Below are 42,837 nucleotides of genomic sequence, written 5' to 3' on the forward strand. Positions count from 1 at the left end.
GGTTTTCAGGGTGTAATCACCAGACGGTAGAACGACAAGTGCGTTATATCGTAAGACTTACACGCAGCGCTTGGCGGCGCTGTAAACCTGATGGTTGTCCAATCCACAAAATGGACATGTGTGGCGGTGTAGCTCAGCTGGCTAGAGCATTCGGTTCATACCCGGAGGGTCGGGGGTTCGAGTCCCTTCGCCGCTACCACACCTATATGGAGGCTTAGCTCAGCTGGGAGAGCATCTGCCTTACAAGCAGAGGGTCGGCGGTTCGATCCCGTCAGCCTCCACCATATTTACAAACGCGGAGCCGTGGTGTAGAGGCCTAACATGCCTGCCTGTCACGCAGGAGACCGCGGGTTCGAATCCCGTCGGCTCCGCCATTTTTTTTGAAGAGAAAATTAAACATATGGCTCGGTAGCTCAGTTGGTAGAGCAGAGGACTGAAAATCCTCGTGTCGGCGGTTCGATTCCGTCCCGAGCCACCATATGATTCCTGAAGCTATGGCGCGGAAGGTTCAACATGGAGGATTAGCGAAGTGGCCAAACGCAGCAGACTGTAAATCTGTTCTCTGACGAGTTCGGTGGTTCGAATCCATCATCCTCCACCATTTTCTCATCAAGAGCCATTAGCTCAGTTGGTAGAGCACCTGACTTTTAATCAGGGTGTCGTAGGTTCGAGTCCTACATGGCTCACCACTTAACGAATAATCACCGCAGGCATTTGTCTGCGGTTTTTTCGTATTTATAAACAATAAATTGTCAAATAATAATCGACTTTATTCGAGTGAAAACGGAAAATACAGGGAACAATGAAGACGATCTCATATGAGCTACGCAATGATAAAGGAGTGCTACAAATGTCTTACTTGGCAGCATCGCTCATTAGCTTCGCCTTCATGTTCATCCTTGTTCCGATCTTTCGAGCGGTTGCAATGAAAACAGGGTTCGTGGACCGGCCTAACAACCGGAAAATTCATCATCAGCCAATCCCGCTTATGGGAGGCGCTGCGATCTATTTGGCCACGATCTTCCCGCTGTTACTGTTTGTCGGCACGACGCGGCTAAGCTTGGCTATCACTGCAGGAGGCTTGGTTCTTGTTGCGATTGGATTAGTAGATGATTATGCGAAGTCCCGGGGGCAAGACTTTCCTGTAGCTCCGCGTGTCATTGTATACTTAGGCGTTGCTGCTATGCCGTTGTTATTTGGTATTCGGATTGTGGGTATCTCTAATCTCGGTTCAGGGGGAATGGTCATTTTTCCGCATTGGCTGTCATGGGGAAGTACGATATTATGGGTGTTTGCATTGATTAATATGATCAATTTTATTGATGGAGTAGATGGTCTCGCCTCGGGGATTTCGACGCTTTCCTCCTTTACACTGTTCGTGACCGCATTAATTAAAGGACAGCCGGATACGGCGCTGCTGGCGATTATTCTTGGCGGGGCATGTATCGGCTTCTTAGCCTTTAACTTCCATCCCGCGCGTATATTTATGGGTGATGCAGGGGCGACATTTATCGGCTACTCGCTTGCTGTGATAGCCGTCGACGGTGCATTTAAAAGCGCTACATTCTTAACGATGATTGTGCCGCTGCTTGCCCTAGGTGTGCCGATTATAGATACCATCATCGTCATGCTGAGAAGGATGCTGACCGGCAAAGGGCTGCATCAGGCGGACAAGCTGCATTCTCACCATGTGTTGATGAGATGGGGACTGAACCAAATTCAAACCGTCTCGTTCTTATATTTAATTGCAGCTGTATTTTGTTTGCTGTCAATCTTACTATTAGTAGTGACGGGAGATTAATGGCGAATGTAAGCTGAAAGCATCCTCATAGTATGATACAATGACAAAAATATGTCATTTCAAAAGCAGAGTATTTAAGAGGCTTGGTGAACAGGATAGGAGATAGAAGATGAGCATGTCAGATTGGGAACAGCTGCAGCACATTTTGAACTGTCCGGTTCGGATGGAGGAGATCCCCGTTTCGGATCAACCTGAATGGGCGGGACTTGCGGCAGGAGCGGTTGTCGAGGATCAGACAGATAGCCTAACTATAGTTGTCGCGTTGGACAATGAAACGGTGAAGCTCTTAAAGGTCGGACGAGGCAATCTGAACGATACGGAGAAAGCGTTGATTTCTTGGGCCATATCGCGATATTCGCGACAGCATGCCGATAGTCACGCAGAGGTGGACGGAGGAACGGAAGCGGAGCGGAACGCACGGGCTATTGGAGAATGGATCATGAAGCAATTGGGTTCAGGCGGTTCAGAGCCTATGCCAGACAGCCTTTCGCAGGACGGGCGGCTCTATACCGAGATGATCCCCTTTCTTCTAGAGACGGAGCAGACAGCGGAGCCGTCAGCATTCGGCGATCTGCAGAGACTGCTCGATTCATTCCTTAACGAGGATGTTATCGTTATCCCATTAAAAGGGCAGGAATGGCTAGTGCTTGCTCCTGTAGTTCTTGTCCGAGATACATTAGATGAGAAGGACGAGCAATCAGAGACGCTGGAGGAAAGTCTTGCTTCCATCGGTTCAGGGCTGCAGGAGATGCTGGCAAGCGAATGGATTGGCGAATGTCATCTTGCTGTAGGGCGGCCAATGAAGCCGGTGAAGTCAGTTGTACAGACGGTGACGCTGCTCCGTGAAACGATTGAGCTCGGACGGATATTTGAATTGGGAACAAGCATTCATCTGCCATGGAACATGCATTTGGAGCGTTTGCTTGCAAGTATTCCTGAAGCGATTAGACAGCGGTATGTCGAGCAAGCGCTCGGAAGATCTGACGTGTTCATGGAGACGGAGACCTTATATACGCTAGACACTTTCTTTGCTTTGGACTGCAATGTAAGCGAAACAGCCAAGAAACTTTTCATTCACCGTAATACGCTCCTATACCGATTGGACAAATTAAAGCAGGAGACTGGACTTGATGTTAGAGTGTTCCGGGACGCTGTTCTGATGAAGATTATTTTACTATTGTACAAATTCACGAAAAGGACTTAATTTTTTTGTAGGGAATGTGCATAGTCATATCGACTCTCCTAGGTTAAGATAGGTTCATAACGAAATCATTTTAGATTTAGGGGGAAATGACTCATGGCAGGCGTACGCTTAGAGCATGTGTACAAAAAGTATCCGGGTTCCGATAACGCATCCGTTAAAGATATCAATCTCGACATCAAGGACAAAGAATTTCTCGTACTCGTTGGCCCATCGGGTTGCGGTAAATCGACGACACTTCGGATGATTGCCGGCCTTGAAGAAATTTCCGAAGGCAAGTTGTTCATCGGCGACCGTCTGGTTAACGATGTAGCTCCTAAAGATCGCGACATCGCGATGGTATTCCAATCCTACGCCCTGTATCCGCACATGAACGTGTATCAGAACATGGCGTTCGGTCTGAAACTGCGCAAATTCAAAAAAGCGGACATCGACAAACGCGTTCGTGAAGCCGCTAAAATTCTCGATATTGAGCACCTGCTCGACCGTAAGCCGAAGGCACTGTCCGGCGGTCAACGTCAACGTGTTGCTCTCGGCCGCGCAATCGTACGTGAGCCGCAAGTATTCTTGATGGACGAACCACTCTCCAACTTGGATGCTAAGCTCCGTGGCCAAATGCGCGCGGAAATCAGCAAACTGACGAAACGTCTTGAGACGACGACGATCTACGTAACACATGACCAAATCGAAGCAATGACGATGGGTGACCGTATCGTCGTTATGAAAGACGGCGTCATTCAACAAACGGATACGCCAGAAGTACTGTACAACCATCCGAAGAACCTGTTCGTAGCAGGCTTCATGGGTGCACCAGCAATGAACTTCATCGGTGGTACGCTTGCTGAGCAAGGCGGTACGCTGCGCTTTAAAACGAACGGTGTTGATGTAGCTGTTCCAGAAGGCAAAGCTAAGCTGCTCCGTGAGAAAGGCTACGTGAACAAAGAAGTTATTCTCGGCGTTCGTCCGGAGGATCTGCATGAGGAGCCAGTATTCCTGGAAGCATCCCCTGACACGATCGTTACGGCACACGTTGAAGTTGCAGAGAACCTTGGTCACGAGATGTACCTTCACCTCAACGGTCTCGGTTCGCAAACTGTTATCGCTCGTATCGATGGCCGCGCTGGTGTCATGAGCGGTGCAACAGTGAAGCTCGCACTCGACATGAACAAAGTTCACCTGTTCGATAAAGAGTCTGAACTGAACATTCTTGAGAACTAATTCTCGTTTCTTACAGAACAGTCCCGATGCTGATGCTTAGGGACTGTTCTTTTTACGAATACGGGTGCATTACGTGAAGAAATGTTGATAAATGGGATAATTCACATATTGCTCAAAAGAAGAGGGCCTAACGTTGCGTTTGGCTCCTTTTTCATTTACGATGAAGACAATGGAAAAACGGCGAGGGGGCAGCTTTAGGATGGCCAAGAAGGTAAAAGTGGCGGAACTGGTGCAAACGTTCCAGCTCGAAATATTGACCGGCGAAGACGGACTTCGCCGTACGATTACGACAGATGATCTGTACCGGCCGGGGCTGGAGATGGCTGGATATTTTCATTATCATCCGCGCGAGCGCGTTCAAATTCTCGGCAAGACGGAGCTGACATTCCTGCAGACGTTAAGCGCAGAAGAGCGTACGGAGCGGTTAGGGCGGCTGTGTAACGAGGAATCTCCGTGTATTATTATTACGAGGGGCATGGAGGCGCCAAGCGAGCTGCTCGAACAAGCGAAGGCGGCTAACATCCCGCTGCTGCGCAGCGGACTTGCAACGACGATTTTGCAAAGCCGGGTGACGAACTTCCTAGAGCGGAAGCTTGCGCCGACTGCGACGATCCATGGCGTACTCGTCGACGTCTATGGGATTGGAATGCTGATTACAGGCGGCAGCGGTATCGGTAAGAGCGAGACGGCGCTTGAGCTCGTTAAACGTGGTCACCGGCTCGTCGCTGACGATGCTGTAGAGATTCGTCAGACGTCGGATGGACAGTTGCATGGCTCGGCGCCGGAGCTGATCCGCCACCTGCTCGAGATTCGCGGATTGGGCATTATTAACGCGATGACGCTGTTCGGCGCCGGAGCGGTGCGTAACACGAAGCGGATTGGTCTTGTCATTAAGCTGGAGAACTGGCAGCCAGAGAAGCAGTACGATCGGCTTGGGCTGGATGAAGAGACTACGCGTATAATCGACACGGATGTTACGCTCGTTACCGTTCCGGTAAGGCCGGGACGCAACTTGGCGGTTATTATCGAGGTAGCGGCGATGAACTACCGCTTGAAACGGATGGGCTATAACGCTGCCGTTCAATTCACGAACAAGCTGACAGAGACGATTGCTGACGATATGGACGATTACGAATAAGACAATGCACGGTGAACAAATCGCTGCAGTCAAGCAAGCATAAATCTCTAAAGGAAACAACTGTAAAGGAGAATCGACGCTACTATGTTGGACGTGCACACGCTTCTGCTTAATCCGATAGCATTGGATCTTGGGTTTATTAGGGTTCATTGGTACGGCATCATTCTCGGCCTAGCGGCGCTTGTCGGCTTATTGCTGGCAATCCAAGAAGGCAGGCGGTTCGGACTAACGCCGGACTTCTTTATGGACCTGCTGTTGTTCGGCGTACCATCTGCTGTCATTGTCGCGAGGTTGTATTACGTTGCCTTCAAATGGAATGAGTACAAGAATGACCCGATGTCAATCTTCGCCGTATGGGAAGGCGGTATTGCGATCTATGGAGCACTTATCGGGGCGTTCGTATGCGGCATTATTTACGCCCGAAATAAAGGATATAGCTTTTTGCGCATAGCCGATATTTGTGCTCCTTCGTTGATTGCAGGTCAATTAATTGGCCGGTGGGGCAATTTCGTCAATCAGGAAGCATACGGCGGACCTGTTGAAGAGTCGTTCCTTCGGGATACGCTGCATTTACCGGGCTGGATTGTGAATCAGATGAACGTTGAAGGTGTATTCCACCATCCTACGTTTCTCTATGAGTCGTTGTGGAACTTGGTCGGTATTATTATTTTGTTCGTCATTCGTCGTCAGAAGTTTTTGCTCGCAGGTGAACAACTGGCTGCATACTTTGTCTGGTATGCTATTGGTCGCTTCTTCATCGAAGGACTGCGGACGGACAGCCTCGCCTTCAGCGGGGCAGATTGGATTGCTAGCTTCATGGATGCGCTTTGGTCGCCAATGATCGCTATGGGCTTCACGGCCGGTTATTTGCCTCCGATTGAAGGTAACATCCGTATCTCGCAATTGGTCAGCGTAATTGTACTGTTCATAGCGGTTGTTGTTGTCGCTACACGTCGTCTATCCGGCTCATACTGGGTTCGTTATGCTGATCCGATCGTGTCGACGAAACCGCAGAAGCTGGTTAAGCAAACGGATGGCCCGACGGATATGGCGAATGGCTAATCAAATCGTAGTATATGAATTGTAAACTGTCGGCTCCGCCGGTCTGCCCTTAGAGGCGGCTGGGGGAGCTGCTTTCGCTGGCGCGGAGGGAAGGAGAAAATATTGAACGCGATGAACAATAGTCAACCCAATACAAGCATGTCACGGACTCAGCCGCAAATAAAGACGATGCTGTTCGATCTTGATGGCACCATTTTGGATACGAATGAGCTTATTATTCAATCTTTTCTTCATGCGTTGGATGGATATGTCGAGCCAGGCTTTGGGCCCGAGCACATTATTCCGTTAATGGGCCAGCCGCTCATTAAGCAGCTGCAGCATTTTTCCGGATTAGAGGATGTGGCTCATCTGCATGCGAAATATCGCGAGTATAATTGGAAGATACATGATCAGTATGTTCGATTGTTCCCATACGTCCATGAGGTGCTCGCGGCGCTGTATCAGAAAGGGATTCAACTGGGTGTCGTAACGACGAAAATTCGGATGACGACGGAGCGCGGCTTGACGTTTACCGGGTTGAAAGATTACATCAGCTGTATGGTCTCGATCGAAGATGTGCAGCATGCGAAGCCGCATCCGGAGCCGGTGCTGCGAGCGCTGGAACTGCTGGGAGCGGATCCGGAGACGACAATGATGGTCGGAGACAGCGCCGTTGACATTGAATCTGCCAATGCGGCGGGCGTTATATCCGTCGGCGTCTCATGGTCGCTTAAAGGCGAACAGATGCTTCGGAATGCGGGCGCGCAATACGTCATTTCGGATATGCGGGATTTGTACCAATTCGTCTGACAGGAACAGGAGAGAGCGATTGATGAGTCGGAATGTAGAGCGGTATAAGATGGAGGGGCCGAACGCTCTGTGGCAGGTGTATCATACAGTCAGCCGGTTCAAGGCGGTACGTAATTTCATCGCCATACAATTGGCTCGGTATTGTCCTTCCCTTCCGCTTAAAAATGCCATATACCGGAAGGTGCTCGGCATGAAAGTCGGGCGGGAGACGGCGTTCGCCTTGATGGTGATGGTAGACGTGTTTTTTCCAGAGAGAATAGAGATTGGCGACAACAGCATTATCGGCTATAATACGACCATATTGACACATGAATATTTGATCGGCGAATACCGCATTGGTCCAGTCAAGATTGGCAATAACGTGCTTGTCGGCGCCAATACGACGATATTACCGGGCGTAACGATCGGTGACGGTGCCGTTGTAGCGGCGGGGGCGGTCGTCCATAAGGATGTTCCAGCCGGCGCGTTCGTAGGCGGCAATCCGATGCAGCTGTTACGGAAGCCGTAATAGGACCTGTAAATCTATTCTATAGCGATCGAAGGAAGGTTCATCAACTTGTCTACCCGGAAACCTGTTGTTCAAGAATTAAACGTCTTGCGGGGAATTGCGATGCTGGGAGTGCTGACTGTTCACTCCACTTCATCGGCCGTTGTGGCATTGAACGAGTCCTCTTGGTTCGGATTATATAATACGTTTAATGTGCTGGCCCAGTTCTGTGTACCGGCTTTCATATTTTTGACGGGATTCGTTCTAATGTACAATTACAGCGATCAGAAGCTGGGATGGCAGTCACTCGGCACTTTTTACCGCAAGAGATTGCTATACATACTCGTGCCATATGCGTTAATCTCATTAATGTATTTAGGCATTAAACAGTTGTATACCATTCGTGCAGGTGGTGACTTAGATCCGCTTGCCATTATGAATGATTATTGGCATTACTTATTAACCGGTAAAGCTTATACGCACTTATACTATATTGTGATTACGGTTCAATTGTATGTAGTTTTTCCTCTGCTTCTCGTTGCACTCCGCAAGGTCCGTAACCGCGGCTTCTGGCTGGTGGCTGTGGGCATTGCGATACAGGTTGCATTTTATTATGCGAATCGGTATTGGCTGCACGTTCCGTCGAAGGGCAGCGTGGCGCTGACGTACGCTGGTCCGTTCCTGCTCGGCGTATATGCTGCATTTAATTATGAGAAGATGGACAAGTGGATTAACCATCGTATGCCCGTATGGCGGACGATGATGTGGCTGCTGTGGACCGCTTCTGCAGTCGTTCTCGTAACCATATGGCATCGGTATCGGACAGGTGATCATACCTATCCATCCGAAGCATTCGAGTTCGGTTATGAGGCGTATACGCTGCTGACGATACCGATCTTGCTGTTAATTAGCGGTTGGATTCGAAGTCTGAAGAGCCGATGGCTGGAAAATCGAATGAACGATCTTGGCGGTCTGTCGTTCGGGATCTATTTGATTCACCCGTTATTTCTTCTAGCGTACCGAGAGCTCATCCCACAGCCGGGTATGCCTTATTTATATGTTGCCTGGGTGGCAGGCTGCTTCATAACGGCACTAGTTGGATCGCTGCTCGTCCTGCTCGTTGCATTTCGTATTACTGGCTGGTCATGGCTCGTGTTCGGTCAAGTACCGGCGAAATTCCGAAAGCCCGCTGCCGGATTGGCGGGCAATACAATGAGTGGCGGCAGTGGTGTGAGCCAGTCAGGATAATATCCTGCGCGAAGTTACAGGATATGGTCAAATGGTCAGCCTTAGCAGGCTGGCTTTTTTGATGATGACAGCAGCTGGAGGCCGCTGCTAATGGACGGATTTCCTCCGCCAATAAAGGGGCTTGGAGCAGGTTGTGCATCCCTTGACTGATATCGTTTACACATGGTAAACTTACGACTAGTCTTTCTTTTGGTAGTATGGTAACATGGTATCGCTTTAACGCGTTAAAGAATTATACTTCAATACAATAAAACTCGCGGAGTTACTTACGGTGGCGCCGTGAACAATAGATAAGAGGTGTGATCGTATGTCGAAACCGAAGGTGTTCGAGAAGCCGATCGGGGTTAAAGATTATTTGCCACATGCGGTAGCGAAGCTGCGTAAGGTGGAGCGGCAGGTGCTTGATTGTATGAGTCGTTGGGGCTATGAGCAGATCGTGACGCCGACGATGGAATTTTACGATACGGTTGGGGTGGCAAGCTCGACGTCGGATCAGAAGCTGTTCAAGCTGTTGAACAACCGCGGGACGACGCTCGTGCTTCGTTCTGATATGACAGCGCCGATTGCTCGCGTCGTCTCGTCTCTGTTGAAGGAGGCGCCATTCCCTCTGCGACTGTCTTATCATGCCAATGTATTCCGTGCGATTGAAGAAGAAGCGGGACGTGATGCTGAGTTTTATCAGACTGGCGTGGAGCTTGTCGGCGACCCTTCCGCAGAAGCGGACGCAGAGGTTGTCGCTCTGGCGATCGCCTCCCTCAAGGCTGCTGGGGTAGAACGGTTCAAAATTGCGATCGGACATGTCGGCTTCTTGAACGGTCTGTTCGAGGAGGCGCTGCCAGGTCAGCTGGATGCACAGGAAGCGCTCAAATCATGTTTGCTTGGTCGCGACTATGTCGGCTATCGGGAACGAATTCGCAGCTTGTCGTTGGCGGAGCCTGTTCAACGTGAGCTGGAAGGTATCCTCCGTCTGCGGGGCGGACAGGAAATTTGCGATCAGGCGATGGAGCTGAGCGGGGATGCGACAGCGAAGTCGGCAATCCGTCATTTGTGTGAGATATGGGATGTACTGAAGGCGTATGGCGTATGCGATCACGTGCTGATTGACCTGACGATGATTGGTGATTTCTCTTATTATACGGGGATGACGTTCGAGGGTTATGCTGCGGATCTTGGATTTCCGGTTGTAAGCGGCGGACGCTATGACAATCTATTAACGCAGTTCGGCCGCCCGGCGCCGGCTACCGGCTTTGCGATTAAGACGACTCGGGTGCTGGAGCTGCTGGACGGCGAAGAAGATGAACAGCCTAAGCGCGTATGCATTGGCTATGATGCGGCAGGCCGTGAAGCGGCGTTAGCAGAAGCGCAGCGTATGCGGACTCAAGGTGTTGTCGTTGTGACAGAGCGCATCGAAGCGGGTGATGCCGATACTTTTAAGGCTCGCCGAGAAGGAGTTGCGGACGTTGCCGTATTCGTTGGTGCAGAACGATCGAAAGGGGAGCAAGCGAAGTGAGCGGACAGCAGGAGATTTTGAAGGTAGCAATGCCCAAGGGGCGCATATATAAGCAGGCGTCGAAGCTGTTCCGTGAAGCGGGACTGCCGATCCCTGCCGATTTCGACGATACACGCAAGCTGATAATTGAAGTGCCGGAAGCGCATATGGAGTTTATAATGGCGAAGCCGGTCGACGTACCGACTTACGTTGAATATGGGGTAGCGGATATCGGGATCGTAGGCAAGGACGTACTGATGGAGGAAAATAAAGACGTCTACGAGCTGCTCGATCTCGGGATTGCCAAGTGTCGCATGTCCGTTATCGGACTGCCGGATTGGAAGCCGGTCATTAACCCGCGCGTTGCGACGAAATATCCGAATGTAGCTTCCCAATATTTCCGCGAGCTTGGTCAGCAGGTGGAAGTCATTAAGCTGAACGGCTCGATCGAGCTGGCACCGCTGATCGGCCTTGCGGACCGGATTGTCGATATGGTCGAAACCGGCCAGACGCTGAAGGAGAACGGGCTCGTCGAGATGGTGCCGATCTTCGGAATTACGAGCCGGCTGATCGCGAATCGGGTCAGTTACCGAATGAAGAACGATCAGATTCAGAAGCTGTGCGATCGGCTTCAAGCTACGCTCGCGGCGCGAGCGTAAGAGCTGGCCGCGAGAGCGGCACTTGCCGTTACAGCGCTCGGATAGCAGGACGACGAGCGTGTGTAGCAGAATAATTGTATAATTTTGCGAATGAATGGCTGAACGGATGAAACGAACAACAGCAGGCTTGATACGTGAACGAGCGTTACGAAGGCATAACGGATATAGACTGCACGGGCAAGGCCGGGTGCCGGAAGCCGGGCAAGAGAGTAAGGGGGATGGAAGCTATGCGTATTATGCGAGCAGAGCAATTTAAGCTGGACCGACAGGTCGAATACGGCACGCCAGAGCAAAATGAAGCGGCCCGTACCATCGTGGAAGCGGTCCGGGCCGAAGGGGATGCGGCGCTGCTTCGGTATACAGAGCAGTTCGATCGTGTGAAGCTTGATGCTGCGTCTTTGCGCGTGACGGAGGAGGAAATTCAAGCGGCGTACAGCCAAGTTGATGGCAAGTTCTTGGTTGCGATTCGGGAGGCGGCGGCGAACGTCCGCAAGTTCCATGAGAAGCAGATGCGCTCCTCGTGGATTGACATGCAGCCGGATGGTACGCTGCTTGGACAGGTGCTTCGTCCGCTCAAGCGTGTCGGCGTCTATGTGCCGGGCGGCAAGGCGGCTTATCCGTCGTCGGTGCTTATGAATGTGATTCCGGCTCAGGTAGCCGGTGTTCCAGAGATCGTTATGGTGACGCCACCGGCAACCGGCGGCGAGGAAGGCATTAATCCTTATATTCTTGTTGCGGCGGCTGAGGCGGGCGTGAAGGAAATGTACCGAGTAGGCGGAGCTCAAGCGGTAGCAGCGCTGGCATATGGTACAGAGACGATTGCCCCAGTCGATAAAATTACGGGCCCGGGTAATATTTATGTCGCGCTAGCGAAGCGCGCGGTGTTCGGCGTCGTCGATATCGACAGCATTGCCGGACCGAGCGAGATTGCGGTGCTTGCTGACGACACGGCAGATGCCTCCTATGTTGCGGCAGATCTGCTGTCGCAGGCAGAGCACGACGAGATGGCGTCTGCAGTGCTCGTAACGCCTTCACAGCAGCTCGCTGAGGCGGTCGCTGCCGAGGTAGAGCGCCAGCTTGCGCTGCTGCCGCGTGAGGCTATCGCGCGCCGCTCGATTGACAGCTACGGCGCCGTGCTTGTTGTCGACTCGCTGGAGGAAGGCATTGATATTATTAACCGGATGGCGCCGGAGCATCTTGAGGTGTTGACGGCCGATCCGATGGCATTGCTTGCGCGTATTGAGAATGCGGGAGCTATTTTCCTCGGGCCGTACAGCTCTGAGCCGGTTGGCGATTATTTTGCAGGTCCGAACCACATTCTGCCGACGAACGGAACGGCTCGGTTCTCCTCGCCTGTCAATGTAGACGACTTCTTGAAGAAGTCGAGCTTAATCTACTACAGCAAAGAAGCTTTGCTGGCTAATGGCGATAAAATTATGACGCTCGCGCGCCACGAGGGCCTTGAGGGCCATGCCCGCGCTATCGAAGTACGCCTTGAGAAGGAAGGCGGCCAATAAGCGGCGTGCTTTCGGTCTAGCGACAAGCCGTGGTGTCATTGCGTCGACGTATGATGTACGAGCTTGGCAGGCGGCCGGCGCGCTGGTGTGACACAGAAAGTGATGCAAGAGCATGAAGTATATAGATCATCGATCAAGAAAAGAGGGCTATTCATGGCGGACAATGTGCAAAATGCAGTACGCGCTGCTGAAGTGGCGCGCAAGACGAATGAAACCGACATTAAGCTGGCATTCGGCGTCGACGGTACAGGCAAAGTAAGCATCGACACGGATGTACCGTTTCTGAACCATATGCTTGACCTGTTCGCGAAGCATGGTCAATTCGATCTGACGGTCGAGGCGCGCGGCGACGTCGACATTGATGATCACCATACCGTCGAGGATATCGGTATCTGCCTCGGTCAGACGATTGCGACCGCTCTGGGCGACAAACGCGGCATTAAACGTTATGCCAGCGTGTTCGTGCCGATGGACGAGGCGCTTGCGCAAGTCGTCATCGATCTGAGTAACCGTCCGCACTTTGAATATCGTGCGGAATATCCATCTCAACAGGTCGGCAGCTTCTCGACGGAGCTCGTGCACGAGTTTCTGTGGAAGCTTGCGCTCGAAGCACGTATGACGCTTCATGTTATCGTACACTACGGCCAGAACACTCATCATATGATTGAGGCAGTCTTCAAAGCGCTCGGACGCGCTCTTGACGAAGCGACGAGCATCGATCCACGCGTACAAGGAGTGCCTTCGACGAAAGGAGTGCTGTAAATCTGATGATCGCGATTATCGATTATGGCATGGGCAATTTGCACAGTGTTAGCAAAGCGGTCGAACGACTCGGGTACGAGTGCATCGTAACGAGCGACGCCTCGGAGATTCTTGCAGCAGATGCTGCGATACTGCCAGGTGTCGGCGCATTCGGCGATGCGATGGACAATTTACGCTCTACCGGCCTTGATGCTGTGACGAAGCAGTACGCGGCTTCAGGTAAGCCGATTCTTGGCATTTGCCTCGGCATGCAACTGCTGTTCAGCGAAAGCGAGGAGTACGGCATGCATACCGGTCTCGACTTGCTGCCTGGCAGCGTCGTCCGATTCCAAGGGGACTACAAAGTGCCGCACATGGGCTGGAATAAACTGTCGTTCCGTCAATCTTCTCCGCTGTTCGAAGGGCTGGAGGAAGGGCACGTCTACTTCGTTCACTCCTATCATGTAAAGCCGAAGCTTGCGAGCGATCTGCTGGCAACCGTCGATTACTTCCAACCGGTCACGGCGATCGTTGGACGCGGTAACGTATTCGGCATGCAGTTCCATCCAGAGAAAAGCGGCGAGCTTGGCATGAAGCTGCTTGAAGGCTTTCTCGGACTGACGAAACGGTAAGCTGCTTATTAGCAGCATTCAATATGAATCCTATTAAGGAGGGAGAGATCGGCATGTTGGCCAAAAGGATTATTCCATGTCTCGACGTCAAAGACGGCCGCGTCGTTAAAGGCGTAAACTTCGTAAACCTGCGCGATGCCGGTGATCCCGTCGAGCTGGCAGCAACATATGACCGCGAAGGTGCGGATGAGCTCGTATTTCTCGACATCTCGGCTTCGGTCGAAGGACGGGCGACGATGGTTGAGGTCGTTAAACGTACGGCAGGCGAAATCACGATCCCATTCACAGTTGGAGGCGGCATCTCGCACGTCGATGACATGAAAAGGCTTCTCCGTGCAGGCGCGGACAAGATTGGCATCAATACGGCGGCGATCCGTAATCCGCAGCTGATCTCCGACGGAGCTCGCAAATTCGGTTCGCAATGTATCGTCGTCGCGATCGACGCGAAGTTCAATCCGGAATGGGGCGAGTGGGAAATCTTTACGCATGGCGGCCGTAATGGCACGGGTATTCGGGCGCTCGAATGGGCGCGCGAAGCGGAGCGTCGCGGAGCGGGCGAGCTGCTGCTGACGAGCATGGACGCTGACGGCACGAAGGACGGCTTCGATCTGAAGCTGACGCGGGCTGTATCGGAGCTTGTGAGCATTCCGGTTATCGCCTCCGGCGGCGCGGGTCAGGTAGGTCACTTCTACGACGTGTTCACAGAAGGCAAAGCTGATGCCGGTCTTGCGGCGACTATTTTCCACTACAAAGAAATGACGATTCAAGAAGTGAAGGATGATCTGAAACGCAAAGGGGTAGAAGTACGATGAGCGACAATGTGAAGACGCCGTCTATACCGTTCGAGGAGCTGAAGCAGCGGATCAAATGGGATAAGGATGGCTTAGTCGGTGCTATCGTGCAGGATGCGGTCAGCAAGGAAGTCGTTATGTTTGCTTATATGAACGCAGAGTCGCTGAAACTGTCGATCGAAAGCGGGGAGACCTGGTTCTGGAGCCGCTCGCGCAGCGATCTGTGGCATAAGGGAGCGACAAGCGGACATACGCAGCAGATCCGTTCGATCCACTACGATTGTGATGCCGATGCGCTGCTCGTACGAGTCGATCAGAATGGTGCAGCTTGCCATACCGGCCGGTACTCGTGCTTTTTTAATCCGATCATTGAAGAGAAGGCGCCTGCTGAGTCAGAAGGCGGGGATCGCTTCCGTATGTTAAACGAGCTGGAAGCAATCGTAGCGAAGCGCTATGCTGAACGTCCGGAAGGCGCGTATACGACGTATTTGTTCGAGAAGGGTCTCGATAAAATATTAAAAAAATTCGGCGAAGAGTCGGTAGAAGTCATTATTGCGGCGAAGAATCTCGACAACGACGAGCTGCGGAGCGAGACGAGCGACCTGCTGTTCCACTTGATGGTGCTGCTGCGCGAACGCGGCCTTTCACTTGATGAAGTGATGGCGGAGCTTGGGAAGCGTCATAACCAGCCGACCACGAATAAAATGAATCGTTAAGGACAGCTTGTCCGTACGATACGAGTGGCAGGATGCGAAAAAGCCGGAGGTAACAAGCCAATGCTAATTGATTACCATACACACCATGAGCGCTGCGGCCATGCCGTAGGCAGGCTGGAGGAATATATTCAGCAGGGCATCGCAATTGGCCTGTCCCAGATCGGCGTATCGGACCATATGCCGCTGCTGCACGTCGATCCGGCGACCTATTATCCAGAGATGGCGATGCCGATGGATGAGCTGCCGCGCTATGTAGAGGAAGCGCTCGCGCTGAAGGAGAAGTACAAGGGGCAGATTGATGTCCGCGTCGGCTTGGAGGGCGATTATATCGAAGGCTCCGAGGAGAAGATCGAAGCGATTATTCAAGCCTATCCGTGGGATTACGTCATCGGGTCGGTTCATTTTCTCGGAACGTGGGATATAACGGATTTCCGGCAGACGCACGGCTGGGAAGGCAAAGATCCGATGGCAGTATACGAGCAATACTACGATGCGGTCATTAAGGCGGCTAAGAGTGGATTTTATGATTACATTGGCCACATTGATGTCATCAAGCGTTTTGGCTTCAAGCCGGACGCAGATGTGACGCATCTGGAGAACGCTGCGCTGGAAGCGGTTCACGACGCTGGGATTGCGATCGAGCTGAACGCCTCCGGGCTTCGGCATGACTGCAAGGAGATGTTCCCAGGGCCGAGAATGCTGCGTTACGCTCAGCAGCTTGGTATTCCTATTACGCTCGGCTCGGACGCGCATCAGCCTGATAGACTGGCTCAATACTTGGAACAAGCACGGGAACAATTGAAAGATGCAGGTTTTACGCAGTTGGCGACGTTTGAGCGCCGAATAAGAACGATGATTGATTTTTGAAATATTCGATAATCGATGTATAATGAATACTGTCGAACAGGCAGTCTAAAGTAAAACTATGTGGTTCAAACGCTCAGGAGGGTATCATGTTAAGCGACAAGTTGCGCATTTTTTCGGGTTCGTCTAACCCGAAATTAGCCGAGAAGATTGCAGAGGAGCTAGGGCTTCAGCTCGGCGCCATCAAGCTTTCCCGGTTCAAAGGCGGCGAGATCTATGTCAACTACGAAGAAGGGATTCGGAACTGCGATGTATTCCTTGTGCAATCCCTCTCGCATCCGATCAATGATCATTTCGTTGAACTATTGATTATGATCGATGCAGCGAAGCGGGCCTCCGCTCGGACGATCAACGTCATTATGCCGCACTACGGTTATGCTCGCCAAGAACGGAAGGCTGCGCCACGTGAGCCGATCTCGGCGAAGATGGTGGCAGATATTTTGACAACCGTTGGCGCAAACCGCGTGGTAACGATCGACCTCCACGCACCGGCAATTCAAGGCTTCTTCAACATTCCGGTTGACCATTTGACGGCGCTTGATACGATCAGCGATTATCTGAAGAAGAAGGACATTAAGAATCCGATCGTTGTGTCACCGGATGCAGGCCGTGCATCGACGGCTGAAATGCTGGCCAACTACTTGGATTGTCCTTTTGCAATGATGATCAAGAAGCGCCCTGCACACAATGAATCGGTCATTACGCATGTTATCGGTGATGTCGAAGGCAAGACGCCAATCATTATTGAAGATTTGATCGATACCGGCAGTACGATTATCAACGTTGTTGAAGGATTGAAGGAACGCGGAGCCGAGGATGTTTACGTCTGCGCAACGCATCCTTTGTTCTCAGGCAACGCCCTGCAGCGTTTGGATCACCCGAATATTAAAGAAGTTGTCGTTACAGACTCGATCGTGCTTCCGGATATCCGTCCGGCGCGCTTCACGATTCTTTCAGTTGCTCCAATGCTGGCTGATGCCACGCGGATCATCATTGAGGGCGGATCGATCAGTACGCTCTTTAAGAACGCCGGCGTTTAGTCCGGCCCCACGTCGAAATCGCGGGACGCGTCATGCGCCCGCGATTTCCGCTTTTTCCAACCTGTAACGTTGAGCGGCGCTGTGATATAATCGTGACAACATAAGATGATAACGGGAGGTGCCTTGCACAATGACTAAGAAGGAGCGAGCGGTTTCGGGCAAGCCTGCCAAGATTATTCCCATTCAATGGGACGCGACATACTTCTTCGAGCGGGCCGTTCGTTCGTTGGATCGCTATCATTACGACAAGGCACTGAAAAATTTTCGGCGAGCCGCACAGTTTGAGCCGGATAATCCAGTGAACCATTGCAATATGGCGGGGATATTGTCGGAGCTTGGCAATTATGAAGAATCGAACAAAATATTAAAGTGGATTGTGGACGAGCTCGATCCATCGATGACGGAGTGCCATTTCTATATGGCGAATAACTATGCCAACATGGAGATGTACGAGGCGGCGGAAGCTTCTCTTGTCCATTACTTGGAGGAAGATGAGGAAGGCTATTACATTGAAGAAGCGGAAGAGATGATGGATCTGCTGACGTTCGAGCTGGCGAGGCCGACGAAGCAGGCGAACGTCAAATCGCTCGGAGGTATGCGGGAGCATGATAGGGCCAGGGCTCTGCTTGAGGAAGGGAAGTTCGCGCAAGCGGTCAAGCTGCTGGAGGACATCGTTGATCGTTATCCGGATTTCTCGTCTGCCCGGAACAATCTTGCGCTAGCCTATTATTATATGGGCCAGTTCGATAAAGCGATGGAGACAATTTTGAAGGTGCTGGAGCTGGATGAAGGGAATCTTCATGCACTCTGCAATCTTGCAATCTTCTATCAGCATATGGGTGAACGAGAACGTCTCGCTCGACTGCTGGGGCAGCTGCGCAAGACGTTTCCGTTCCATCAGGAGCATTCGTTCAAGCTGGCGACGACGCTGGGTATACTTGGTGAGCATGAGGGAGCCTACCGCCAATTTGTCCGCCTAATTCGCACAGATGGCATGAGCGACGCCAGTCTATACCATTATGCTGCGGTAGCGGCTTGCCAGACGAAGCGGTACAGCGATGCGGAGCGGCTGTGGCAGCAGTGCCGCACGTTAGATCCGGATACAGAGGTTGCACCATATTACCTTGACTACCTGGCGCGCATAAGAGCGAGCGGACAACAGCCTGCTCCGATCAGCTATCACTACCATCTTCCGTTTGAAGAGCAGATGAAGCTGTGGGAGCGACTTCCCGGCGAAGTCATTCCGGAGAAATTTAAGCGGGACCCGCTTGTTCGTTCGTCGTTCTTCTGGGCACTGCGCCATGGTGACCGCGCGACGAAGCTGCAGGTCATTCAAGCGTTCGCTGTTATTGGAGACGAAGAGGTTCGGGAAGCGCTGCAGGCTTTCTTGCGGGAACCGGATGAAGATGATGATCTGAAGCGGATCGCGCTGCTTGTGCTTCGTTCATTGGGTGAGACAGAGCCATTTGCGGCGATATTCGGCGGCGAAGCAGCGGTTGTAGAACCAAGTCGAATACCGACGAGGCTTCCCGTGTGGGAAGCTAGCTGGCAGAATGTGGTCGACGAGGCATTAATGCAAATGCGTCCGCGTTACGATCTTGTGCAGCAGCATGATCTACTGACCCTGTGGATTGAATTTTTGTCCCGTATCTATCCAGATGTGCCTAAGCTGGGCAAGGCGGCTGGATGGGCGGCGGCGCTCGAATATTGGACGGCGAAGATGCACAGTCAGTCCATTACGTTGGAAGAGGTTGCGGGACGATACGGAACGTCCACTGCGACGGTTAGCAAGCATGCCAGACGCATTGATGAGGTGTGCGGTATTCGAGATAAAATGCGTTCTGCCAATGAAATGCTGCGAGTGCAGCCGGTAGAGGGCAGCAATGATTGATGCCGCGAGAGAGCGGGTATCCTATAAATGAAGAATGGTTCCAATGCTAGTGACACCTACGATTGTATACAGCCAGAAAGCAGCGGACGATAAGCGGAAGCGGCAGCCGACCAGGAGGGGTAATATGTATAAATCGATCATTATCGGAACAGGTCCGTCTGGATTGACGGCCGCGATCTATCTGGCGAGAGCTAATCTGAATCCGCTCGTTATTGAAGGACCGGAGCCGGGTGGACAATTGACGACGACGACGGATGTAGAGAACTTCCCAGGCTTTCCTGAGGGTATTATGGGCCCGGAATTGATGGCTAATATGCGTAAGCAAGCTGAGCGTTTCGGCGCTGAATTTCGTACAGGCTGGGTGAAAAGCGTCGATGTGTCTGAGCGGCCTTTCAAGCTGCAGGTTGAAGGACATGGCGAGCTCGTGGCCGAGACGCTGATTATTTCGACGGGTGCATCGGCGAAGTATCTCGGCATTCCGGGAGAGAAGGATAATGTCGGACGGGGCGTAAGCACGTGTGCGACATGCGATGGCTTCTTCTTCCGCGGGAAGAAAATCATCGTCGTCGGCGGTGGTGATTCTGCAATGGAGGAAGCGAATTTCTTGACTCGCTTTGCGACGGAGGTTGAGCTCGTCCATCGGCGCGCTGAGCTTCGTGCATCGAAGATTATGCAGGATCGCGCTCGCGAGAACGAGAAAATTCGTTGGAGCTTGAATAAGACGCCGATTGAGGTTGTAGCGAACGGAATGGGCGTCACAGCGCTGAAAGTGCGTAATAACGAGACAGGCGAAGAGGAATTGCTCGAGACGAGCGGTATATTCGTTGCCATCGGACATACACCGAATACGGGCTTCCTAGGCGGACAGATTGAAACGGACGAGCATGGATACATTAAGGTCAAGCCGGGATCGACCGAGACGAATGTACCAGGTGTATTCGCTTGCGGCGACGTGCAGGATAGTAAGTATCGTCAAGCTATTACGGCTGCGGGCAGCGGCTGCATGGCGGCTCTGGATGCCGAGAGGTTTCTTGAGGGACACGTAACGCAGGATTGGAGCGTCTCATTGTAACGACAGTATATGGCTCTCTTCGAATGTCAGGCCGGATGCGCTATATGAGCGCGCCCAGCAGACATTCGACGGGAGCTTTTTTGCTGGGAAGCCGTAATATTAGTATGCTGTACTAGGATGATCGGCCTTATATAGAAGACGGCAGGCTATGGAATGTGGAGAGGTTAGGTTTATAGAAGATGATATATTCATGCGATTTGACAGGTTCAATAGACGTTCTGAATGGTGGAGAAGGTGAATAAGGAAGCGCTTCCTTGCTGGAATGGCGCTCTTTTGTTCCAATTTGGATCGCCTTGACCTATCAGGGGCATTCGCTTATAGTGAGTAAAAGAGATGTTTAACTTTGTGAACGAGGTGGGCAAGTGATGTCTGAGCAAATATACGTTGGAGTCGATATCGGGGGAACGGCTATTAAAGTAGGCATCTGTAACTCGGTAGGCGATCTGCTCCATACGTATGAGGGACCGACTGAAGTCGACAAGGGAACGGAGACGATCCTTCGCAATATCGCGGATTACGCTAAGCGGATCGTAGAGCAATCGGCCTACGAATGGGAGCAAGTCGGAGGAGTAGGCGTCGGTATTGCCGGTTTCTTGGATATCCCGAACGGCATCGTCAAGTTTTCCGCGAATCTTGGACTGCGCGACGTCCATTTGAAAGCCTATCTGGAGCAGCAGTTAGGTAAGAAGGTACTGATTAATAATGATGCGAACGTAGCAGCGCTTGGCGAAGCATGGGCTGGCGCTGGCAAAGGCGTAGATCAATGCGTATGCTACACGCTTGGAACAGGTGTAGGCGGAGGCATTATCATAAACGGCAAAATATATGAAGGCTGGAGCGGCATGGCGGGTGAGCTTGGACATATGCAGATTGTGCCGGATCTTGAAGCGATTCAGTGCGGCTGCGGCAAAATGGGCTGCCTGGAGACGGTATCGTCCGCGACCGGTATTATTAAGATGGCCAAAGACGCGGTAGAACGCGGTGATCGTACTTCGTTGTCCCTTGAAGAGCAGATTTTGGCGAAGGAAGTGTTCGATGCGGCGAAGGCGGGCGACGAGGTTGCATCCCGTATCGTGAACCGCGCAGCGTACTATCTTGGCAAATCGATGGCTTCAGTAGCTGTCGTACTGAATCCGAAGCGATTTATTATCGGCGGCGGTGTGTCTAAAGCCGGCGAGTTCTTATTTGAACAGATTCGTCAAGAATTCCGTAAATATACGCCGGAGGTTATTGCGGAGGACGTGGAGATCGTCCCGGCCATTCTTGGTAACGACGCAGGCGTTGTAGGCGCGGCAGGACTCATCCTCCGCTCGTAGCAGCAAGTATAAGACAAAGCAGGCTGACCCGCCCTTGCCGGCGGGTTTGTCCATGATAAGGCTGGTTGTGGGAAAGGAATGATATAAATGGATAATGAAACGATGCAAGTTGCCAAGCTCGTCATCATTACCGGTATGTCGGGAGCCGGCAAGACGATTGCCGTGCAGAGCATGGAGGATCTCGGATTTTTCTGCGTGGATAATTTACCTCCCGTACTCATTCCAAAATTTGCGGAGCTGATTGAACAATCGAGTGGCAAGATTGGTAAAGTTGCGCTCGTGATCGACCTGAGAGGCAGAGAGTTTTTTACGGCGCTGTCAGAATCTCTGAACTTCATTAAGGAGCATTACACGATAGGCTGTGAAATTCTGTTTCTCGATGCGACAGATGCCGTGCTCGTTCAGCGGTACAAGGAAAGCCGCCGCAGACATCCGCTTGCGCCGGACGGAATGCCGCTTGATGGGATTGGCCTGGAGCGCCGCATGCTGGAAGATCTCAAAGGGATGGCGACGCAGGTCATCGATACGAGCAGCCTAAAACCAGCGCAGCTGAAGGAACGGATTGTATCACGCTTTACGAATACGGAACGTACCGGCATTAACGTGAATGTTATATCGTTCGGCTTCAAGTATGGCATTCCGATTGACGCGGATTTAATCTATGATGTGCGATTCCTGCCTAACCCGCATTATATCGAGCATTTGAGACCGAACACGGGACAAAATCCGGATGTATATGAATATGTTATGAAGTGGCCGGAAACCCAGGCGTTTCTAACCAAGCTGCTTGATATGCTGAACTTTCTTATTCCGCTGTATAGGAAAGAAGGGAAGAGTCAGGTTGTCGTCGGCATTGGCTGTACGGGCGGGAAGCACAGGTCCGTGGCAATTGCAGAATATTTGGGCCGAATGCTCGGAAGCAGTGATACAGAGACGGTGCGCGTTAGTCACCGTGACTCCGAGAGGGATCGGCATTAAATGAGGTGCATGAATGAACAGCAGCGAACTATCGGATAAGGACAAACCCAAAATCGTCGTCATCGGCGGGGGGACCGGCTTATCCGTTATGCTAAGGGGCTTGAAGGAGAAGCCGCTTGATATTACAGCCATCGTTACAGTGGCCGATGACGGCGGCAGCTCAGGCATCCTTCGCAACGAGTTGCATATCCCGCCGCCCGGCGATATCCGGAATGTGCTGCTTGCTCTTGCCGATGTCGAACCGCTGCTCGGCAAACTATTTAATTACCGGTTCAACAACGGGAGCGGTCTAGCTCCTCATAGTCTCGGCAATCTCATGCTGGCGGCGATTACCGATATTTCGGGAGATTTCGTTTCCGGCGTTCGAGAGCTAAGCCGGGTGCTCGCGGTCAGGGGGCGGGTGCTGCCTGCAGCAGGTCAAGCGATCGTATTGAAGGGCGAAATGTCCGATGGTACGATAGTAACAGGAGAATCGATGATTCCGAAGGCAGGAAAAGCGATCAAGCGGGTTTTCATTGAACCTGCTGACGTGGAGCCGCTGGAGGAAGCGGTGGAAGCGATACAGGAAGCAGATGCGATCTTGATCGGACCGGGCAGTTTATATACGAGTATCATACCTAATTTGCTCGTTCCGAAGCTTGCAGACGCCATAGTCTCATCGAATGCGCTCAAGATGTTCATCTGTAACGTGATGACGCAGCCGGGAGAAACGGACAATTATTCGGTCGGCGATCATCTGGACGCTATCTACACGCATATTGGCTATCATCTATTTGATTATGTTATTGTTAACAATGGCGATATTCCGGAGCAGGTGCAGAGCAAATATGCCGAGAAGGGCGCGAAGGCCGTCCATCTCGATCTGGAGGAAGTACAGAAGCGCGGCTATAAGGTTATTGCCGATAAGCTCGTGCTGTTCCGGACCTATTTGCGGCATGATGCCGATAAGTTAAGTCAGCATATTTTTTATCAGGTACAGAACTGGATGACACGGAAGAGGTGATACGACATGTCCTTTGCGGCGCAGACCAAAAAAGAACTGACGATGATCGAAACGGACGAATGCTGCGAGAAGGCGGAATTGTCCGCGCTCATCCGCATGAACGGCTCGGTGTCGTTATCGAACCGCAAAGTGATTCTCGACATCTCGACAGAGAATGCGGCAATCGCACGACGCATTTACAGTCTAATCAAGAAGCGGTTCGACGTTCATACCGAGCTTCTCGTACGCAAGAAGATGCGGTTGAAGAAGAACAATGTCTATATCGTCCGTATACCGGGCAAGGTGCAGGAAATATTAAAGGAACTGTGCATTGTCTCTGAGGGCTTCCTATTCCAGCAAGGCATCGATAAAGAAATTATTAAGAAACCATGCTGCAAACGCTCATACTTACGCGGAGCCTTTCTTGCTGGCGGCTCGGTGAACAATCCGGAGGGCTCGTCTTACCATCTGGAGATTGCGTCATTGTACGAGGAGCATTGCCAAGCGCTTGCTGAGCTGGCCAATAAGTTCGATTTGAACGCACGCTGTATCGAGCGGAAGAAAGGGTTTATATTCTATATTAAAGAAGGCGAGAAAATTATCGAGATGCTGAACATTATTGGCGCCCATCAAGCGTTGTTCAAGTTCGAGGACGTCCGTATTATGCGTGATATGCGCAACTCGGTTAATCGGATCGTCAACTGTGAGACGGCTAACTTGAATAAGACGATCGGAGCGGCTGTCAGACAAATCGATAATATTAAGCTGCTGCAAAAGGAAGTCGGTCTCGAATCGCTGCCTGAGAAGCTTCGTGAGGTCGCAGAGATTCGGCTTATGCATCCAGATATGAATTTGACCGAAGTGGGCGAATTGCTCAAAGGGAAGGTCAGTAAGTCGGGCGTAAACCACCGCCTGCGAAAAATTGATGAATTAGCCGAAAAAATACGCAACAGCTGAACGATTACCCTAGTGCAGAAAGCTTGATAATGATATAATGATTAACAAACTGCCGTGAATGCGGCAGGGCTGCAAATGCAGGCACACACTATTTCATGACTGAATGAAGATAGTCACATTCATCCAATAGAAATAACCGTAGGGGGTATGGTTTCCATGACAAGACAACCTGCTGTCGTACGATTGAAGACAGGTCTACATGCAAGACCGGCGGCGTTGTTCGTTCAAGAAGCGAATAAGTTTTCATCCGAGGTATTCGTCGAGAAGGACGACAAGAAGGTGAATGCGAAGTCGATTATGGGCATTATGAGCTTGGCGATCAGTTCGGGTACGGAGATCTTTATCAGTGCCGAAGGCTCGGATGCCGAGCAAGCTGTAACCGCTTTAGTTAACCTTGTGAGTAAGGAAGAATTGGAGAACCAATAAAGATGGGATAGACCCTTTGCGGGTCTGTAAGGGCTGCTGGGAGTATCTCGGCGGCTCTTTTTTTGTTGAGAAACGCTCTATCTACACAGATGCGTGAAAGGGTGAGGATGCGTGAACACGAATCGAATCGTAACGGTTTGGCTCGTATTAGCTTTGGTATTCTTCACATCAGGGTGTGGGAGTGAAAGTGAGGGGGCTGCAATTACAGTCTACCATTACGACGATGGAGTATACCGTTTCGAAGTTGACTATCCTAGTGAGTGGAGAATCATGGTTGATTCACCTGTAGAGGCTACCGAGACTCAGGAGGCGTCCCCTACTGGCGGGATCAGTATATACCCGGGTAGCGATTTAGAGGACAGGATCTATGTATATGGTCAGAACGGACATATCGGAACTGATTATCCTGGGTATAAACACGAGAAGTTCACAACAGAAGATGGCGTAAGTGGAGATTTATTTATCGATGATGCAGACGGCGTCGTGAATCTGAATTTGGTGCTGGGCACTGGCTTCTATGGGGCAATTGCTAATATCGACAAGGATCTGTACAAACAGTATGAGAAGCAGATTATGAATATACTCAGCAGTATTGAACTTCTAGAAGAATAACCTGTCCTAGGGCGAGCCCGTAGTCATTCTGGTCAATCAGAGCTTACGGGTTGGCCTTTCTTGTTTCCGTCAATTCTTAAATCAGGACGGATTCGTTGTATCTAACGTTTATCGTAGATGGATGGAGGATGGGCGGCCGATGAAGCTCCAGTGGAATGAACTGAGTCGTTATGCGCTCCTTATGCTGGAGCAAGGAACGGGTACTCGTGCCTATATCGAGCACGTTGCCGCTTCGAACGGCGTGTCCTTAAAGCCGAGCATGGAGCTTGGTAGTCTTGATCTACTTAATGAGTTCGCTCGCACCAGCTTCGGCATTGCGAGCGTCGTTGTCGACTTTGTCGAGGAGGAATTAGCGAAAGGGGATCTTATTCATTTGGCAATCGACCCGCCGATCCCGCCGAGAGGAATTGGTATTGTCACATTGAAGGGAGTTCCGCTGTCGGCGGCAGCGCAGGCGTTTGTCGCGATTTTACCTTAGCGAGAATGATGATGGGAAAGGTATTTAATCGAGATAGAAACGCCCCTTTATCGGCATGTGCCGGTAAAGGGGCGCTTTATTATACGATAAGGAGCAGCATTTGCGCAGCGACTACAGCTTTTCGATGACTTTATCGATCAGGCCGTATTCGCGTGCCTCCTCCGCGCTCATAAAGTAATCGCGGTCTGTGTCCTTCTCGATGCGCTCCAAAGGCTGGCCTGAACGCTCAGCGAGAATGCTGTTCAGCTTGTCACGCATTTTCAGAATGCGGCGGGCGCGAATTTCGATATCGCTCGCTTGGCCTTCCGCACCGCCGAGCGGCTGGTGAATCATAACTTCGCTGTTCGGCAGCGCATAGCGCTTGCCTTTCGCGCCTGCCGTCAGCAGAAATGCGCCCATGGATGCTGCCATGCCGACGCAAATCGTAGAGACGTCCGGCTTGATGAACTGCATCGTATCATAGATCGCCATGCCGGCTGTGATGGATCCGCCTGGGCTATTAATATAAAGAGAGATGTCTTTCTCCGGATCGTCGGCTGCCAGGAACAGTAATTGCGCGATGATGGAGTTAGCGACAATGTCATTGACCGGCGTTCCAAGAAAAACGATACGGTCCTTTAGCAAACGCGAATAAATGTCGTACGCGCGCTCGCCGCGGTTGTTCTGCTCGATGACCATAGGCACAAAGTTCATATCCATGAAAGTTCCCTCCCGAATAGGTAAGTATAGCAACAGGGTAGCGTCCGAGTCTTTCGCACAAAAGCGGACAGAGCAATTCGGTGCGTGCACCTGTGTGTTATGTTAATAATAGCCGATCATTTTACAAAAGTCAAAGAAAGTCAAACTAAACTGATATACAGAGATAGTGGTGAAGTTCGTTCTTCTGAATTGCCGGTATGTTCACTGCGGAGCAAACCCGGTATTTCGGATTTATGCTAGTTATTCTCTTACTATTATAGTCAAAAATAAAATAAATAATCGAATTAAGGGGATAAATTGTAAATAAAAGAGTGGAATCAGTAGCTATATCTAAAATATTTATCGTTTTTCAAACAAAAAAATCATTAATCCCGTCGAAACGGTATTAATGATTGTGTTCATAATTCCGATATTAAAATGGCGCGCCCGCTAGGAATCGAACCTAGATCTCAGGCTCCGGAGGCCTACGTCATATCCATTGGACCACGGGCGCAGAAAAGCGGAACGAATGTTATCTTACCTCAAATTTCATTGGAATGCAAGAGCAGACCGGCAAGAAAAATTAAAAGTTAAAAAAATCGTAACAGTAAGCGGTTACAGGGCGAAAAGGAACTTGCAGTCTTTTCCGACTTTATATAAAATAAAGGCGGGACTTAAAACGGAAGTGCGGGACATATCGCGTCCACCCTTTTTGAGTCTCTGGAGAATAGTTTCTTCATATTGAAAGGCAACAATTCGGCTGTGGAGTGGAATGCCTAAGATGCGTCCTATTATTGAACTGCAACAGCAGCTTGTGCCGGATCTGCTGGAAGTCATGAGGAAACGATACTTCATCCTGCATCAAGTGATGCTGTCTGATTCCGTCGGACGGCGTGCGCTGGCAGGCGCGCTAGGGATGACCGAGCGGGTGCTGCGAGCGGAGACGGATTTTTTGAAGGCGCAGGGCTTGATTGAGATTCAAGTGTCAGGTATGCGCATCAGCGAGCAGGGACGTAGGCTCCTTGCGGATCTGGAGCCTTATTTGAAGGAATGGTCCGGCCTAGCCGAGATGGAAGAGAAAATTCGCCGGTACTATGGTCTGAAGCGAGTGCTCATCGTACCAGGTGATTCGGATACTTCCAAGACGACCAAGCGGGAGCTTGGCCGGGCGGGAAGCCAAGCGCTTATTCGAGCGCTGGGCAAGGACGACGTTGTTGCCGTCACAGGCGGGACGACGATGGCTCAGGTTGCCAATCATTTGACTTCACCTGTTCCACTGCCGACGAACTGGTTCGTGCCGGCGCGCGGCGGTCTTGGCGAAAGCCTCGATTATCAGGCGAATACGATTGCCTCGATGATGGCGAAGCGTACAGGCGCTCAATATCGGCTGCTTCATGTGCCCGACCATTTGGGTGAAGAAGCCTATACGACGCTGATGCAGGAGCCGAACATTCAAGAAATTGTGAACGTCATCCGCAAAGCCCGTATAGTCTTACACGGCATCGGAGATGCCATGGTAATGGCACGGCGGCGCAAGGTCGATGAGGCTTCAGTAGAAGCAATGAAGAAGGAAGGCGCGCTTGCAGAATCGTTCGGGTATTATTTTGACCGGAGCGGAGCAGTTGTTCATAAGATGCCGACGGCGGGGTTGCGGCTGGAGGATATTGTGAAGACTGAAGTTGTCATTGCGGTGGCAGGCGGAAGAAGTAAGGGCGAAGCGATAGCGGCTGTTATGAGGTTCGGGCACGATGACGTGCTTGTGACGGACGAGGCGGCGGCAAATGAAATCGTTCGACTTATTGACGAAGACAATTCGGGCAATGCTTAGTAAGGTGTATGTTAATTTCGGGATATCTTGACGATTCGCGGTGCTTAGTGCCGCGCGCCGTCTTGAGTATATATTTTTAAACCCAAATGTCTAGGAGGAAATTCAAAATGGTTAAAGTTGGTATTAACGGATTTGGCCGTATCGGCCGTAACGTGTTCCGCGCAGCACTGAACAACCCTGCAGTTGAGATCGTAGCAGTTAACGATCTGACGGATACGAAAACGCTGGCTCATCTGTTGAAATATGACACGACGCACGGTAAACTCGACGCTACGGTTGAAGCAAAAGAAGGCGCGCTGGTTGTTAACGGCCGCGAGATCAAAGTTTTTGCTGAGCGTAACCCAGAGAACCTCCCTTGGGCATCCGTAGGCGCTGAGATCGTTGTTGAATCTACGGGTATCTTCACGGCTAAAGAAAAAGCTGAGCTTCACCTCAAAGGCGGCGCTAAGAAAGTTATCATCTCCGCGCCAGCTACGAACGAAGACATCACGATCGTTATGGGCGTTAACCATGACAAATATGACGCTTCTGCTCACACGGTTATCTCCAACGCATCTTGCACGACGAACTGCCTCGCGCCATTCGCGAAAGTTCTTAACGATAAATTCGGCATCGTTAAAGGTATGATGACGACGGTTCACTCGTACACGAACGACCAATCCGTACTGGACGTTCCTCACAAAGACCTGCGCCGTGCTCGCGCTGCTGCAGAAAGCATCATTCCTTCGACGACGGGCGCTGCAAAAGCAGTATCCCTCGTACTGCCAGAGCTGAAAGGCAAACTGAACGGTATGGCTATGCGCGTTCCTACGCCTAACGTATCGGTAACGGACCTCGTTGCTGAGCTGAAAGTTAACGTAACGGTTGAAGAAGTTAACGCGGCACTGAAAGAAGCTTCCGAAACGTCGCTCAAAGGCATCCTGAACTACTCCGAAGAGCCGCTCGTATCGAGCGACTACAACGGCGACCCAGCTTCCTCCACGATCGACGCACTGTCGACGATGGTTGTTGAAGGCAACATGGTTAAAGTTGTTTCCTGGTACGACAACGAGTGGGGCTACTCGAACCGCGTAGTTGACCTCGCTGCTTACATCGCAAGCAAAGGTCTGTAAGGGATTCAAATCCCCCAACCCCCCTTTGGTCTTCAAAGGGGGCTCCAAAGGGCTCTGCCCTCTGGACTCCCGTTTTAATGCAGCGTGGGAGGGGCGGTCGACGCTCCTGCCCGGCTGCGTGCTAGGAACGCTTTCGTCCTGACGGACACGCTTTGGCTGCTGCGCTCCCGTGCTGCGGAAGGGATGCCGCCGTTCCGGCGGGACCAGGGGGCCGCGGCTCCTGCTTTGCGGAGCCTGGCCCTTGGTTCGCGCCCCCTTTGACGGGGGCTGAACCAATGGTTGAAATCGTTCCTTCAATAACTTGAAGGAACGATTTTTTTTATGTTAATGCTCCGATGGCATGACATCGCTAAAGCGATGCCACGCGTTGCGAGGGCGGATGCTTCGAGGGCGTGTCGGCCGCTTGCAGCGGACCCGCGGTTGTGGGTGGATGCTCCGAAGGCGGCTCGCTAAAGCGACCCGCGGTTGTAGGTGGATGCTCCGAAGGCAGCTCGCTAAAGCGACCCGCGTGAGGGTTACGCTTCGAAGATGATATAACGAACCGCAATTTAACACATACATTCAGTGCCTAACTCTAAGGAGGCTTTCTCTAATGAACAAGAAAAGTGTGCGCGACGTCGAAGTCGCTGGCAAACGCGTATTCGTCCGTGTCGATTTCAATGTGCCGCTCGAAAACGGCAAAATTACGGATGATACTCGCATCCGCGAGACGCTCCCTACGATTAAGTACCTGATCGAAGGCGGCGCTAAAATCATTCTTGCTTCCCACCTGGGACGTCCTGCTGGTCAAGTGGTTGAAGAGCTGCGTCTGACGCCGGCTGCTGAGCGTCTGTCCGAGCTGCTTGGCAAACCAGTTGCGAAAGCAAATGAAGCGGTAGGCGAGGCGGTTAAAGCTCAAGTTGCAGCTCTGAAGGAAGGCGAAGTGCTTCTGCTTGAGAACGTTCGTTTCTACGCTGGCGAAGAGAAGAATGATCCGGAACTGGCGAAGCAATTCGCTGAGCTGGCTGATCTGTTCGTGAACGACGCGTTCGGCGCTGCTCACCGCGCTCACGCTTCGACAGAAGGCATTGCTCACCTGCTTCCAGCTGTATCCGGCCTGCTCGTAGAGAAAGAGCTCGAAGTACTCGGCAAAGCGCTGAACAACCCTGAGCGTCCTTTCACAGCTATCGTCGGCGGTTCGAAAGTTAAGGACAAAATCGACGTTATCAACAAAATGATCGAGATTGCAGACAACATCATTATCGGTGGCGGTCTGTCCTATACGTTCTTCAAAGCGCAAGGCTACGAAATCGGCCAATCGCTCTGCGACAACAGCAAGCTGGATCTGGCGCTCGAGTTCATCGAGAAAGCGAAAAAGCTGGGCAAAAAATTCTACCTGCCAGTTGACGTGGTCATTACGGACGAGTTCAGCGCGAATGCGAAAACGAAGATCGTAGACATCGACGGTATTCCAGCAGATTGGGAAGGCATTGATATCGGTCCTAAGACGCGTGAAATTTATGCTGACGTAATCAAAAATTCGAAGCTCGTCGTATGGAACGGACCAATGGGCGTATTCGAAATCGAGCCGTTCTCCCATGGTACGCAAGCTGTTGCGAAAGCATGCGCGGAGACGGAAGGGTACACGGTTATCGGCGGCGGCGATTCCGCTGCAGCGGCTGAGAAATTCCACCTGGCTGACCGTATGGACCACATCTCCACGGGCGGCGGCGCATCGCTCGAATTCATGGAAGGCAAGGCGCTTCCAGGCGTAGTTGCTCTGAACGATAAATAATAGGCTGTCCATCATACGTGCGGTATCATCATAAACATTGCAACAGAAGGGAGTTACCACCGAAATGAGCAGAAAACCGATCATTGCAGGTAACTGGAAAATGTTCAAAACGGTCGGCGAAGCCGTATCGTTCTTCTCTGAAGTGAAAGGCAAAGCCGAGGTTGACGGCGTAGAGAGCGTCATCTGTGCACCGTTCACGACGCTTCCGGCACTCGTCGAAGCAGCGAAGGGCACGAGCATCGCAATCGGCGCACAAAACCTTCACTTCGAAGATAACGGCGCATTCACGGGTGAAGTCAGCGGCGTTATGCTTGCAGACCTCGGCGTGAAATACGTCATCATCGGCCACTCCGAGCGCCGCGCTTACTTCGCAGAGACGGACGAAATCGTCAATAAGAAGACGCATGCGGCATTCAAGCATGGCTTGACGCCGATCGTCTGCGTAGGCGAGAAGCTGGAAGAGCGCGAAGCGGACCAAACGAAAGAAGTGTGCAAGGTACAGACGGAAGCTGCTTTCAAAGGGCTGTCGGCTGAGCAAGCTGCGCAAGTCGTAATTGCCTATGAGCCAATCTGGGCAATCGGAACGGGCAAATCGTCGACGGCGGCTGACGCTGAGGACGTTATTGCTTATATCCGCGGCGTCGTAGCTGGCCTTTATGGCGAAGCAACGGCGAACGCTGTTCGTATCCAATACGGCGGCAGCGTGAAGCCGAACAACGTAGCGGAATATTTGGGTCAAGCGAATATTGACGGCGCGCTCGTCGGCGGCGCAAGCCTTGAGCCTGCATCGTACATCGCGCTGGTTGAAGGAGCGAAGTAAGATGACAGCTCCGAAACCAGTAGCTCTGATCATCCTCGACGGCTTCGGCCTTCGCCAAGACGTCGTAGGCAACGCAGTTGCGCAAGCCAATAAGCCGAACTACGACCGTTATTGGTCGACTTACCCGCACACGACTCTGACGGCATGCGGGGAAGCAGTTGGTCTGCCGGAAGGCCAAATGGGCAACTCTGAGGTTGGTCACTTGAACATCGGCGCGGGCCGGATTGTCTATCAGGATCTGACCCGGATTAGCAAATCGATTCGCGACGGCGAATTTTTCGAAAATGAAACGCTCGTAGCTGCGGTTCGTCACGCGAAGAACAACGGCAAAAAGCTTCACCTGTACGGTCTGCTGTCAGACGGCGGCGTACACAGCCATATTGAGCACTTGTTTGCACTGCTTGATCTGGCGAAGAAGGAAGAGCTGCAAGACGTATTCGTCCATGCGTTCCTCGACGGACGCGACGTATCCCCAGACAGCGCAGTCGGTTATCTGGAGCAGCTTCAGGCGAAGATCAAGGAAGTTGGCGTAGGTAAAATCGCGACCGTTCAAGGCCGCTACTATGCTATGGACCGCGACAAACGCTGGGAGCGTACAGAGAAATCGTACCGTGCAATGGTATACGGCGAAGGTCCTCAATATACAGACGCACTGACGGCCGTTAAAGAGTCGTACGAGAAATCGGTTATGGACGAGTTCGTCATGCCGACGGTTATTGTCGAGAACGGCAAGCCGGTCGGTCTTGTAGAGTCGGAAGACTCGGTTGTCTTCTTCAACTTCCGTCCTGACCGTGCCATTCAGTTGTCGCAAGTGTTCACGAACGACGACTTCCGCGGGTTCGACCGCGGCGAGAAGTTTCCGAAGAACCTGCACTTTGTCTGCCTGACGCTGTTCAGTGAGACGGTTGGCGGTTATGTGGCTTATTCGCCTAAGAACCTTGACAATACACTGGGCGAAGTGCTTGTTCAGAACGGCAAGAAGCAGCTGCGTATTGCGGAGACGGAGAAATATCCGCACGTCACGTTCTTCTTCAGCGGTGGACGCGACGTCGAGCTGGAAGGAGAGACGCGCATCCTGATTAACTCTCCTAAAGTTGCAACGTATGACCTGAAGCCAGAGATGAGCGCATACGAGGTCGCTGCTGCAGCGGTGAAGGAGATCGAAGCGGATAAGCACGACGCGATCATTCTGAACTTCGCTAACCCGGACATGGTCGGCCACTCCGGCATGCTGGAGCCGACGATTAAGGCGATTGAAGCGACGGACGAATGCCTCGGCCAAGTAGTTGAAGCGGTGCTGGCTAAAGGCGGCGTTTGCCTCATTACGGCGGACCATGGTAACGCAGATATGGTTATCGATGAGAACGGACGTCCGTTTACGGCACATACGACGAACCCAGTTCCGTTCATCGTGACGAAGCAGGGCGTTGAGCTGCGCGAGGGTGGCATTCTCGCCGACATCGCGCCGACGATTCTGTCGCTGCTTGAGTTGAACAAACCGGCGGAAATGACGGGCGAATCGATTATTAAGTAAGGAATAATCCATAACTGACGGAAACCAGGATCGGCGGCGGGTGGAGAGAGACGGTCGTTCGTTAGAGATCGCCGACCCGGCTTTTCGCAGGACGGATCATTTTATGAAAAAAATGTACCGAAAGATCGGATGAGACGTGCAATCGATCCGATTTTCGTTTACGATAGAAATATTGGTTTCCGAGTGAACCGCAGCCATTAAATTAAAAGCTAACAAGGAGTGTTTACGATCATGTCTATCATTGCTGACGTATACGCACGCGAAGTCCTCGACTCCCGCGGCAACCCAACTGTAGAAGTTGAAGTAACGCTTGAATCCGGCGGCAAAGGCCGCGCAATCGTACCGTCCGGTGCATCCACGGGTGCATACGAAGCGGTAGAGCTGCGCGACGGCGACAAAAGCCGTTACCTTGGCAAAGGTGTAATCAAAGCGGTTGACAACGTTAACTCGATCATCGCACCTGAAATCATCGGCCTCGACGCACTCGATCAAGTGGCAATCGACCGCAAAATGATCGAGCTCGACGGCACAGAGAACAAAGGCAAGCTGGGCGCTAACGCGATTCTCGCTGTATCGATGGCTGTAGCTCGCGCTGCTGCAGATGCACTGGACGTATCGCTGTACACGTATCTCGGCGGTTTCAACGCGAAGACGCTGCCTGTACCAATGATGAACATCGTTAACGGCGGCGCTCACGCGGACAATAACGTTGACGTTCAAGAGTTCATGGTTCTGCCAGTCGGCGCTCCTACGTTCAAGGAAGCTCTCCGTATTGGTGCTGAAATTTTCCACAACCTGAAATCGGTTCTGAAAGATAAAGGACTGAACACGGCAGTAGGCGACGAAGGCGGCTTCGCACCGAACCTGTCCTCCAACGAAGAAGCGATCACGACGATCATCGCGGCAATCGAGCGCGCAGGCTACAAGCCAGGCGTCGACGTATTCCTCGGTATGGACGTTGCTTCGACGGAATTCTACAAAGACGGCAAATACCACCTCGAAGGCGAAGGCAAATCGTTCACGTCCGCTGAGTTCGTGGACCTGCTCGCTTCGTGGGTTGAGAAATATCCGATCATCACGATCGAAGACGGCTGCTCCGAAGATGACTGGGAAGGCTGGAAGCTGCTTACGGACAAGCTCGGCGGCAAAGTTCAGCTCGTCGGCGACGACCTGTTCGTTACGAACACGAAGCGCCTGAAAGACGGTATCGAGCAAGGCGTAGGCAACTCGATCCTCGTTAAAGTAAACCAAATCGGCTCGCTGACGGAAACGTTCGACGCGATCGAAATGGCGAAACGCGCTGGTTACACGGCTGTTATCTCTCACCGTTCCGGTGAATCCGAAGACAGCACGATCGCTGACATCGCTGTGGCGACGAATGCTGGCCAAATCAAAACGGGCGCACCTTCCCGTACGGACCGCGTAGCGAAGTACAACCAATTGCTCCGCATCGAGGACCAACTGGGCGCATCGGCTCAATATGCTGGCGCAAGCGCGTTCTACAACCTGAAAAACTTCAAAAAATAATCGCCTTCATCAGCGGTTATGAACAAAGCTCTCCTTGGCACGTTCCATCGCCTTGGAGAGCTTTTTGGTTTACGGTGGTCGGGCGGACAGCAGGGGCGGTATTTTAGAAGAAGTTAGACAACGCCGATCAATCGGGCATACAATATAGGCGCGTAGATCAGGAGGCCGATGAGATGAGAATAGGTGCAATTGAGGCGGGCGGTACAAAGTTTGTATGCGGTGTGGGGGATGAGAGGGGAGTCATACTAGAACGCATATCGTTTCCAACGGAGCAGCCGGAGAAAACGTTAAGCAGCGTTCTGTCCTTCTTCGAGGGCAAAGGCGTCGGGGCGATTGGCATCGGCTCATTCGGACCGATCGGGCTTGACCCGAGCCGTTCTGATTATGGTCATGTGACGACGACACCTAAGCCGGGTTGGAGCGGGTTTAACTTTTTAGGTGCGATCAAAAGAGCTTTCAACGTTCCTATCGGTTGGGATACGGATGTGAATGCCGCAGCGTACGGAGAAGCGATGTGGGGGGCGGCCCGCGGGCTTGATAGCTGTGTCTACTATACGATTGGCACCGGCATTGGGGTTGGCGTCTACAGCGAGGGCCGGCTCGTCCATGGTCTTGTTCATCCGGAAGGAGGACATGTGCTGACGCGCCGTCGCCCGGACGATTCTTTCGTCGGCTGCTGCCCTTATCATGGCGATTGCCTGGAAGGGATGGCGGCGGGGCCGGCGATCGAGCGGCGCTGGCAGATGAAGGGCAGCGAGTTGGGAGTCGATCATCCGGCATGGCCGATCGAAGCGTTCTACATCGGACAGGCGGTGTCCAGTACGATTCTGCTGCTGTCCCCGCAGAAGGTTATTCTTGGGGGAGGCGTCATGCATCAGAAGCAGCTGTTCCCGCTTATTCGGCAGGAGGTTAAGAAGCAGCTCAATGGCTATGTCAGCGCCTCCTTGCTAACGGATAATATCGATTCCTATATTGTACCTCCCGAGCTTGGCGATAACGCCGGCTTATGCGGAGCGCTGGCACTTGGCGTTGCAGCTGCACAGCGTGCGTAAACGTTAAATAGATTGTGCTATTGTGCCAAGGGAACGGTTATGATACAATAAAATTACTGTTTTTATGCCTGTCCTACACGGAACGTATCTTATTCGATCCGTACGAGGCTTTCCCTTAGGAGGTGGAAAAGTGGACATTTTATTCAAAATCTTGCTTATCATTGCGGCTCTTGGCTTGATTTCCGTCGTGCTTCTTCAGAAAGGTAAAAGCGCAGGGTTGTCCGGCGCCATCTCCGGCGGTGCAGAGCACTTGTTCGGTAAACAAAAAGCACGCGGCTTGGACCTGTTCCTGCAGCGTCTGACGGTCGGTCTCGCGGTTGCGTTCTTCGTACTCGCGATGGTCGTATCTTACTTCGTTGAGAACTAACATCGTTAAGCTTTAGCGTCGTCTAAAGTTTACCTTATAAGCAAAGCGAGGAAGAAGCAGGACGGGGTCCTGCTTCTTTTTTTCATATTTGACGGTCTTCTGTTGTTTGGAACAATACCCATAGCATCTTATGCTTGAATGGGATATCGTATATAATGGGATAGCTATTTCTATTTGTTCCCAGTGTGCCGTATAGCAGGAGGTTATCCATGAAACAAAAATATTCGGTTGACGACGTATGCGAGCGTTACGGTATTACGGCAAGGACGCTGCACTATTACGAAGAAATCGGTCTGTTGAATAACGTGCCGAGAACTGAGGGCGGGCACCGGTATTACGATGAACGGATCTTGGCACAGCTGGAGCAAATTATTCGGCTGAAGGAAGTGCTCGGCATATCACTGCAGGAAGTTAAAGTCATCATGGAGCTGGAGTCGAAGCTGGAGCAAATCAAAGGGGCGTACCGACAGGAGAGCTCATCAGAGGAGAAGGCGAGATTTCTGGATGAGGGCGCAGCCGAGCTGCAGCGGTTTATCAATCAAATCGACTCCAGATTGGACAAGCTTCATCAGCTGCGCAAAGGATTTGCAGAGCGGCTTGAACGGGTGAATTTATTAAGGGTGTCGATTGCAGAACAGGAAGAGTAGAGAGACCGTATGATGAAGCTCCAAAGCCTGCTGGTCACGCAGACCTTGGAGCCTGTGTCACGATGTGTGCTCCTTATATGGGTTCGACGCCCCATACGAGCGTGTCGTTTACATAGAGTGTAATTTTGGAGGAGTTCGCAAAATTGGTCTTGGCGGCATCGAACGAATAATCGTTCGCCTCGTTAAAGTTCGACCAGTCATTTTTGCTGAAGCGAGTTTGAATCGGGCCGCTGCTGCCTCCAGCTGGAATCGATCCGGACCCAGGCTTGAAGGAAATTTCAAGATAAGTATCAGCCGCAGCGGTCGGATGACTCATAGGAACAAAGCTTGCTTGAACGTTCCCGCTGCCGATTTGCGCCCAGTCGCACCAGAAGCTGAACGGGGTTGCATTATCCTGTGTGAAATAGTAGCGAAGCTTCAGTGTGCTCAAGTCTACTGCACTAGAGCCATCGTTCGTAATGTTAAAGTGCGGAGCTGCCGCGTTATTCGAGCTGTTGGTGTCGTTAGTGCGATATTGAACGGCGAGATTATAGCTGCCGCCTCCTCCGGAAGCTGGCGGCGCTTGCGGCGTTACGGCGATCGTATTCGAGGCCGTCATGCCTGATGCATTCGAGGCAATGACGCGGTAATAATAGACCGTACCGGCTGCTGCGGAAGTATCGGTGTAGGAAAGTCCCGTCAGATTGCCGGACAGATCTGTAAATCCGCTGCTGCTGTTAGTCGACCGCTGCACCTTGTACGAGACGGCGCCAGATGCCGCCGTCCACGACAAGGCAGCTTGCGACACACCGGCCGTACCCGTTAGCGTGAAGACGCCTGGGGCTGACGGGGGAGGATCCGTTGGCGTCACGGGAGAGCCTACTGTATAAATATTGGGCTGCGGCGGCGTCTGCATCCCGCTGCCAAGGAAGAAGCTCGTGTGCGGCGGCTGATTATAAGCGACATTCTGCCAAGCGATGCCGAGCCGGTAGACGGAGTCATGCATTAGTGTGTGCAGCTTCGCTTCGGTGACGGCTGTCGTCGTATATAAGCGGAGCGCACTGCTGTCGTCGGTTCGCCAAATCACCTCTTCGCGCCAATCGCCGATGATGTCGGCCTGAAGGACGGGGTTGCCTTTCGTGCCGTTGTTCGAGAGAGTTCCGTTAGCGGTCAGAAGGTTCGTGACGCTGCTATTCGTATAGTTCCATTTATCGATTTTGCCGACACCGGAACTGGTATGATCCAGTAATTCGCGCAGCAGGTCGCCGTCCCACCAGATTGCGAAGTTAATCGATGGTGAAGAGGATGAGATCAATCCGCCGGTTACGGAATGGACGCCGATGCCCGATGCCCACAGCTCCTCGCCGGGATAACGCGGATCGATATCGCCAGTAAGGCCGCGACCGGTATCGGCTCCGGTTCTCTGCCCCCATAGAATTTGGCCGGTTGCCGCATCGTGAATTTCAGCGCCGTATGCTGCGCTTGTGCTTTCATGCACGTTGAACGATTCCAGTCCCGGACGTGCTGGGTCGAGGTCACCCAGATGCATGGCGTCACCATGGCCAAGCCCCGTCGAATACATTCCGGTACCGTTGTCGTCGACAGCCATAGCGCCGTATATGATTTCATCTTTGCCGTCGCTATCGACATCGGCTATGCTCAATTGATGATTGCCTTGGCCTGCGTAGGCCGAGTTGCCGGCGGCGTTGGAATCGAACGTCCAGCGCTTCGTCAGCGCGCCGTTGCGCCAGTCGTAAGCGACGAGTACGGTTCGCGTGTAATAGCCTCGTGCCATGACGATGCTCGGTCGGACACCGTCCAGGTAGGCGACCCCGGCCAGAAATCGGTCGACTCGGTTGCCATAGTTGTCGCCCCAGCTCGATACGCTGCCGCGTGCCGGCTCGTAGCTTATTGTCGTTTTGATTCGGCCATCTCCGCCGAAGACCGTCAAATATTCGGGCCCGCTCAGCACATAGCCGCTTGAGTTCCGGTAATCTGCTGATGCGCTGCCGATGACTGTTCCAGCCGCGTCCTTCGTACCGTCTGCTGTCTTGCAGACGAGCTCGGCTTTACCATCGCCGTCGAAGTCATAGACGAGAAACTGGGTATAGTGAGCGCCGGCACGAATGTTGCGGCCAAGATCAATTCGCCATAGGCGGGTACCGTTCAGCTCATAAGCATCCAAGTAGACGTTGCCGGTATAACCGGATTGCGAGTTATCTTTGGAGTTGGAAGGGTCCCATTTCAGAACGATCTCGTAATCTCCGTCTCCGTCCAAGTCGCCGACGCTTGCATCGTTAGCGCTGTACGTATAGCTGACGCCGTCGGGCGTCGTTCCTCCTGCCGGCTTCGTAATCGGAATGGTCAAGTAATTGTTGTTCCATACAGAGGCGGCGGGCGAAGCGGCCTGTACTTGTCCATTTACGACAGGAGCGACCGTGTAGGTAGAGCTGGCTGTTCCAGCCGCATCCACATAATTCGTACTGCCTGCAATTGGCGTGCTGTTCAAGAGAGTGCCATTGCGGTACACGTTGAAGCCGGTTGACAAAGACTCGGTTCCGAGCAGCCTCCAGCTGAGAAAAACGCCGCCGCTTGTTTGAACAGCGACAAGCCCGCGGTTGAGCAGCTCCATTTGACGTGGAGATGCAGCGTGGGCAGTGGTTGAATGCTGCGGCAGCAGCGGGAGGGCGATTAGCGCAGCAAGCATCACCGTTACTAGACGGCGTCCTGTCCGTCCGGGGGTGAAGGATGAAAATATCATCATGGACCTCCTAACATAATAGAATTTTAAAACGCTTTCAAAGCAATTGTAATGGGTCTTCCAGCTCGTAGAGTAGTGGCTGCAGGACGAAATTATAGAGCGGCCTAGGGACCATTTGCCAGTTACGATTTATTATCGTCGGCTGCGGGGTGAACAGGCTTGGGTTAAGGGGTTTCGGCTGCCTAATTTTTGTAATCAGCGGATGAAGGGCAGCGGTTTCGTGTATACTAATTGATATATGAAAAAATAACCTTTATTGTCGGACTATAATGTACCCGGTGATGTTCAGCCGGGGGCGGAGGAATCATGAGCTTAGAGCAGGATTTACTCGATTTTATGAGAGAAACGGCGTACAAGCCGATGACTTATCAAGAATTAGAGCAGCATTTCAACATCGTGGGAGCGGAGGAGTTCCGCTCGTTCCTGAAACTGCTTAATGAATTAGAGGAAGCGGGCAAAATCATTCGTACGCGCAACGACCGCTACGGCGTCATTGAGCGGATGAATCTTGTACGCGGCCGTGTGCAGGCGCATCCTAAGGGCTTCGCGTTTCTCATCCCGGAGGAGAAGGAGCATCCGGATGTTTATTTGCATGCGAATGATTTGAAAAGCGCCATGAACGGCGATATCGTGCTCGTGCGCATTACGTCGCAGAGCGAGGGCGGCGGTCGAATGGAGGGCGAGGTCGTGCGCGTCGTTACGCGCGCGGTGACGCAGGTCGTCGGTACGTTCGATAACCATGAGGCTTATGCGTTCGTGCTTCCGGATGATAAAAGGATTAACCGCGATATATTTGTTCCGAAGGGCTCGTTCGGCGGTGCGGTATCGGGGCAAAAGGTTGTCGTCCGGATTACGGAGTATCCAGAGGGGCGTTCGGCGGCAACGGGCGAGGTTATCGAGGTGCTGGGTCATAAGGACGATCCGGGCGTCGATATTTTGTCGATTATCCGTAAGCATCAGCTTCCGGAAGGGTTCCCGGACGAGGTTATGGCAGAGGCGGAGGCAGCGCCGGACTCCATAACGGAAGAAGAGATCGTCAAGCAAGGACGGCGCGACCTGCGCGGCGAGACGATTGTGACGATCGACGGAGAGGACGCGAAGGACCTCGATGATGCGGTGCATGTTGTGCGTCTGGAGAACGGTAACTACAAGCTGGGCGTTCATATTGCCGACGTCGGCTATTACGTGCGCGAACGGTCGGCGCTCGATCAAGAGGCGTACCGTCGCGGCTGCAGCGTCTATCTCGTCGACCGCGTTATTCCGATGCTGCCGCACCGGCTGTCGAACGGAATATGCTCGCTTAATCCGAAGGTCGACCGACTGACGATGTCCTGCGAGATGGAATTCGATGCGAAGACGATGAAGCGGGTGCGCCATGAGGTGTTCACGAGCGTCATTCGGACGACGGAGCGGATGACTTATACGAACGTGAAGCGCATTCTGACGGCAACCGAGGAAGAGCCGGAGACGGAGTTGAAGCAACGTTATGCCGGACTGCTGGACATGTTCGCGCTGATGGAGGAGCTCGCGATGAAGCTTCGCAAGAAGCGGATGAAGCGCGGCGCGATCGATTTTGACTTCCAAGAGTCCAAGGTGCTCGTTGATGAGCAGGGCAAGCCGTACGATATTATAAAGCGTGAACGTTCGATTGCGGAGATGATTATTGAGGAGTTCATGCTGGCGGCGAACGAGACGGTGGCGGAGCATTTTCATTGGCTGCGGGTACCGTTCCTGTACCGGATTCACGAGAATCCGGACGGAGATAAGCTGCTGCACTTCTTACAGCTCGTGTCGAATTTCGGCTACGTTGTGAAGGGAAAGGGCAACACGGTTCATCCACGCGCGCTGCAGACGCTGCTCGAGGAGATTCAAGGGACGAAGGAGCAGACCGTCATCTCGACGATGATGCTCCGTTCCATGAAGCAGGCGAAATACGATGCTGAATGCCTTGGCCACTTCGGTCTTGCGGCGGAGTTCTATACGCACTTTACTTCGCCGATTCGGCGTTATCCCGATTTGGTTATACACCGCATTATGCGTGAGGTATTCGAGAATGGCGGGACGCTTCCGGAGAAGCGAATGGAGGAGCTCGGAGCACGGATGCCGGACATTGCGGTGCAATCGTCGGAGCGGGAGCGCGTAGCGGTTGAAGCGGAGCGTGACACCGATAAGCTGAAGAAATGTGAATATATGCTCGATAAGATCGGCGAGGAATTTGACGGTATCGTCAGCAGTGTGACAAGCTTCGGTTTGTTCGTCGAGCTGGATAATACGGTTGATGGATTAATTCGTCTCAGTCAATTGACGGACGATTACTATCACTTCCACGAGCTGCATATGGTGCTGATCGGCGAGCGGACGTCGAAGGTTTATCGGATCGGTGACGAAGTGAGGATTCGCGTAGCGGGTGTGAATATGGATGACTATACGATTGATTTCGAAATGGTCGACATGAAGCCCCGCAGCAGCGGATTGCGCGGCTTCGCCGACTTTGGCGCAGGAGCGGGCCGAGGCGCTGCGAGGCGCAAAGCCGGAGGCTTTGGCCGCGATGCGCGGCCGGGACGCGGCGGCGCAGCAGTTGGCCGCGGCGGCGCAAGGCGCGGCGATGCGGTCGGCAGCGCCGAGCGGAGCGGCGGGCGCGGCAAGCGCAGGC

General features: G+C 52.4%; 39 protein-coding genes, 7 tRNA genes and 1 pseudogene. 43 read left to right on the top strand and 4 right to left on the bottom strand.

The genetic code is table 11. The annotated features are described in order from the left end of the window. Nucleotides 1-122 precede the first annotated feature (122 nt). The 32 genes from PXY01_RS19610 to PXY01_RS19765 all read left to right on the top strand — a co-directional run bounded on the left by PXY01_RS19610 (nt 123) and on the right by PXY01_RS19765 (nt 26,105). A tRNA-Met gene (locus PXY01_RS19610) sits at nt 123-199 on the top strand. Between the two features lie 9 nt (nt 200-208). Then, nucleotides 209-284: transfer RNA gene (locus PXY01_RS19615), tRNA-Val, on the top strand. Nucleotides 285-297: 13 nt separating this feature from the next. Beyond that, nucleotides 298-374, top strand: a tRNA-Asp gene (locus PXY01_RS19620). A 28-nt stretch (nt 375-402) separates the two neighbouring features. Beyond that, nucleotides 403-478, top strand: a tRNA-Phe gene (locus PXY01_RS19625). A 37-nt stretch (nt 479-515) separates the two neighbouring features. Further along, nucleotides 516-601: transfer RNA gene (locus PXY01_RS19630), tRNA-Tyr, on the top strand. 12 nt (nt 602-613) lie between these two features. Continuing rightward, nucleotides 614-689, top strand: a tRNA-Lys gene (locus PXY01_RS19635). 161 nt (nt 690-850) lie between these two features. Continuing rightward, entirely contained in the window at nt 851-1,801 is a 951-nt protein-coding gene (locus PXY01_RS19640) for an MraY family glycosyltransferase (protein ID WP_127572441.1), read from the top strand. 109 nt (nt 1,802-1,910) lie between these two features. Continuing rightward, a complete protein-coding gene (locus PXY01_RS19645) occupies nt 1,911-3,005 on the top strand; it encodes a PucR family transcriptional regulator (RefSeq protein WP_246028017.1) in 1,095 nt (364 codons plus the stop codon). Nucleotides 3,006-3,098: 93 nt separating this feature from the next. After that, nucleotides 3,099-4,220 (top strand): ABC transporter ATP-binding protein, encoded by a 1,122-nt coding sequence (locus PXY01_RS19650; RefSeq protein WP_127572443.1) that lies wholly within the window; start codon nt 3,099-3,101, stop codon nt 4,218-4,220. Nucleotides 4,221-4,419: 199 nt separating this feature from the next. After that, a complete protein-coding gene (hprK, locus tag PXY01_RS19655; protein ID WP_127572445.1) occupies nt 4,420-5,358 on the top strand; it encodes an HPr(Ser) kinase/phosphatase in 939 nt (312 codons plus the stop codon). Nucleotides 5,359-5,445: 87 nt separating this feature from the next. Continuing rightward, the gene (lgt, locus tag PXY01_RS19660; protein ID WP_127572504.1) at nt 5,446-6,420 is read left to right on the top strand and encodes a prolipoprotein diacylglyceryl transferase; all 975 of its coding nucleotides are present in this window, start codon (nt 5,446-5,448) and stop codon (nt 6,418-6,420) included. 111 nt (nt 6,421-6,531) lie between these two features. Then, entirely contained in the window at nt 6,532-7,209 is a 678-nt protein-coding gene (ppaX, locus tag PXY01_RS19665) for a pyrophosphatase PpaX (protein WP_246028018.1), read from the top strand. Nucleotides 7,210-7,231: 22 nt separating this feature from the next. Next, nucleotides 7,232-7,717, top strand: a complete 486-nt coding sequence (locus PXY01_RS19670) for an acyltransferase (RefSeq protein ID WP_127572447.1) — start codon at nt 7,232-7,234, stop codon at nt 7,715-7,717. Nucleotides 7,718-7,765: 48 nt separating this feature from the next. After that, nucleotides 7,766-8,944, top strand: a complete 1,179-nt coding sequence (locus tag PXY01_RS19675) for an acyltransferase (RefSeq protein ID WP_127572448.1) — start codon at nt 7,766-7,768, stop codon at nt 8,942-8,944. A 307-nt stretch (nt 8,945-9,251) separates the two neighbouring features. After that, nucleotides 9,252-10,454 carry an ATP phosphoribosyltransferase regulatory subunit gene (locus tag PXY01_RS19680; protein WP_127572450.1) on the top strand — a complete coding sequence of 401 codons (1,203 nt, stop codon included), beginning with the start codon at nt 9,252-9,254 and terminating at the stop codon, nt 10,452-10,454. Between the two features lie 29 nt (nt 10,455-10,483). After that, nucleotides 10,484-11,092: an ATP phosphoribosyltransferase gene (gene hisG / locus PXY01_RS19685; RefSeq protein WP_218028236.1), complete on the top strand. Its 609-nt coding sequence runs from the start codon at nt 10,484-10,486 to the stop codon at nt 11,090-11,092. A 227-nt stretch (nt 11,093-11,319) separates the two neighbouring features. Continuing rightward, nucleotides 11,320-12,609, top strand: a complete 1,290-nt coding sequence (gene hisD / locus PXY01_RS19690) for a histidinol dehydrogenase (RefSeq protein WP_127572508.1) — start codon at nt 11,320-11,322, stop codon at nt 12,607-12,609. 153 nt (nt 12,610-12,762) lie between these two features. After that, entirely contained in the window at nt 12,763-13,371 is a 609-nt protein-coding gene (gene hisB / locus PXY01_RS19695; protein WP_127572454.1) for an imidazoleglycerol-phosphate dehydratase HisB, read from the top strand. A gap of 5 nt (nt 13,372-13,376) precedes the next feature. Continuing rightward, the gene (gene hisH / locus PXY01_RS19700) at nt 13,377-13,982 is read left to right on the top strand and encodes an imidazole glycerol phosphate synthase subunit HisH (RefSeq protein WP_127572456.1); all 606 of its coding nucleotides are present in this window, start codon (nt 13,377-13,379) and stop codon (nt 13,980-13,982) included. Nucleotides 13,983-14,035: 53 nt separating this feature from the next. Beyond that, entirely contained in the window at nt 14,036-14,794 is a 759-nt protein-coding gene (hisF, locus tag PXY01_RS19705) for an imidazole glycerol phosphate synthase subunit HisF (RefSeq protein WP_127572458.1), read from the top strand. Further along, nucleotides 14,791-15,489 (top strand): bifunctional phosphoribosyl-AMP cyclohydrolase/phosphoribosyl-ATP diphosphatase HisIE, encoded by a 699-nt coding sequence (gene hisIE, locus PXY01_RS19710; RefSeq protein WP_127572460.1) that lies wholly within the window; start codon nt 14,791-14,793, stop codon nt 15,487-15,489. Before hisF ends, hisIE begins: the two co-directional genes overlap by 4 nt. Nucleotides 15,490-15,549: 60 nt before the next feature. Next, nucleotides 15,550-16,356, top strand: coding sequence for a histidinol-phosphatase HisJ (gene hisJ / locus PXY01_RS19715; protein WP_127572462.1), 807 nt, complete (start codon nt 15,550-15,552; stop codon nt 16,354-16,356). 86 nt (nt 16,357-16,442) lie between these two features. Continuing rightward, nucleotides 16,443-17,393, top strand: coding sequence for a ribose-phosphate diphosphokinase (locus PXY01_RS19720; RefSeq protein ID WP_127572464.1), 951 nt, complete (start codon nt 16,443-16,445; stop codon nt 17,391-17,393). Nucleotides 17,394-17,523: 130 nt separating this feature from the next. After that, the gene (locus tag PXY01_RS19725) at nt 17,524-19,284 is read left to right on the top strand and encodes a tetratricopeptide repeat protein (RefSeq protein ID WP_127572466.1); all 1,761 of its coding nucleotides are present in this window, start codon (nt 17,524-17,526) and stop codon (nt 19,282-19,284) included. A 124-nt stretch (nt 19,285-19,408) separates the two neighbouring features. Continuing rightward, the gene (gene trxB / locus PXY01_RS19730) at nt 19,409-20,356 is read left to right on the top strand and encodes a thioredoxin-disulfide reductase (protein WP_127572468.1); all 948 of its coding nucleotides are present in this window, start codon (nt 19,409-19,411) and stop codon (nt 20,354-20,356) included. A 365-nt stretch (nt 20,357-20,721) separates the two neighbouring features. Then, the gene (locus tag PXY01_RS19735; protein ID WP_127572469.1) at nt 20,722-21,672 is read left to right on the top strand and encodes an ROK family glucokinase; all 951 of its coding nucleotides are present in this window, start codon (nt 20,722-20,724) and stop codon (nt 21,670-21,672) included. Nucleotides 21,673-21,759: 87 nt separating this feature from the next. Continuing rightward, nucleotides 21,760-22,650 (top strand): RNase adapter RapZ, encoded by an 891-nt coding sequence (rapZ, locus tag PXY01_RS19740; protein WP_127572470.1) that lies wholly within the window; start codon nt 21,760-21,762, stop codon nt 22,648-22,650. A 13-nt stretch (nt 22,651-22,663) separates the two neighbouring features. Then, nucleotides 22,664-23,653, top strand: a complete 990-nt coding sequence (mgfK, locus tag PXY01_RS19745) for a gluconeogenesis morphogenetic factor MgfK (RefSeq protein WP_127572471.1) — start codon at nt 22,664-22,666, stop codon at nt 23,651-23,653. Nucleotides 23,654-23,659: 6 nt separating this feature from the next. Further along, entirely contained in the window at nt 23,660-24,589 is a 930-nt protein-coding gene (gene whiA / locus PXY01_RS19750) for a DNA-binding protein WhiA (protein WP_127572473.1), read from the top strand. A 156-nt stretch (nt 24,590-24,745) separates the two neighbouring features. Then, the gene (locus PXY01_RS19755) at nt 24,746-25,015 is read left to right on the top strand and encodes an HPr family phosphocarrier protein (protein ID WP_127572475.1); all 270 of its coding nucleotides are present in this window, start codon (nt 24,746-24,748) and stop codon (nt 25,013-25,015) included. A gap of 111 nt (nt 25,016-25,126) precedes the next feature. Beyond that, the gene (locus PXY01_RS19760) at nt 25,127-25,627 is read left to right on the top strand and encodes a hypothetical protein (RefSeq protein WP_127572477.1); all 501 of its coding nucleotides are present in this window, start codon (nt 25,127-25,129) and stop codon (nt 25,625-25,627) included. A 139-nt stretch (nt 25,628-25,766) separates the two neighbouring features. Further along, complete coding sequence (locus PXY01_RS19765; RefSeq protein ID WP_164744508.1) at nt 25,767-26,105, top strand: LysR family transcriptional regulator substrate-binding protein; 339 nt, start codon at nt 25,767-25,769, stop codon at nt 26,103-26,105. Between the two features lie 111 nt (nt 26,106-26,216). Here the strand turns inward: PXY01_RS19765 and clpP are convergent, their stop codons facing one another. Together clpP and PXY01_RS19775 are read right to left on the bottom strand one after the other, a co-directional pair. Continuing rightward, entirely contained in the window at nt 26,217-26,798 is a 582-nt protein-coding gene (gene clpP / locus PXY01_RS19770; RefSeq protein WP_174721854.1) for an ATP-dependent Clp endopeptidase proteolytic subunit ClpP, read from the bottom strand. 424 nt (nt 26,799-27,222) lie between these two features. Beyond that, nucleotides 27,223-27,297, bottom strand: a tRNA-Arg gene (locus PXY01_RS19775). Nucleotides 27,298-27,564: 267 nt separating this feature from the next. Here PXY01_RS19775 and PXY01_RS19780 point away from each other — a divergent pair. The 10 genes from PXY01_RS19780 (at nt 27,565) to PXY01_RS19820 (ending at nt 37,444) form a co-directional block, all read left to right on the top strand. Next, complete coding sequence (locus PXY01_RS19780) at nt 27,565-28,611, top strand: sugar-binding transcriptional regulator (protein WP_127572483.1); 1,047 nt, start codon at nt 27,565-27,567, stop codon at nt 28,609-28,611. Between the two features lie 107 nt (nt 28,612-28,718). Further along, entirely contained in the window at nt 28,719-29,723 is a 1,005-nt protein-coding gene (gap, locus tag PXY01_RS19785) for a type I glyceraldehyde-3-phosphate dehydrogenase (protein WP_127572485.1), read from the top strand. A gap of 321 nt (nt 29,724-30,044) precedes the next feature. Continuing rightward, nucleotides 30,045-30,176: a hypothetical protein gene (locus tag PXY01_RS23110; RefSeq protein WP_281277896.1), complete on the top strand. Its 132-nt coding sequence runs from the start codon at nt 30,045-30,047 to the stop codon at nt 30,174-30,176. A gap of 139 nt (nt 30,177-30,315) precedes the next feature. Next, nucleotides 30,316-31,497 carry a phosphoglycerate kinase gene (locus PXY01_RS19790; protein WP_127572487.1) on the top strand — a complete coding sequence of 394 codons (1,182 nt, stop codon included), beginning with the start codon at nt 30,316-30,318 and terminating at the stop codon, nt 31,495-31,497. Nucleotides 31,498-31,561: 64 nt separating this feature from the next. Further along, entirely contained in the window at nt 31,562-32,317 is a 756-nt protein-coding gene (gene tpiA / locus PXY01_RS19795; RefSeq protein WP_127572489.1) for a triose-phosphate isomerase, read from the top strand. 1 nt (nt 32,318) lies between these two features. Beyond that, complete coding sequence (gene gpmI / locus PXY01_RS19800; RefSeq protein WP_127572491.1) at nt 32,319-33,851, top strand: 2,3-bisphosphoglycerate-independent phosphoglycerate mutase; 1,533 nt, start codon at nt 32,319-32,321, stop codon at nt 33,849-33,851. Between the two features lie 231 nt (nt 33,852-34,082). Beyond that, nucleotides 34,083-35,378 (top strand): phosphopyruvate hydratase, encoded by a 1,296-nt coding sequence (gene eno, locus PXY01_RS19805; protein WP_127572493.1) that lies wholly within the window; start codon nt 34,083-34,085, stop codon nt 35,376-35,378. A 173-nt stretch (nt 35,379-35,551) separates the two neighbouring features. Beyond that, nucleotides 35,552-36,430 carry an ROK family protein gene (locus PXY01_RS19810; protein WP_127572494.1) on the top strand — a complete coding sequence of 293 codons (879 nt, stop codon included), beginning with the start codon at nt 35,552-35,554 and terminating at the stop codon, nt 36,428-36,430. A gap of 130 nt (nt 36,431-36,560) precedes the next feature. Then, nucleotides 36,561-36,797 carry a preprotein translocase subunit SecG gene (gene secG, locus PXY01_RS19815; protein WP_127572496.1) on the top strand — a complete coding sequence of 79 codons (237 nt, stop codon included), beginning with the start codon at nt 36,561-36,563 and terminating at the stop codon, nt 36,795-36,797. A gap of 209 nt (nt 36,798-37,006) precedes the next feature. Next, on the top strand, nt 37,007-37,444 hold the full coding sequence (locus PXY01_RS19820; RefSeq protein WP_127572498.1) for a MerR family transcriptional regulator: 438 nt from the start codon (nt 37,007-37,009) through the stop codon (nt 37,442-37,444). A gap of 73 nt (nt 37,445-37,517) precedes the next feature. Here the strand turns inward: PXY01_RS19820 and PXY01_RS22940 are convergent, their stop codons facing one another. Both PXY01_RS22940 and PXY01_RS19825 read right to left on the bottom strand, forming a co-directional pair. Continuing rightward, nucleotides 37,518-38,042, bottom strand: coding sequence for a cellulose binding domain-containing protein (locus PXY01_RS22940; protein ID WP_246028019.1), 525 nt, complete (start codon nt 38,040-38,042; stop codon nt 37,518-37,520). A gap of 264 nt (nt 38,043-38,306) precedes the next feature. After that, nucleotides 38,307-40,130: pseudogene (locus PXY01_RS19825) on the bottom strand (rhamnogalacturonan lyase); the annotation flags it as partial. Between the two features lie 360 nt (nt 40,131-40,490). Between PXY01_RS19825 and rnr the strand changes: the two are divergent. Then, nucleotides 40,491-42,837, top strand: a 2,347-nt coding sequence (gene rnr, locus PXY01_RS19830; RefSeq protein WP_174721853.1) for a ribonuclease R, incomplete at its 3' end; no start/stop codon positions are given.

Source organism: Paenibacillus xylaniclasticus, assembly GCF_004001065.1.
In the GTDB taxonomy this organism is placed as follows: domain Bacteria; phylum Bacillota; class Bacilli; order Paenibacillales; family Paenibacillaceae; genus Paenibacillus_T; species Paenibacillus_T xylaniclasticus.

Excerpts from the sequence above, each read along its gene's own strand:
- trxB (WP_127572468.1), top strand. The coding sequence starts at position 19,409 with ATGTATAAATCGATCATTATCGGAACAGGTCCGTCTGGATTGACGGCC.
- PXY01_RS19735 (WP_127572469.1), top strand. The coding sequence starts at position 20,722 with ATGTCTGAGCAAATATACGTTGGAGTCGATATCGGGGGAACGGCTATT.
- PXY01_RS19680 (WP_127572450.1), top strand. The coding sequence starts at position 9,252 with ATGTCGAAACCGAAGGTGTTCGAGAAGCCGATCGGGGTTAAAGATTAT.
- PXY01_RS22940 (WP_246028019.1), bottom strand. The coding sequence starts at position 38,042 with ATGACGGCCTCGAATACGATCGCCGTAACGCCGCAAGCGCCGCCAGCT.
- PXY01_RS23110 (WP_281277896.1), top strand. The coding sequence starts at position 30,045 with ATGTTAATGCTCCGATGGCATGACATCGCTAAAGCGATGCCACGCGTT.
- tpiA (WP_127572489.1), top strand. The coding sequence starts at position 31,562 with ATGAGCAGAAAACCGATCATTGCAGGTAACTGGAAAATGTTCAAAACG.
- hisH (WP_127572456.1), top strand. The coding sequence starts at position 13,377 with ATGATCGCGATTATCGATTATGGCATGGGCAATTTGCACAGTGTTAGC.
- hisJ (WP_127572462.1), top strand. The coding sequence starts at position 15,550 with ATGCTAATTGATTACCATACACACCATGAGCGCTGCGGCCATGCCGTA.
- whiA (WP_127572473.1), top strand. The coding sequence starts at position 23,660 with ATGTCCTTTGCGGCGCAGACCAAAAAAGAACTGACGATGATCGAAACG.
- PXY01_RS19720 (WP_127572464.1), top strand. The coding sequence starts at position 16,443 with ATGTTAAGCGACAAGTTGCGCATTTTTTCGGGTTCGTCTAACCCGAAA.
- PXY01_RS19765 (WP_164744508.1), top strand. The coding sequence starts at position 25,767 with ATGAAGCTCCAGTGGAATGAACTGAGTCGTTATGCGCTCCTTATGCTG.
- ppaX (WP_246028018.1), top strand. The coding sequence starts at position 6,532 with ATGAACAATAGTCAACCCAATACAAGCATGTCACGGACTCAGCCGCAA.
- gpmI (WP_127572491.1), top strand. The coding sequence starts at position 32,319 with ATGACAGCTCCGAAACCAGTAGCTCTGATCATCCTCGACGGCTTCGGC.
- hisF (WP_127572458.1), top strand. The coding sequence starts at position 14,036 with ATGTTGGCCAAAAGGATTATTCCATGTCTCGACGTCAAAGACGGCCGC.
- PXY01_RS19820 (WP_127572498.1), top strand. The coding sequence starts at position 37,007 with ATGAAACAAAAATATTCGGTTGACGACGTATGCGAGCGTTACGGTATT.
- PXY01_RS19810 (WP_127572494.1), top strand. The coding sequence starts at position 35,552 with ATGAGAATAGGTGCAATTGAGGCGGGCGGTACAAAGTTTGTATGCGGT.
- eno (WP_127572493.1), top strand. The coding sequence starts at position 34,083 with ATGTCTATCATTGCTGACGTATACGCACGCGAAGTCCTCGACTCCCGC.
- PXY01_RS19780 (WP_127572483.1), top strand. The coding sequence starts at position 27,565 with ATGCGTCCTATTATTGAACTGCAACAGCAGCTTGTGCCGGATCTGCTG.
- hisB (WP_127572454.1), top strand. The coding sequence starts at position 12,763 with ATGGCGGACAATGTGCAAAATGCAGTACGCGCTGCTGAAGTGGCGCGC.
- PXY01_RS19645 (WP_246028017.1), top strand. The coding sequence starts at position 1,911 with ATGAGCATGTCAGATTGGGAACAGCTGCAGCACATTTTGAACTGTCCG.
- hisG (WP_218028236.1), top strand. The coding sequence starts at position 10,484 with ATGCCCAAGGGGCGCATATATAAGCAGGCGTCGAAGCTGTTCCGTGAA.
- PXY01_RS19650 (WP_127572443.1), top strand. The coding sequence starts at position 3,099 with ATGGCAGGCGTACGCTTAGAGCATGTGTACAAAAAGTATCCGGGTTCC.
- mgfK (WP_127572471.1), top strand. The coding sequence starts at position 22,664 with ATGAACAGCAGCGAACTATCGGATAAGGACAAACCCAAAATCGTCGTC.
- rapZ (WP_127572470.1), top strand. The coding sequence starts at position 21,760 with ATGGATAATGAAACGATGCAAGTTGCCAAGCTCGTCATCATTACCGGT.
- PXY01_RS19755 (WP_127572475.1), top strand. The coding sequence starts at position 24,746 with ATGACAAGACAACCTGCTGTCGTACGATTGAAGACAGGTCTACATGCA.
- PXY01_RS19640 (WP_127572441.1), top strand. The coding sequence starts at position 851 with ATGTCTTACTTGGCAGCATCGCTCATTAGCTTCGCCTTCATGTTCATC.
- PXY01_RS19790 (WP_127572487.1), top strand. The coding sequence starts at position 30,316 with ATGAACAAGAAAAGTGTGCGCGACGTCGAAGTCGCTGGCAAACGCGTA.
- hisIE (WP_127572460.1), top strand. The coding sequence starts at position 14,791 with ATGAGCGACAATGTGAAGACGCCGTCTATACCGTTCGAGGAGCTGAAG.
- hisD (WP_127572508.1), top strand. The coding sequence starts at position 11,320 with ATGCGTATTATGCGAGCAGAGCAATTTAAGCTGGACCGACAGGTCGAA.
- PXY01_RS19670 (WP_127572447.1), top strand. The coding sequence starts at position 7,232 with ATGAGTCGGAATGTAGAGCGGTATAAGATGGAGGGGCCGAACGCTCTG.
- PXY01_RS19725 (WP_127572466.1), top strand. The coding sequence starts at position 17,524 with ATGACTAAGAAGGAGCGAGCGGTTTCGGGCAAGCCTGCCAAGATTATT.
- hprK (WP_127572445.1), top strand. The coding sequence starts at position 4,420 with ATGGCCAAGAAGGTAAAAGTGGCGGAACTGGTGCAAACGTTCCAGCTC.
- clpP (WP_174721854.1), bottom strand. The coding sequence starts at position 26,798 with ATGAACTTTGTGCCTATGGTCATCGAGCAGAACAACCGCGGCGAGCGC.
- gap (WP_127572485.1), top strand. The coding sequence starts at position 28,719 with ATGGTTAAAGTTGGTATTAACGGATTTGGCCGTATCGGCCGTAACGTG.